This window comes from Stieleria mannarensis (assembly GCF_014154935.1).
Classification (GTDB): Bacteria; Planctomycetota; Planctomycetia; order Pirellulales; family Pirellulaceae; genus Stieleria; species Stieleria mannarensis.
Map to the genome: position 1 here is coordinate 115344 of NZ_JACEHH010000011.1, position 57671 is coordinate 173014.

The following is a 57671-nucleotide window of genomic DNA, read 5'->3' on the forward strand; positions in this document are numbered from 1 at the left end:
TAGACCGCCAGCCAAGCCCCGACCGGCACCCCCAAAATTGTTGGTACCGTCAGGCGGTTGGCAAGCTTGTGATCGAGATGCCCGTGCTTGTGAAACGTCGCAACGGCCGCACCGCTGGAAAAAAGCACGGCGACGCGATTGGTCGCATTGGCAACTTTCGGCTCCAACCCGAACAGCATCAGCGCCGGCAACGTCATGAACGATCCCCCGCCGGCGATCGTGTTCACCACCCCGGCCAGAAACCCTGCAACGATCAGAAGTAGATACCAGCCGACGACAGCCACCCTATCAAACGGAGAACCATGCGGATCGCGGCCGACGCGTGGACTCTCTCACCCAATCGGCTCGCAGCACTCTTTCGTAGAACCTGCGAATGTTCGACCAGCAACGTCACGCCGTCAAGGTCGCTGGCATTGATGGTCCGTAGCGAAATCTTCTTACCTCTCCCCCCCCAGCCACGGTGTCCTGGCGAGCCGGGTGGGGATCAGCGGAGGGATGACAGAATGATGTGGGGGCAGAATAATGTGGGGGCAGAATAATGGGGTGTGTGAAGGTCGGCAGCGAGTTCAGACAAATAACTCGCCTAGCGAAAGCACGGCATCACGCTTGCACGCTGGGCTGAGCGTGCCGGGGGGCCGAGACGATCGGACGCCGCGCGGCGTATCGACCGGGGCGCAACCAAGTGACATCGGGTTCGGGCCGGCTATCCCCCAGGTCAATGCTCGACTGGACACGGACCACACAGTCGTTCGGCCCGGTGGCACTAGTCGACCAGCGCGTCAAATAATCGATGCAGTCTTCATGAACGGGGCCGGCGGGGCTCATTTGCCGTAGCTCTCCTCGGATCAGTTCAATCTTGCGGTCCATGCCGACGAAGGCCCCCCGCTGGATCATGCGATCGTATTCGTCCGCGGTGATTCGAAGTGCGGTGCTCATGAGGGTGAAATGAGTCAGGAAACGAGGTTTCAATACGGTGCTCAGCCGCTAGTGTAGTGTAGCCCACCACCGGATCGTTCGTCGCACAAGCCCACGAAGGATGTACTGGCGGTGGACGCCAACTTCAATCGCCCCTGCCAAGGCGAAGGGGGCACCCGACCATCTGATTGAGATTCTGTCGCCATCGACCGAATCGAACGACAAGACGCCCAAACGTTCACTGTGTGAGCGAACCGGAGTCGGAGAGTATTGGATCGTCGATCCGTTTGAACAGACACTGAAGCAGTTGGTGCTAGAGAACGGGCGGTACGTCGACCAACCCGTGACGGAAAAGCGTGTTTCCGTCACCTACCTTAGCGACGTCGATATCGACTTGAACCAAGTCTGGTGATTCAACTACTGATTGAGTTGCTCGTCGATCGTCTCGTTATTGGCCCGAGTCCCGAGTGCGCCCCACAATCCATAGGGACTTTGTGAGCCCGGCGCCCGTGCATCGGTGCCATTCCAAATCACCATCGGGTTCGACTTGTTCCCCGCTTCGATCGAATCGGTGATAAAGATCACGGCGCCGTCCCCCATCAAGACGTGTGCGCCGCCTTGGTGCCGGCTGCTGGGACCATAGATCCCCGGACGCCAGGTTCCGGCACCGCTACTGCAGATCGGGCTGTTGGGCGGCAGGATGGTCGTCACGCCGGTGTGCACGCAATAACCGCTGGACCACTTGAACCCGCGTTGCCCTTGGGTTCCCCCGGTCAATGAAGCGCCGGGAGCCCAGAACTTGGGTCGATCCGGATCGATTTCGGCTTCACAGACCAACGGATCATTTTGCAGTGTGGCCAGGTTGGTCATCCGAGCGGCGTGCGTGAACACGGCACGGTCGCCGAGATTGGTCGCCATTTCACCGGCCATGATCGTGTTGGAAAGCCCATCCAGGGTGTCACGAAACCGCATGTTCACCCGCGGGAAAAACATGCCCCGACAAGTGGCCTTGGCACGCGGTGCCGCCGTCCGGTTGGGCCGTCCGTTCTGATTGATGCCGCCGGTGTTTTGGAATTGCAACGCGTCGCCGACACAAACACCGTAGTTGGTTCGACCTTGAGCCGGTAATCCATCGCCGGGGTCGCTGGGGCAGCGCAGCATCGGAACCGTGGTCAACCACGGGTCGTATTGATAGCGGCCGTGCTGGGCCAAGCTGATGTCAGCGTTGGGCCCCATCGCACTGAACTCGTACTGCCCCGCCGCGGACGCCGGTTCGCGGACGCGAAACGGATTGCTGATCTGGTCCCACAGGCCTTGCTGTTCAACAAACGGGGCCAGCTGCACAAGAGAACTCAGGTTGTTCAAGTTGTTTCCGCCGTAGGCCCCCCCGATCGCGCGGGGCTCACGCGATTGCGGGTTATTGTTCCCGAAGACACGCGAGGTCCCGCCGCGGATCGTCGGCAATCGCTTGTAGGCCGAATGGTAATTGTGGATCCCCAAACCGATCTGCTTGAAGTTGTTGCTGCAGCTCATTCGCCGCGCTGCTTCACGCGCCGCTTGGACCGCCGGCAGCAGCAACCCCACCAAGATCCCGATAATTGCGATCACCACCAGCAACTCCACCAAAGTGAAGCCCCTGGATTTAAAACGAACGTTCATCACACATACCTCTGATAAGAACAAAAAGAGATCACGTACCGATCACCGCCCTCCGCGTTCGTCGTCGGAAAGTTGGTGCTGAGAAAAATCTATTTCAATGACTCGGGTTTGAATCGGCTTTCATCGCCGATCAGCTCGAAGCGTCGTTTTCATCTTCTTCTGATTGAGCTTCATCGGGATTGTCTTCACGTTCCTCGGGGTGCTCTTGCAAGTAAGCTTCAACCGCGCCCATCTCCGGACCTTCGGGCTCCGACATGTCCTGACCACAACCGGACATCGGAATCGTCAAAGAAATGGACACAAGAACGAATAGAAGTTTGGAAATGGAAGTGTCACGCATCGGATCGGCGTCGTAATGGATGAGTCGAATGGACAAGCTTGGCAGTTCGGCTCGACGACACGCGTTGAATCGTCGGCTTCACGGGACGTCAAGAATATTTTTCAAGTGTAGTGGTCTGACAACGGCCGTTGGCGAAAAAACAGTAACAATCGCGCACCAATGTCGCCGCCCCGCTGGCGAACGCACGCCATGCCGGCGGCGACAGTCGGTTCAATCGATTGCCTGCTACAGGTTGGAAAGCACCTTTCGCGCGACCACCACATCCTGTCCGCCGCTACGGTCGATCTCGAAGCCGCGGTTGGCAAACATATGAATCATTCGCATGTTTTGAGGAGCCATTTCGGCGACGACGAATTGCACGCCCCAGTGTTTGCAAATCCCCAGACAATAATCCATCAGCACCGAGCCGATCCCGAGACCTTGCCAGGAGTCGCCGACCAGAATTGCGAATTCGGCGATGCTGTGGTCCGCGTCGGCAGCCAACCGACAGACGCCCAGCAACTTCCGCCCGCCATCAATTTCGGCTTCCGCCACGATCGCGATTTCGCGGTCGTAGTCGATGAAACAGAACCGTGTCGCCATCTCGTGGGTCGTTGCTTTGAACATGTACCGAAATCGCATGCGTAGCGTTTCCGCAGAGCAACTGGCCAACAGGCTGTGCCACATCGGCTCGTCTTCGGGCTTGATCGGTCGAAGGGTGATCGGCGTTCGGTCCTTCAAGACCAAGTGCTTGATGTATTCATCCGGATAGGGGCGAATCGCCAGATGCGAGTACGGCCGAACGGGATGCACCACGGCGTCGCGATCGATCACGATTCGGGCATCCAACGCGATGACGTCGCGGTTGGTCACCAGCAGCGGATTGACGTCCAACTCGGCGATCTCGGGGTAGTCGGCGACCAGATACGAAAGTCGCATCAGGACTTCAACGAGTCGATTGAGATTCATACCAGGGCGGCCAGGCCCACCTTGCAACAACGGCCAGGACCGCAGCGATTGCACCATTCGTCTGGCAAGCCGTTCGTTTAGCGGGGGAAGTTCCAAGGCCAGATCGCGAAACTGTTCGGTCGTCGTTCCGCCGGCACCGACCAGCAGGACGGTACCGAACACGGGATCGCGTTTGGCACCGACGATCAACTCGCGACTGTTCGGTTCGACCAACATTCGCTGCACCGTGACGCCCTCGATCCGCACGCCAGGCCGCTGTTGTTTGACGTGGGTGAGGATGCGATCATAGGCTCGGACCAGATCGTCACGGTTGGCCAGATTCAACGCGACGCCGCCGACCGCGGATTTGTGTGTGATGTCCGGTGAATGCACCTTCAGTGCGACCGGGTATCCCAGCCGTTCCGCACACTCGGTCGCAAATTCCACCGTGTGGGCGACGTGGGTTTGGATGACCGGAATGTCGTGGGTCTGCAGGAACGCTTTGGATGCAGTTTCCGAGAGCACGTCCTGCCCCTCCCTCAGAAACGATTCGAAGACGCTTTGTCGCTTCGCCCGGCCCAACGGAAACTCGATCGGAACTTCGCTGGGCGTTTCGTACAACGTTTCCCGATTCCGACCATAGGCAACCAAGTTCATGAAGGCGCGAACGCCCTTTTCGGGTGAGGAATACGTCGGAATGCCGGCCAGCTTCAGCAATTCCTTTCCCGCGTGCACCTTTCCGCCACCCATCCAGGCCGCCAGGACGGGTTTCACCGAACGCTCAGCAGTCCGTACGACTGCCTCGGCCGTCTCTGTCGGGTCGGTCATCGCATGGGGCGCCAAGACGACCAGCACCCCATCGACCCCGCTGTCGGCGAGCACCTGCTGCACGGCAAACTCAAACCGCTCCGGCGGGGCATCGCGGAGCAGGTTGACGGGATTGCCATGCGACCTACTGCTCGGAAGCCGCGTGTCGATCGTTTCCATCGTGTCGGCCGAAAGCTGGGCAAGCGTCCCCTGATGCTGCAACAATTCGTCGGTCGCCATCACGCCCGGCCCGCCGGCGTTGGTGACGATGGCCAGCCGCGGCCCCGCGGGTGTTTTCGTCTGGGCCAACAGCTTCGCGCAATCGAACAATTGTTCCACGCTGTAAACGCGAAACACGCCGGCACGCTTCATCGCCGCTTCATAGACACTGTCCACGCCCGCCATCGTGCCGGTGTGCGTGGTCGCCGCTTGCGCCGATTCGGCAAATCGGCCCGCCTTGTACGCGATGATCGGCTTGGTCCGCGTGAACGCGCGGGCCGCGGACATGAACCGTCGTGGTTCGGTGATCGATCCGACATACAGAATGATCGACCGCGTCCAGCGATCGGTGGCGAAGTAATCGATCAAGTCGGCGATGCCGACATCCAGCATGTTGCCGACCGAGACGCAATGGGAAAAACCGACGTTCTCGTCAATCGCCCAGTCCAACACCGCGGTGCACAACGCCGCGGACTGTGAGATCAAGGCGATGTTTCCCTTCGGCGGCGACTGGCTGACAAAACTCGCGTTGAGTGAACGGTGCGGGGCGAGGATGCCCAGACTGTTGGGGCCGACGATCCGCAGTCCGTCGAACCGTGCCGCGGCTTGCCCGACGGCTTGTTCCAGCACCTGCCCCGCCTCCGATGCCTCGTGAAACCCCGACGACAGGATGACCAATCCGCGGATCCCCGCCTGACCACACTCGGTCACCAGCTCCGGAACCGTCTCCGCCGGCGCGCAGATCAACGCCAAATCGACGCCCTCGGGCAAATCGCTGATCCTCGCGTAACAGGGCACCGAATCGATGCTGCTGGATCGCGGATTGACCCGATAAACCGGCCCGACGAATCCCCCCGAGAGCAGATTCTCCAGCACGATGCGGCCGGCACTGCCGCGGCGCTCACTGGCACCCACGACGACAATGCTCTTGGGAGCGAAGATCGTGTCAAGATTGCGAATCGGCATGGCAAGTCGCTCGTGGGGCGTGGTCGTGTGCGGACCCAAACGCCGGGGTCGTTGTTTCAAAACCCCGACCCGCGCGATGGCTCCTCCGTCGATTCTCTCACACAGGCTGTCCAACGCAAACCGATCGACACGCCTGGGGGACCTTTCGATCCGAGCGTGTGACGGTCGGCGGCCACCGACGGCGCGCGTTTTGCGACGCCCTTGTGGGGATCGTCTCGAGCAGAGCCGGGGCGTGCGTGACCGCCATGTGGGCGGTTTTGGCGCACCAGGTTGAACACCGGCGCGCGGTTCTGTCCCAAGGGCAGACCGGGCTTTTCATCCGTCACGAGGGAATCTCAGCGCCATGCGAACCCTGATTGCCGTACTGCTACTTAGTGCAACGATCGTCATCGGGTTGGCGAGCCGGCACGCGTGGCTTGAGAACAAGCGACTTCCCGAGGGGTTGATTCAGGCCAACGGTCGGATCGAGGGCGATCACGTTGCAATCGCCAGCAAGCATGCCGGTCGGGTGTCAACGTTGTTCGCACGCGAAGGTGACGACGTCCGATGCGAATCGACATTGATTCAAATCGACGACAAACAACTCCAAGAACAACTCAATCAGGAACACCACGGTGTGGAGGTTGCACGAGCGATCTTGCTGGGCGCGAAAGCCAACGCCAGTGCCGCCGCCGCCGAGGTCCGCGCCGCAACGACGTCGCTGGAATTGTTGAAGAAACAGGTTCCGTTGGCCATCGAAACTGCGGAAGCCGAGTTGAATCAAGCGCTTGCCGCCGCTGCGACGGCCGATTCCAACGAAGGCCAACTGCGAAGCGAATACGAGCGCGCCGAGCAGTTGCGGAAGGCGGACGCGATTTCCGTCGAAGAGGTCGACAAACGCAAGCTGCTCTGGACGACGGCGCAAAACCAGTTGACCGCCGCGGCGGCGGCGCGACTCACCGCCGAAAAGCGGCTCGCCGAAGCCCGATTGGGCGACGAACGCATCCGAGCCAAACAGGATGAGGTCGCCGCGCTCGAAGCGATGCACGCCAAAGCACTCGCCTACATCGAAGAGTGCAAGGCACGACAAGCCGAAGCGGAAGCCGCGGTCGCCGAAGCACAAAGCACTCTCGATGATTTGACCATCACGGCACCCACCGCAGGGACCATCGTCGCGCGACACGTTGATCAAGGCGAAGTCGTCACCGCCGGAACTCCGTTGCTGGACCTGGTCGACCTGGACCGGCTGTACCTTCAAGTCTACATCCCCGAGCCGTTGGTCGGCCGCATTCGATTGGGACTGCCGGCGAAAATCCATACCGACGCCTATCCCGATCAGCCCTTTGATGCGACCGTGCGGTACATCGCCTCGGAAGCCGAATTCACTCCCAAGGAAGTACAAACGACCGACGAACGCGTCAAACTGGTCTTTGCCGCACGGCTCTACATCAACAAAAATCCTGATCATCGGTTGACCCCCGGCCTTCCCGCGGATGCCGTCATTCGGTGGAAGGAGGACACGCCATGGATGCCGCCGCGCTGGTAGACCGAATCCCGTTTGCTTCCCGCGCCGGCGACGAACCTCAGAACGTCGTCGAAGTCCACGGCGTCGGCAAGAAGTACCAACGCACCGTGGCGCTCCGTGAGATCGAATTGAAAATCCGCCGTGGCGAAGTGTTCGGATTGATCGGCCCCGACGGATCCGGGAAAAGCAGCTTGATCCGAGCGATGGCGGGCGTTCAACAATACGACGCCGGCACCATCGATGTGTTCGGGATTCGAATCGATTCGCAGCGGTCGGCCGAACGGGTCAAACCCCGAATCGGATTGATGCCCCAAGGACTGGGCAACAATCTGTACCCCGAGTTGTCGATCAATGAAAACATCGATTACTTCGCCGGGCTCCGCCTGGTCCCCCAGGACATATTGCGAGAGCGCAAAGAACAATTGCTCGCGATGACGCGTTTGGCGGAGTTTCGCGACCGGCCGATGAAGCAACTCTCCGGCGGGATGAAACAAAAACTCGGCCTCGTGTGCACGCTGATTCATCAGCCCGAATTGGTGCTGTTGGATGAACCGACCACGGGTGTCGACCCCGTATCACGGCGCGAGTTTTGGTCGATTTTGAATGACCAGGTCCACGAATCCGGAATGACCGCAATCATTTCGACCGCCTACATGGACGAAGCCGACTACATGGACCGGTTGGCTTTGTTGATGGATGGGAAGATCATTTCCCAAGGCAGCGAGGACACGCTCCTGAAACGCGCGCCCGGCACCATCGTTTCCTATGCATCGAAGAACGTGCTTCTTGAAACGCAACGGATTGGACGGCATCATCGCCAGGTTCAGTCATTGGGAGACCTGGTGCGGGTGTTCGTCCGAGACACGGATCCGGAAACCGCCCGTGAGTGCCTGGAGAGAATCGCGTCGCCGGATCACGGCGTTTTTTCGACGTCACCGCCCGACTTGGAAGACGTCGTCGCAGGTTTGTTGATCGATGACTCCGCGGGGACCACGCCGGTGACGGGCGATGGCCGAGTCGATCACGCCGCTGTGGCACGCCCGTTGACGTGTCATTCCGACGGTTCCGCGTCGATCCGCGCCGATCAACTTGTCCGCGACTTCGGAACGTTTCGCGCCGTCGATCACGTCTGTCTGGAAGTCGCCGCCGGAACGATCTTTGGCCTGTTGGGCTCCAACGGGGCCGGGAAAACGACGGTCATTAAAATGCTGACGGGCTTGCTGCCTCCCACCTCGGGTTCGGGCAGCGTGGCAGGGGCCGCCATCGGCCGAGCGAGTCAATCGATCCGAGAACGAATCGGGTACATGTCGCAGTCGTTCTCGCTGTATTTGGATCTGACGGCCATGGAAAACTTGGAGTTCTATGCGGGGGTGTATGGATTGTTTCCCACGCAGCGCAGCAAACGCATCGCGGAGTTGGTTGAACAGGTCGGGTTGCAAGGACACCAGCGTCGATTGACCGGCGATCTACCGATGGGCATCCGGCAACGACTGGCGCTCGCCTGCGCGCTCGTCCATCGACCGCGAGTCATCTTTTTGGACGAACCGACCTCCGGCGTCGATGTAATCGGGCGGCGACAGTTCTGGGAAATCCTGGTGCGTTTGGCCAGACAGGACGGCGTGGCGATTTTGGTGACCACGCACTACATGGCCGAAGCCGAACGCTGCGACGACCTGGCATTGATGTACGCCGGACGTGTGGTCGCATCGGGGACGCCCGCGAAACTGCGTGACCAGTTGCACCGCCGCCGCGGAACCCCGCTGGCGATTGCCACCTCGTCACCGATGCGATCGCTCCGCCTTGCCCGTGAGCACGGATTTCCCCGGGCCGCGATCCTGGGACGGACCCTGCGGCTGCTGACCACCGACATCCAGCGTGACCAACGTCGGTTGGCCGAGCTATTCCGCGACGCAAAGATCGCGGTCACCGATTGGCGACACGATGACATCGCGATGGAAGACGTTTTCGTCGACTCGATTCTGACGCAAGAGGAATCGCTCGGGCAGGCGCCTGGACAAACTTTTCCAGCAGCGGAGCGGGGCTGATGAATTTCCGACGCGTTGTCACATTGGCGGTCAAAGAAGCACGTGAGATCACGCGTGACCGGTTGCTTTTCACGCTCGCCTTCCTGATGCCTCCGGTGATGATGGTCGTGATCGGGTTCGGTGTGAATACGGATGTCCGCGAGATCCCGATCGTCATCTTGGACTTCGACCGCACGTCGTCCAGTCGCGAACTGGCGTACAAGTTCAAGGACTCGCAGTACTTTGATTTCATCGGTTACGTCCGTCACCGGAATGAGATTCAGCGTTTGATTACCGACAGCAAAGCCCGTGCGGCGATTGTCATTCCGCCACGATTTCACGAGCGTTTGCGATCCGGAAGACCAGCCGAAGTCCAAACCATCATCGACGGCGCGATCCCGGCCCGAGCCGAGACCGTCGGCAGCTATGTCTCGGCGGTGATCGCTTCATTCAGTCAGCGTCAGGTCACCGACCACCTGGCATTCACGCAGGGCATCCCCCCTGCCGCCGCGACCGCGCTCGCCAGTCCGGTCTCCCTGGAAACGCGTTTTCTGTACAACGAAGCCATGACCAGTCTCTGGGCGATCGGCCCCGGCTGCATCATGACCGTGCTGGCGTTCATTCCACCGATCATCGCCTCGGTCGGCGTCGTTCGTGAAAAAGAATGTGGCTCGATCGACAATGTTTATTCGTCGACGTTGACGCGACCCGAGTTTGTGCTGGGAAAACTGATCCCCTACGTCGTGATCTCATCGATCAGTTTCTGCATGCTGTTTGCCACGACGCTGCTGGTCTTTCAAGTCCCCTTTCGCGGATCCCCGATCGCCTTTGCGGTGACCGGGATCTTGTACGTCACGTGCACCACCCTGCTGGGCATGATCATCTCGTTTTTCGTCCGCTCCCAGATCGCCGCGGTCATCTTGGCGGTCCTGGTGACGCTGATCCCGACGCTGCAATACTCCGGGATGATCGTTCCGCTTTCGTCGCTTTCGGATGCCGGAAGACTCCAAGCGAGAATGTTGCCGGCGAGCTACTTTTTCGAAGCGATTCAGGCATCCTTTTTGAAGGGCACCGGTTTCGTCGGTTTGGCGTCATCGATCACGGCGCTGGGGATTTATGCGCTGGTGCTCTACGCGCTGTGCTGTTTGAAGTTTAGCAAGAGGCCGAAATCATGAACGATCATGGTGCACCGGTTCTGGTCTGGGCTTGGCGGCTGGGGGTCGTTTGTCGCAAAGAACTGGTTCAATTCTTGCGCAATTGGATTCTTGCCTTGTTCATGTTGTACGCGTTCACGATCATGGCATACCAGAATGCAACGGCAATCAGCCGCGAACTGAAACACGCCAGTCTGGTCGTCATCGACAATGATCGCAGCCACGCTTCGCGGAGTCTGATCTATCGATTTCAACAACCGCAATTTCGAATCCACGAGCTATTGGAAAGCAGTCGCCACGGAATCGAGCGTCTGGACGATGGAGATGCGGCACTGGTTTTGGACATCCCACAGCACTTCGATCGTGACCTGCAAAGTGGCCGTCCGACGCGTTTGCAACTGCAATTGGACGGAGCCGACTCGGCACGCGCCTATTTGGCGGCGAACTACGCCGGAAGCATCGTGCGGAAGTTCTCCGCCGACACCGTACAGAAACGATTTGACGATGAAACACTGCCGATCGTCCAAAACGACCAACGTGTTTGGTATAGCCCCAACCACGAAGAGACATTGTTTCTGGCGATCCAAGACCTGGCCCAACACATTTTTCTGTTTTCGATCCTGTTGCCGGCCTCCGCCCTTGCGCGAGAGAAAGAACGTGGGACGGTCGAGCAATTGCTGGTCTCACCACTGAGTCCGCTGCAAATCATGCTGGGAAAAATCGTACCGATGGTCGGCATCATTTTGTTGGCCAGTGTCGTGACGTTGATCTTCATCATCGAGGGTGCGTTGGCGTTGAACGTGCGCGGCAATCTCGCGCTGTTCTTGGGCGTGACCGCTCTGTTTTCCGCTTCGGCTGCCGGCTTGGGGATTTCGATCGCCAGCCTGACCCGAAACATGGGGCAAGTCGGGATCGTCAGCATCACGTTGATGCCGATTCTTTTTATGCTGTCCGGCAGCGACACGCCGCCGGAAATGATGCCCGATGCCCTGTTGCCGATCATGTACCTTTCGCCCTTGCACCACTACTTGAACGCGGCGTTCGGAATCCTGATCAAGGGCGCCGACATCACAACCGTCTGGGACTCGATTCTGTACATGGCGATCCTCGGAGGTGGTGTGTTCGCCTTCAGCCTCGTTCGCTTTCGCCAAAGTTTCCGATGAATCGGGACGCCGTCCTTGTTTTGCTCATCCCCGTCTATGCTGTTTCGGTGCAACACGGGCGAAATCGTCGCATCCGAACAGGCCTGCAAATTCGTTGCCGGCGGATTTGTGTGCGCTGACCGGAGTGGCTAGGATCAAGGGCTTTCGTATCACTCTTGCACCCCCTGCCTGCCCCCTCGAGCCCCGCCAATGACCGCTTCCGTGATGACTCGCCTTGGAAATTCCACCGGACCGACGTCTAGTCGATTGCGTCCGGTTTTATTGCTGCTTGCGTCGCTCTGCTGTGTCCTCACCGGTACATCGCTCGGTGTCGCCGCGACGACCGACCGGCCCAACATCGTGTTCATCTTTACCGATGACCACTGCACCCAAGCCCTCAGCGCCTATGACCCGACGCGGATCACGACGCCCAACATGGACCGGATCGCCCGCGAGGGGATGCGGTTCGACCGCTGCTATGTGACCAACGGAATCTGCGGCCCCAGCCGCGCGGTCATTCAAACCGGAAAGTACAGCCACCTGAACGGCTTCATCCGAAACGGTAATCGGTTCAATGGCGACCAACAGACGTTCCCCAAACTGCTTCGCGCCGCCGGCTACCAAACCGCGGTGATCGGCAAATGGCACTTGGCGACCACGCCACAAGGCTATGACTACTACGACGTCTTGAAAGGCCAAGGCCCCTACTACAACCCGCCGATGATCACCGAGGGCGCCGACGGCCAACCGGTGACGCGGCCGCACACCGGTTACACGACGGAGATCATTACCGACAAGACACTCGCGTGGCTGAAAGAGGATCGCGATCCCGACAAGCCGTTCCTGGTGATGTACCAGCACAAGGCGCCCCACCGAAATTGGCGACCGGCGCCAAAGTACCTGACGTGGCTGGACGACGTCACGATCCCCGAACCGGAAACGCTGTGGGACGACTACACCGGACGCACCCAATCGGCCGGCCGGCAAACGATGACGATCAAAAACCACTTGAACGCCAACGATCTGAAGCTGTCCGGCTACGGCAACATGAACGACCAACAAAAGGTCGCCTGGGACGCCGCCTACGGCCCCAAGAACAAGGCGTTTGAAGCTGCCAGGGATTCGATGACCGAGGAACAGATCATCAAGTGGAAGTACCAGCGTTACGTCAAAGATTACCTGCGCTGTGTCAAAAGCGTCGATGACGGAATCGGACAGGTCTTGGACTACCTGGACGAAAGCGGACTGGCCGACAACACCGTCGTGATCTACTCCTCCGACCAGGGCTGGTACCTGGGAGAACACGGTTGGTTCGACAAACGATGGATGTATGAAGAATCACTGCGCACGCCGTTACTGGTGCGCTGGCCCGGCAAGGTCGCCCCCGGATCGACCAACAACGACATCGTCTCGAATCTGGATTTCGCCGAAACGTTCCTGGACCTTGCCGGCGTCGAAGTCCCCGCGGACATGCAAGGCCGCTCGCTCAAGCCGCTGCTGCGCGGCGAAACGCCCGATGATTGGCGTCAGGTGTTCTACTATCACTACTACGAAAACCCCGGGGCGCACAACGTCGCGCGTCACTACGGCGTGACCGATGGACGACACAAGCTGATTCACTATTACGCGCTCGAAGGCAAACGGATCGATGACTGGGAGTTGTTCGATTTGAAAGCCGACCCCAACGAGCTGCAAAGTGTTTACGGAAGCACCGACTACACGGGTGTCCAACAGCGGCTGATGAAACAACTGGCCGCGGCGAGAGAACAGTTTGGAGTGCCGGAAGATTCCGATCCGGGTTCGTCACGCCGCAACCGCCAACCCAACAACCGCCAGCCCAACAACCGCCAACCCAACAACCGCACGCGGAACAAGAAATAGCACCCGGGCAGTGCTGCAAAGGCGGAATGATTCGAGGCAGAATGATGGGGCGTTGACTATCTCTTGACGCCCGGCTTCGTTTTCTTCCGTGGCTTGGGGGGATCGGGGATCGGTGGCGTTTCGGGACGGCGTTCCAACGGATCAAAGAAACGCATGTTCTTTCCGACGCGATCGTAATCGCCCAGATCCTCGCGCATGCCTTCGGCCAGGGCGAGCAATCGCCGGACCACCTCGGGATTCGCGTGCGAAACGTCCGTCGTTTCGCCGAGGTCGTTTTCCAGGTCGATCAGGAACGGTTTTTCAAATCCGATGCGATCGGCCGGCGCGATGTGAACATTGCGGCTGAACGGAGCCGCCCCGAGCGGTTCTTTCTGCCGTGGCAGATGCAGTTTCCATTTGCCCTGACGGACCGCTTGAAGATGAACTCGTAGATAGTAGAAGTAGGTTTTCTCTGGATCGGCCTGATCAAACTTGCCGTGAAAGAGGTGCCGGACGTCTTCGCCGTCGATGACACGATCCGAGGGGACTTCCGCGCCGGCCAAAGCGGCGATGGTCGGCAGCAGGTCCATGGTCGTGGCGATCGAATCACAGGTCGTTCCAGCGGGGACGCGTCCCGGCCCCCACAGAATCGCAGGCACACGCACGCCGCCTTCAAACGTCGATACCTTGCCGCTTCGCAGCGGACCGGCCGAACCGCCACGGTCGCCGCTCAGGTGCCCGTCCGCAAACCCTTTGTTCTTGTTCAACCAAGGTCCATTGTCGCTGGTGAACAGCACATAGGTGTTCTCGGCCAAGCCCAACTCGTTGATCGAATCCAGGAGTCGGCCGATGTTGAAATCGATTTCTTCGATCACGTCGCCATAGAGTCCCCGCGGGCTTTTCCCCTTGAACGCCGTGGACGCATCGAGCCGTGTGTGCGGCATCGTGTGCGGCAGGTAGACAAAAAACGGACGCTGTCGGTTCTTTTCGATAAACGCGATGGCTTCATCGGTGTAACGCCGCGTCAGCGTCGACATGTCGGACGCCGGTTCGATCAGTGTTTCGTTGCGGTACAGATTCACCACACGGTCGTTGCTGGTCGGTGTTCCGTAGAAATAGTCGAAACCCTGGCGGGTCGGGAACAGATCGATGAAGAAATCGGATTGGGAATGTTTCGCCAGGTCCCATTTTCCGAAACATGCGGTGGCATAGTCTTTCGTCTTCAGCACTTCGGCGATCGTGATTTCATCCTCGTGCAAAATCGGATGCACTTGTTTGACGTGACCTCGCTCGGCGACACGCATCGGATAACAACCGGTCATCAATGCGGCCCGCGACGGCCCGCAAATCGGCTGTGCATAAAAACTGGTGAACTTCATGCCTTGATCGGCCATCGCATCAAGCCGCGGTGTGTGAATCTCCGGCGATCCGAAACAGCCGACATCCTGATACCCCTGGTCGTCGGTAAAGATGACCACGAAGTTGGGTCTGCCGCTACAAACGTCCGCCGGTTCCGCCGCCGACCCGGTCCGGGATGCGATGGAAACGACCATGGCGAGTGCGGTGCAGCAGATTCGGGGGGCCGTTTGCATGATGATCCAATGGTTGCTGTCGGTGTCTCGACCGCGTTGTTTCTTCGGGGGCAACTAGCACGCCCGATGTTGTACGTGGCGGGGTGAAATGAGGCGTCCGTGGGGGGGGCTACGGACCGATTTGGCCGGGGATCAGCAACAGATCGGTGCCCCCGTAATCGCTGCCGAATTCTAGCATCATGCGGCGGCTTTGGTTTGCGATTTGCCAGCGATGGAGCATGCCGACCGCATTCTTGGGTTGGTAGAGCAGCCCGAGTCGTTGACGGGTCGGCAGATGCCAGACGTAGACGCGACCGTCGCGGCGACCTTCCAGTAAAGTGGTGCCGTCGTCACTGAGCTGCAGACGCGAAACTCCGTGAAACTGGTGTTTCTCAATCAGCACTTCTGCACTCCGGCGATCCATCACCAGCAACAGATTCTCGGCGATCATCCCCAGTCGCCGCGCACCTGAGTCCAGACAAAGGAAGGACACGCTGACATCGTTGGCGAGTTCGGTTCGCCTTCCCGAGCCAATATCGATTTCCAGGATCCGGCGCCCGGCGGCGTCGTCGACGATCAGCGTTTGGCCGCCATCGCACAGCCGCGGTGGCGCGTCGTGCTGGATCTCGAACTGGTTGACCAATTCATGCGAGCCCCATCGGTCGTTCGACTTCCAGACGCACACCTGTGTCGCGGATCCCGCCACCAGTGTGTCAGCCTCGGCCGAGAACGCGAGATCGCGGTGCCCGGCCAGCGGCGATTTGATTTCGGCAATCACCTGCTGGTCGCCGGCCCTGACGACCGAGATCGTGTTCCCGCTCGCGACCGCGAACACGCCGTCGACGATCTCCGGTGAAAAGACGACATGACGACTGGTAAAGGGGGATTGCTTCGTGCGGTGGACATGAGAGACGCGTCCCGTTTCCGGGATCAAATAGGTTGCCAACACCGAATCAGGCCGCCTGCGCATCTCGGTCGATCGAACGTCATGTTGGTGCCAGCGGTGAATGTTGCCGTCCTGACCGCCGGAAATGAACGCGGTCTCGCCCGGCAAGGACGCAAGCGGCAAGCGAACGTCAGACGCCGGGCGATGGGCGAGGAACTTTGTAAAGATGCGACCGGTCACCGCGGCTCCTCCGTCGGACGGTGAAAGTTGGATCACTTGGATCTGGCCGTCGGAGAAGCTGATCCGCAACCACATGCCGTTGCCGGAGGCACAGATGGCGCGTGGATACGAGGTGTCCAGCGGCACTTGACCGATCAGTTTTCCGGTTTTGAAATCGAGGATGATCAAGGATTCTTTGAAGCGTTCGCCGGCGATGAGCCAGCGGTCGTCTTTCCCGGCGAAGCAAAGGGTCCGCACGTTTTTCAGCGGTTGGGTGTTGATGCTGCGGATCTTTTTGCCCGACCTCATGTCGTAGACGCAGATGTCCTTGCGGGTTGGGGCGATCAACCGGGTACTGTCGCGTGAAAACAGCAAACTTTCATGTCGATGGTCATTGGCGATGCGAAAGGCTTCGTTGCCGTCGGCGTCACCGACCCAGACCTCGCTGTAGCGGGCGCCGGCGGCCACATGCCGACCGTCGGGCGACCAGCGCAGCGTTTCGATGCCGGTTTCCAGCGGGGGCAAACGTCGAATCAGCGTGCCGTCGTCCAGGTTCCAAAAACAGATCGTTCCCAACTTGCTGCCGGTGACCGCGGTGTGGCCGTCGGGGGAGATTGCGACCGCGTGAGCCGGTTCGTTGTGGGTTCCGATCAATCGCCCGATCGCATCGGGTGCATTCAAATCCCAAAGCTTGACATCGCCGCGTTCGTCGACGCTCAATGCCCGCTGCCCGTCTCGCGTCGCTGCCAGCCCATTGACGGCCGACGCATTGGCAAAGGATCCCCTCGTCGGACGCGTCGCGACGTTCATCAACAAGTGCGTCAGTTCGGGCGGCCGGGAGACTCCGTCGATCGACACCGGGTCGGATTGCAGATCGGTGGCCAATTCGTGCAGCCGCATCAGATTGCCGTCCTGCAGCGTTGTCAGGGCGCGTTGCAGCTTGAGTGCCTGGAGCAATTCGACCGCATGACGTTCGCGTTGCTCGCTCTCGCGTCGCGCCGCATCCACCGCCGCCATCTGCCACAGCGAAACGCCGGAGATGACGACCAGCGAGACCATCAGCAACGCCAACATGCTCAGTTCGATGCGGTACTGCCGCGCCGTCTTGCCGAACCGATACGCCCAAGACGGCGGACATGCCTCCACCGGTTCGCCATCGAGGTAACGCTGCACGTCGGCGGCGAACGCACTGGCCGACGGGTACCGCCGATCACGGTCCCGGTCGATCGCCTTCATCACGATCCAGTCGAGTTCCCGCTTGAGCAGTTTGGTGTGAAAACCCGCGCCGGGAACACGCTGGCTGGGCCGATCTGGCTCTCGTCGCACCAGCAGACTGTAAAACTGGTCGACCCCGATCCGCTTGAGCGTTTCTCGATCGATGGGCGTCGCGTCGGTCAACAGTTCATACAGCACCACCCCGATCGAATAAACGTCGACGCGCGTGTCGACGTCGTAGTTGGTCCGTTTGGCCTGCTCGGGCGCCATGTACAGCGGGGTCCCGATCAGCTGGGATCCATGGGTGACCAGCGTTCGTCCGCCCAGATCGCCACGGAGCGCCTTGGAGACACCGAAATCGATCACCTTGATCACCGGTTTGCCGTCCTGGTTCATGACCAGAACATTGGTGGGTTTCAGGTCGCGGTGGATCACACCCCGCTGATGCGCATGATGGACTGCCATGCAAAGGTCGACGCACAGCTCCAGCCGCTGGCGCAAATTCAAATCGTGCTGTTTGCAATAGTCGGTGATGGGGATGCCGCGAACCAGTTCCATCACAAAGTAGGGACGCCCTCGCTCGGTCGTGCCGCTTTCAAAAACCTTGGCGATGTTCGTGTGGTCCATCATCGCCAGCGCCTGACGCTCGCCGCGAAAACGCGCGATCACTTCTTCGGAATCCATCCCCGGCTTGATCACTTTGACCGCGACTTCACGACGGATCGGCGCGAGCTGTTCGGCCAGGTAAACCGTTCCCATCCCGCCTTCACCGATCACCCGCACCAGGTTGTAGGAGGGAATCGAAGGCGGGGTGAATTGGCCGCAGTCTTGAATCTCGGTGGGGGTGTCGGAGGTTACCGACGGGTTGGTGCTGGCGTGTGTCAATCGATTCAGCAAGTCCGTTTGTTTTCCACCTGAATCATCACCTTCGGAGGCAACAGCACGATGCAAGAGATGATTTGGTTGCTCCCGCCGCGCCTGTAACAATCGCTCGACCCGCTCCCGCAACACCACATCGTCGCCGCATTGCTCGGCGAGAAACGATCGCTGCGACGCTTCGTCCGCCAGCGCGATCGCTTGCTCGTAAAGGCGGCGGGCCGGCGGAGGGGCGGGTCGGCGATTCATGGGTCAATCTCCCTGCAATTCGACGGCGAACCAGGCAAGGGCGTAATCCCAGTGTTGGTAGGCGACGCTCCGAGAGATCCCGATCACGCCGGCAGCCTCGGTGACCGACAGCCCGGCATAGAGCCGCAGACGGACCAATTCGGCAATCAACGCGTCTTCGACTTCCAGCTTGGCCAGGGCTTCATCAAGTTCGAGTAGTTGTTCGGCCGAGAGTTCCCCGACGCGCTGTTCTTCGTAGTCTTCGATCGCGATTCGGCTCCAACCGCCGCCGCGTTTTTGGCTTGCCTTTCGGCGGGCGTGTTCGATCAAAATCCGACGCATCGCCTGAACCGCAGCCGCGAAAAAGTGCGTCCCTGACTGCCAACAACTTTCGTTTCGAGAACCGACCAGCCGCACATACGCATCGTGCACCAACGCGGTCGCCTGCAATGTATGGTCGGATCGCTCGTGACGCATCCGCTGTGCGGCCAAGCGACGAAGTTCATCGTAGACCAGCGGCAGCAACTCCTCTGTCGCACGGTCATCACCGGCATCGATTCGACCGAGAATCTTCGTGATGTCGGACATGCTCAAGGTGTTCACACGTGTGCCGCGGAAGACACGCGGTCCCGATTTAGACAAGCAGCAGTGGTTGTCGCTTTCCTCAAAGTGGTGCGGTCATTGTAGCACATCAACCCTCGAGTTCTTAGAAAAAACAAGTGCTGTCCCGAGCATGTCGGGGCGGCGGACCATCTGGGGGGACACGCGGCCGAGACAAGGTCCCGGGCAATCTGTTTTCCTCGCGCTCCACGGATGTGTGAGAGTTTTTCTGATTTTTCCGGACGATCCGCTCGCTGTCGGCGCTAGTGCTTGTGGATCGTGCTCGCGTCTCGTGGCACGAGCTATGGACCGACGGAAACGTCGACTTTGAGGTACTACCGGACCCCCCCCGAACCCCTCCGTGCGGGTGACCGGAAGTACAATCGGCCTCGGGGCAAAAGGCCAGACGACCAATGCAAGATTGCAGCATGAACCGCCCCTCCAATCCCGCCCCTCCAATCCCGCCCGCCCTGGCAGCGCCCCTCCTGGAGCAAACTGCGGCGTCTTTTCGCCAGCTGCCGGCCTCAACGCCCGGCATTGTCGCTGCGGCTTCTGACGACCCGATGTCCCAACGCGGCTGGATAATCGGGCATGACTTTTTTGGTGATCCATTGGACAAGGTGACACCGTGAAGAACGTGAAGAACACGCTCAGCAGTATCCGAACCCAAAACCGCAAGCGACGAAAACAGCGTTTGCGAGACCATCGTAAACAGCTACGTATGGAGCTGCTCGAAGACCGCCGCTTGTTGGCGCAGGTCGACTGGGACGGCGGGGGCGACGGCTTGTCATGGTCCGATCCGGTCAACTGGAGCACCGACCAGCTGCCGGCTTCCGGCGACGACGTGCGCATCAATTTGGCCGGCGATTACGAAGTCGTCATCGATACCGACGTTTCCGTGGCGTCGATCGACCTGGGCAATGCCTTTGGGATTCAAACACTGGCGATCGATTCGTCGACGTTAGAACTGACCGCCGGTCCGCTGGTGGTTGCTTCGGGATCGACCGTCGATGTCATTGCACCGGCAAGTATCCTGGGCCAAGTCGACAACAGCGGTCAGTTCGACCTTTCGTACGACGTATTCGCCAGTTTTCAGCCGCCCGATTCGGTGACGCTGGCGGGCGCGTTCATCAATCGCCCCGGAGGCCTGATGACGCTCTTTCCCAGCGTCGACGCGACCAACACGACCGCGGCGATTACCAAACGCTTCACGGCGGATTTCCAAAACGGCTTGACCAACGCGGGAACGATCCGGTTGAGCGAGGGCGTGAGCGCTTCAAGCGATGCCGCCGACACCGAACTGCGGATCAGCGGTGGATCCCTGGTCAATGAGTCGACCGGTGTGATCGAATCGATCCTCGGCGACGGCGCCGGAACGATCGGTTCGCGAATAATCTCAGGAACGATCGACAACCGGGGACGGATCGAAGCGGTCGATCACGATCTGATTCTTACCGACGCCACGCTCACCGATAGCGGGGACCTGAAAACCAACGCCGGGACGTCGATCGTCGTCTCGACCGGGTCACGGTTCAATCCCGGCACCGGCCAGGTCACCGGGACCGGCACGTTTGAACTGCGCGGCGGTGCGGAACTGGGCGACGGCACGATCACCGGGGAAGTCGATTTCTACGACGCCGGAATGCCGGCTGGAGCAAGCGTGACCAACGCGGGCGTGCTGACCTTCCACCAGCACTTCGCTTCATCGTCCAACGCCGACGTCACGCGAACCATCGCCGGGACAATCACCAACGCGACGGCGGGGACGTTACGGCTGATGCCCAGCATCAACGCGACCGATACGACCGCAGCAATCACCAAGACCTACACCGTCGACTTTCAAAACGGCCTGACCAACGCGGGAAGAATTCAACTGAGCGAAGGCAGCAGCCACCTTATCGATTCCGTCGTCACCGTGCTCAAATCCAGCGATGGGACTTTGGTCAACCAGTCAACCGGTGTGATCGAATCGATCCTTGGCGGCGGCAATGGAAGTATCCGCCCTCGGGAAATCGATGGGAATCTGACCAATTCGGGAACGCTGTCGCTTTCCCAAGATCTTGTGCATCGTGGCGTCGGGTCGACGCTGGAGAATCAGCAGACGATCCAAAACACTGCGACGGGCAGGTTGATCGTCGCGGGATCGACGTTTAACAACCAAGGCACGCTGCAGACTCCCACAGGAGTCGTCGCGGAAGTCCGCGGGGGCACCTTCAATCCGCTGAACGGCGAGCTAGCCGGGGACGGATTTTTGCGGCTCGACGATGGCGCCCAACTGGGCAACGGCACCCTGAAAGGAAACCTGCGTTATGGCGATGCGGAGTTCCCCGCGAGCTCGGTGTTGACCAACGAAGGACTGATTGAATTTGTTCGTCATTATTCATCGAGTTTTTTGCCGGAAGCGACGCGGGTGATGACGGGCACCTTCACAAACGCATCGACGGGGACGTTGGAATTCAGACCCAGCGTGAATGCGACCGACACGACCGCCGCGATCAGTAAGACGTTAACGGTCGATTTTCAAAACGGGCTGACCAATGCGGGAACCATCCGGTTGGGCGAGGGTGGGAGCCATAGCACGGACTCGGCCAACACGGAACTCCGAGTCAGCGGGGGAACACTGCTCAACCAGTCGACCGGTGTGATCGAATCGATCATCGGCGACGGTTCCGGAACGATCGGTTCACGCACGATCTCTGGGACGATCAACAACCGGGGACGGATCGAAGCGGTCGATCACGATCTGATCCTTACCGACGCCACGCTCACCGATAGCGGTGACCTGAAAACCAACGCCGGGACGTCGATCGTCGTCTCGACCGGGTCACGGTTCAATCCCGGCACCGGCCAGGTCACCGGGACCGGCACGTTTGAACTGCGCGGCGGTGCGGAACTGGGCGACGGCACGATCACCGGGGAAGTCGATTTCTACGACGCCGGAATGCCGGCTGGAGCAAGCGTGACCAACGCGGGCGTGCTGACCTTCCACCAGCACTTCGCTTCATCGTCCAACGCCGACGTCACGCGAACCATCGCCGGGACAATCACCAACGCGACGGCGGGGACGTTACGGCTGATGCCCAGCATCAACGCGACCGATACGACCGCAGCAATCACCAAGACCTACACCGTCGACTTTCAAAACGGCCTGACCAATGCGGGAAGAATTGAGCTGAGCGAAGGCAACAGCGCCAGCGTCGACTCCGCGATCACCGTCCTGCGAATCAGTGGCGGAACGCTCCTCAACGAATCGACCGGCGTAATCCTCTCCGGACGTGGCGAAGCCAGCGGCACTCTGCTTCCCCGTGTCATTGACGGCGACACGACCAACCTGGGGACGATTTTCATTTCCCACGATTTGAAGCACCAAGGCAGCGGTGCCACGCTCGCCAACGAAAACTCGATCGTCAACACGTTCGGTGGCAAACTGATGGTTAGCGGATCCACGTTCAACAACGAAGGGACGATGGAAACCCCGGTGGGCGTGGTTGCGAGAGTCGATGGCGGCACATTCAATCCGCTCAGCGGAGAATTGACCGGTGATGGATTCTTCCTGCTCGACGGCGGGGCGGAGTTGGGGGACGGGACACTGAAAGGCAATCTTCGCTTTGACCACGCAGAATTCCCTGCCAGTTCGGTCTTGGTCAACGAAGGTTTGATTGAGGTGGTTCGCCATCACGCGTCAAGCACGACTCCGGAAGTGACTCGCTCGTTTGCCGGCACGTTTACCAACGCAGTCTCGGGCACCCTGGCGATCAAACCCAGTGTCAACGCGACCGACACCACCGCCGCGATCAACAAGACGCTTTCCGTCGACTTCCAGAATGGGCTGACCAATGCGGGAACGATCGACCTGAGTGAAGGTCCCAGCGGCAACAGCGACTCTGCCAACACGACGCTGCTGATCAGTGGCGGCACACTACTCAATCTCGCCACCGGGACGATTGCGTCCAGCGAAGGAGATGGCAGCGGAACACGTGGCGCGCGCCAGATCACGGGACCAATCACCAACGACGGCACGATCCTGGTCCAGTCGCAAGCTCTCTCGCTTAGCGAAGCACCGTCCAACTACACCGATGGACGACTCGCCGGTGGAACCTACGTGATCCACAATCGGTTTGTCTTTCCGAACCAAGGTATTACAAGTCTCGCGTCCTCGATCGAGCAACACGGTAACGGGAGGATGTTCGACAACCTGGGTAACAACTCCTTGGTGTCCCTGACCACCATTGAGACTGATGGCGAGCTTCAACTTCTGAACGGAACGGGACTGTTTCTCGATAGCGCCTTGGAAAACCGAGGTCTGTTCCGGCTGGACGGATTTAGCGCTTTCGCGACCGGCTTCTTCACCGACTTTGTTCAGACCGATGGGCTGACCGAACTCACAAACGGCGCTGAGATGCTGACCGGGACGCTTTTCCTGGACGGCGGCAGTCTTCGCGGTGACGGGACCCTGCTGGGCGACATCAACAATCGCGGTGGCGTTGTCCAGCCGCTCGACGGTGGCCTGGTCGTGACAGGAAGATTCGAACAGGGGAACGCCGGGACACTGCAGATCGGACTCAATGGCCCGCCGCCGGATCAGTTCGGTTTCGTCCAAGCTAATGAGGTGAGCCTTGATGGAACGCTGAGTGTTTCGGTGGCGGACGGCTATGCCCCCGGTGCCGCAGATTCGTTCGAGATTCTCGATTACCCGTCGTTTTCGCGAACCGGTGATTTCGCCACGTTTACGGGTCTGGACTATGCCCCGAATCGGTTGTTAGTGCCCAGCAATACAGGCGACGGCTACTTCCTGGACGCCGATTTCGTCAGCATCAGTGTCGAACCGTTCGAAAACTTGACGACCACCGAAGCGGGCGGCAGCGTCGTGTTTTCGGTCACTCTGGATCAGCAACCGACCGCCGATGTCACGGTCGGGATCTCCACCAGCGACGAAAGCGAAGGAACCGTCAGCGTCGACTCGGTCACTTTCACACCTACCGATTGGGCGCCCAAGTCAGTCACCGTGTCCGGGGTCGACGACTTCGATGACGATGGGAACATCGGGTACCGAATCGTCACCGGTGCGGCGGTCAGTGACGATCTGAACTTCAAAGACTTTGATCCGGTCGACGTTTCGCTTGTCAACCAGGATGACGACGAAGCTCAATTCATCATCACTCCGTCATCGTCCACCGAAACGACCGAGGCGGGCGGTACGACCGAGTTTTCCGTTTCACTGGGCAGCCGACCGACCGCCGATGTGATTGTCGATGTTCGCTCCGAAGTCACGCGGGAAGGCCAGGTGTCGGCCGAGCAACTCGTGTTCACACCGGAGAACTTCAACGCGCCGCAATCGGTCACGGTGACCGGTCAAGACGATTTGGTCGACGACGGCGATACCGACTACGCGATCACACTTAGCATCGCCGCCACCACCGACGCGAACTATCAATCCGCGTCGGACCAAACGATCACATTGACGAACCTCAACGACGACACCGCGAACTTCGTCTGGGACGGTGGCGGAGACGGAACCAGCTGGCATGACCCGCTCAACTGGCTCGGCGATGCCGTGCCGGATGCGGGCGCCGATGTCCGGATCCCCGATCAACCGGCGACGCCCACCATCGCGATCACGCAATCGGTCACGGTCAACAGTGTGTATGCCGAAGAACGCGTCGGAATTGTCGGCGGGACAACAGCGATCGCCTCCAGTGCCCTCATGATGGATTTGGATCTGGACGGTGGAACGCTGTTCGGCGATGGCGACGTCATCATCACCCAATCGTTGAACTGGACCGACGGCTTCATGCGTGGCGCGGGCAAAACCGTCCTCGCCGCCGGGGCAAGTGGAACGGCGACCTCGATCGGGTATGACAGCGGCTTGCTGAGAGTGCTGGAAAACCACGGTGCCCTGACGCTGGCGGGTGACCATTTTCATGTGCTGCGAACGGCAACCGGCGAGATCGGTGTGCTGGCAAATATGGATGGAGGGGTGTTGCAGGTCGACGGTGAAACCGACATGCGTGCCACCTTCAGCGGCGGATCGCTGGGGGTCAACGGTTCCGGGCGTTTGACCAATGCGGGAATGCTGCGTCACACGGGCGCCGGCCAGACACTGATCGGCGGATCATTTGAAAGTTATGGCGGCACGATCGAATTGACGGACGGATCGATCCTGCTTGCCGGTGGAGCGGATCTGGTAGACGCCACCGTTGTCGGCAGCGGACTGATCGCCGCGGGGAACGTGACGATCGCTAAGCTGTCGTTTGACAACGACGTGCGGATCGACAACGGGACCCTGACCATCGTTCCTGGTGCAAGTCTGATCGGCAATGCCTTCCTAGACTTAGTCGGCAACGTAAATGTCGCGGCCGATACGACGATCAATCGACTGCGAGTTTCCGGCGGAACGCTCTCCGGCGACGGCGATCTCACGATCACCGAATCGTTGGATTGGACCGGCGGTTTCATGCGTGGGGCGGGCAAAACCATTCTTGCCTCCGGAGCGACCGGGATGGCGACCTCCACTGGATTTGACAGTGGACTTTTGCGGGTGCTGGAAAACCACGGTGAACTGACACTGGCAGGCGACCATTTCCACGTTCTGCAGACGTCCTCTGGAGAAATCGGCGTTTTGGTCAACACGGACGGTGCCCTGCTGCAGGTTGACGGTGAAACCGACGTGCGTGCCAGCTTCAGCGGCGGATCACTGGGGGTCAACGGTTCCGGGCGTTTGACCAATGCGGGAACGCTGCGGCATACGGGAAACGGTCAGACACTAATCGGCGGATCATATGAAAGTGATGGCGGCACGATCGAATTGACGGACGGTTCGATCCGGCTTGCCGGTGGAGCCGACCTGATCGATGCCACAGTGGTTGGCAGCGGTATGACCGTTGCGGGGACGGTGACGATCGACAAGCTCGCCTTCGACAACGACGTGCGGATCGACAACGGGACCCTGACCGTCGTTCCTGGTGCAAGTCTGATCGGCAATGCCTTCCTAGACTTAGTCGGCAACGTAAATGTCGCGGCCGATACGACGATCAATCGACTGCGAGTTTCCGGCGGAACGCTCTCCGGCGACGGCGATCTCACGATCACCGAATCGTTGGATTGGACCGGCGGTTTCATGCGTGGGGCGGGCAAAACCATTCTTGCCTCCGGAGCGACCGGGATGGCGACCTCCACTGGATTTGACAGTGGACTTTTGCGGGTGCTGGAAAACCACGGTGAACTGACACTGGCGGGCGACCATTTCCACATTCTGCGGACGTCCTCTGGAGAAGTCGGCGTCTTGGTCAACACGGACGGTGCCCTGCTGCAGGTTGACGGTGAAACCGACGTGCATGCCACCTTCAGCGGCGGATCACTGGGAGTCAACGGATCCGGGCGTTTGACCAATGCGGGAACGCTGCGACATACCGGCAACGGTCAAACAGTCATCGGGACCGATGTGGAGAATTTTGGAGTCGTGTCCGTTGATTCGGGCCGTCTTGATTTTGTGGGCAGTTTTGACAATTTCTCCGATCAGCGACTAGCCGGAGGACGTTACCTCATCGCCGGTGAACTGCGGTTTCCTGGTGCCGACATCCAGTCCAATGCCGCGACGATCGAATTGATCGCCCCGGGTGCCGCGATCCGCGACACCAATGGTAATGACGCCCTGCGAGCGTTTTCTCTCAACGAAGCCGACGGGACGTTCGCCATCGCCGACGGCGCCAATGTCAGCGTTCCATCGGACTTCAACAACGCGGGAATCGTCAACGTTGAATTCGACAGCACCTTTTCGGTCAACGGCAACTATCAGCAGACATCCGGTGCGACCGAACTGTTTGACGGCGGCGTAATTGATCCGACCGGCGGGTTTGCGTTGCAGGGAGGCGTGTTGCGAGGCGAAGACGGGACGGTTGCCTCCGACGTGCTCAACACCGGCGGCGAGGTCGCCCCCGGATTCTTCGGACCGGGAAAATTGACGATCGATGGCAATTTCCGCCAGGAAGCCGGCGGGACGTTTTCGGTCGACGTGTCAGGGACCGAGGCTGTCACGCAGTACGACCGATTGGTGATCACCGGATTGGTGGACTTGGACGGGACACTGGACGTTACCGTCGCCGACACGTTTCTGCCCAGTCGCGGCGATCAATTCGACGTTTTGCCCCATGTCGGCCAGAGCGGTGATTTCTCCACTTTCAATGGGCTGACGATCGACGCGAACCGAGCCCTCGTGCCGGTCGTTGGTGACATGACCTATTCGCTCGCCAGCGTCGTGGCCGGTATCAAAATCGAACCGTTGAACGGACTGGTTACCACCGAGGCGGGCGGCACGGCGACCTTCACGATTCAGTTGGAAGACATTCCGACCGCACCGGTCACCATCAACCTGGAACCCAGCGATGCCGATGAAGGCCGCTTGGATGTCACATCGGTCACCTTCGATGGTACCAACTGGGACGTGCCCCAAACGGTGACGATCACCGGTTTGGACGACTTCGTCGATGACGGCGACCAACCCTATTCGATCCTCACCGCTCCGATCATCAGTGACGATCCGCTGTACAGCGGGCTCAACCCCTCAGATGTCAACGTCGTCAATGTGGACGACGATGAAGTCGGACTGGTCGTCACCTCTCCCACAACGAACCAAACGAGTGAAGCGGGCGGAACGAGCGAATTTTCCGTCGCACTGCAAAGCAAGCCGACGGCTGATGTCATTGTGTCGGTGATTTCCAACGATCCCGGTGAGGGCACCGCATCGCCAAGTTCAATCACCTTCACGCCCGAGAATTGGAACGTCGCACGCGTGGTCACCATCATGGGACAGCCCGACGATGTCGACGACGGTGACATTCTCTATCAGGTGACCGTCGCGATTGAGTCATCCGCCGATACGGCCTATGCCGCAGTGGCAAGTCAAACATTCGACTTGACCAATACCGACGACGACACCGCGGGCGTCACCGTCACCGCCCCGGCAACCTTGCAGACCAGCGAATCCGGCACTACAGCCAGCTTTACCATCGTTCTCGGCAGCGAGCCCACCGGGAACGTCACGCTGACCGCCGAATCCAATGATTTGTCCGAGGCATCGGTCTCGCCGGCAAGCTTCACCTTCACGCCGACCCATTGGGATCAACCGCAGACGTTCACCGTCACCGGACTTGATGACTTGCTAGTCGATGGTGACGTTCCCTACCAAATTACCTTCACCACCACGACCAGTTCGGATCCGCTGTACGACGGAATCCAGCTCGATCCGCTGTCCGCGATCAATCTGGACACCCAAACGTATGACTTGACGTTGACCGACGTCGACACCAACGCATTAGTTTACGACTCACAAACGTTGACCGTCGACGGAACCGTATTTGCCACCGTCACCAACGCAGGCCCGAGCGATGTCCCGGGACCGATCGAAGTCGCGTTCTTTGAAGACACGAATCTGGATGGCCTATTCGACGCTTTGGTCGACAACGTCTTGGGAACCACCGCGGTCACCGAGTCACTGGCCAGCGGTGCGAGCCGTTCCGTTTCCGCCACGCTCTCGGGAAGCGTGCTGTTTGTCGACAACGTGATCTGGGGCATCGTCGATGCCACCGATGCGGTGACGGAAATCGACGAACTGAATAACTACGGGCGTCAGGAGTGTTTTGTCGGTGGACCGCTGATCGACGTGTCCAGCAATCTGGACGACAGCGCACTGACCGCCAGCGGTGTCTACCAAGCAAGCGTCCCGGCCAACGCGTTCGATCGCGATACCGGCACACTGTGGAACGCTGGATCGCATCCGCCCGAATGGATCGAGGCCGATTTGGGAGGTTCGTTCTCGCTGGCAAGTGTCGAACTTTTACCCTCACAAACCCCCAGCACGGCAACGACGACGCACGAGATTTGGGTCTCCGACACACCAATCGGTAGCAGCCGCGCCGGTGCCGTCTTGGCCAAACGGTTGACCTCCGTGACGACGGACGGCCAATCCGTTCACATTGATTTTGATGAAACGATTCCCGGCCGGTATGTCCAGGTCTACACAACGTCGTCGCCCTCGTGGGTGGGCTGGTACGAAATCAGTGTCCTTGCCCAAGAACAACAGCCCGCACCGGACCTGACGGCGTCTTACATTCGAACGAACTCGGCGGGTGCGTCGGTCGATGTCGTCGCGAGAGTCGGCAATGGCGGGCAAGTGCCCACCGAAGCCGGTGTTCCGGTCGCATTCTACGACGGAGCCCCGGATGCCGGCGGAGTCCTGCTCGGCACCGTCGACACGACTCGGCGTCTCGATCCCGGGGAATACGAAGACGTCACCATTTCGGTCCCCAGCAGCTTCACGCAACTATATGTCGTCGCCGACGACGACGGGACGGGCACTGGCTCGACCACCGAATGCGACGAGGACAACAATCAGACCTTGGTCGATGCAAAGCCCCGACCTGATCTCGATGTCGATTCGGTCACCGCGGTCGGTTCGGCCCAAACCGGCGATATGATCTCCGTCGCCTGGCGCGTCAACAACATCGGACAAGCGTTCGCCGAAGCGTCGTGGAGCGATCAAGTTTTCCTGTCATCCGACCAGGTGCTCGATGCCGCCGACACGCTACTCGGGCAACGAAGTCGTACCGAAGACCTCGCCTTCAACGCAGGCTACGACGCACAGATCGACGTTGTGATTCCGCAGGACGTGACCGGCGACCTGTTTTTGATCGTCGCAACCGATGCCGCCGGCGCCGTAACCGAACTTGATGAAGCAAACAACACCGCGGTGGCAGCGATCACGATCACGCCCGCTCCGACGCCGGATCTGCGGTTTGCCTCGGCGTCGACCAGCCGCGATTCGATCCAGCCCGGTCAGCAGGTCGTACTTCGCTGGACCGCAGAAAACCTCGGCACCGCAATCGCCACTGGCGTTTGGACCGACACGGTCTACCTTTCCGTCGACGGAACCGTGGCCGGTGGGATTCCGATCGCCAGCGTGATGCAAGACATGGAGTTGGACGTCAATCAGACGCGTACGGTGGAGAGCACGATCGTGATCCCCGATGTCGCCGATGGCCAGTACCGACTTGTCTTTACACTCGATCGCGACGATGACTTGTTCGAGCGGGACGGCGAGGCCAACAACGAATTTGTCTTGCCGCAAACGATCACGGTCGGACATCCCGATCTGACCGGCGCCCTCGAAAACGTCCCCTCCGAGATCATTGCCGGAGATTCGCTGACACTCCGCTGGAACGAGTCCAACATCGGAACGGCTCCGACGCTGGGTGGGTATTACAGTCGCGTCTATCTGTCGCAAGACCAACAACTCGACCCAAACGACTTGCTGTTGACCGGGTTTCGGCGCGATGAGATTCTCGGTGCCGGCCAGTCCGCCAGTTACAGTGACGATGTCACTATTCCGATCGACTTGAGCGGAGACTATCACCTGTTGCTGAGCACGGATCAGGGAGACGAGGTCTACGAAGTCGGAGCCGAAGACAACAACCTTTTCGCCAGCCCGATCACCGTGATCGTGCCGCCACACGCCGACCTTGTCACCAGTGCCGTCTCGGCGCCGACGTTCATCGTCGGCGATCCGGCCAGCATGACGGTCCAGTGGACGGTGGCCAATTCGGGGACGGCGACGACCAATCGCGATCAATGGACCGACGCCGTCGTTTTGTCCAGCGACCAGACGTTTGGCAATTTTGATGATCGGGTGGTCGCGGAATTTTCACGCGAGGCAGCGTTGGCGGTCGACGGGACCTATGACGTGTCGCTGGACATCACGCTGCCCCTGGGGCTATCCGGACAATATTTTGTCTTTGTGCAAAGCGACGCGGCGGGTGACGTTTTCGAAGACAACAAGATTGCGAACAACGTTGCGGTGGCGGCATCACCGATCGACATCACGCCGACCGAATACTCCGATCTCGTCGTCTCCGACATCGACGCCCCCGGCACCACGTTCAGCGGCCAGACGCTGGAGTTCTCCTGGGAGGTGCTCAATCAAGGCATCGCGGCGACCGACAGCGGAAGCTGGACGGACGTGATTCGTGTCGCCCGGAATGCGGACGGTACCGGTCTGATCGATGAGGTCGGCGCGACATTGCGACACTTTGGAGTGTTGGACGTTGCCGAGACTTACCGACGGACGGAACAACTCCGATTACCCGACGGGCTGGACGGGACGATCTATCTGGTGGTCCAAACGGCGCCAAGCGGGCCTTTCGAATATCGGTTTACCGGAAACAACACGTTGATCTCCGGGCCGATCGAAGTCTCCATTCCTCCCTCGCCGGATCTGGTCGTCGAAACGGTCACCGCTCCCGTCACGGCGACGTCGGGCAGCAGGGTTGATGTCCAGTGGACCGTGCGCAACGATGGAACCGGGCCGGCCGAGGGACGCTGGAGCGACCGGATTTCGCTTCGCCCGGTTGGTGATCCACAGGCCGCACCGATCTTCCTGGGGATCTTTGAAACACAGCTTTCCCTCGATCCGGGACTCTCCTACACCCGCGCCGAACAATTGCAGCTTGCGCCGGAATGGGAGGGGGCGTTCCAGGTGGTTGTGGAAACCAATTTCTCGCAGTCACTTTACGAGCACGCCGCCGCCTCAGACAACAACGAAGTCGCCGACGATGAAATCTTGGTCGTCAGCCATCCCCCGCGACCTGATCTGCGCGTCAGCGAGATCATCGCACCGGCGACGGTCCCCGCCGGTGGCACGCTGAGCGCGACGTTTGTCGTGGCCAATCAAGGCACCGCGCCGACCCAGGGACGTTGGGTCGATCGAGCCTACCTTTCGCTCGACAATCGACTGACACCGGACGACATTCTGCTGGGAGAGTTTGCCAACGCTGCGGCGCTTGCCGCCGGGGAGCAGTATCAGGTGTCGACCGACCCGTTTGTTCTGCCGGGACGCTATCGCGGCGACGTTTTTGTCCTCGTCCAAACCGATGCGACCGATTCGATCGAGGAATATCCGGACGAAGACAACAACGTTACGGAGAAAACGTTCTTTGCCGATCCGCTGCCGCCGGCCGATCTGGTCACGTCCGATGTCATCGCGCCGGCCGAAGTGTTCGACGGTGCGGCGATCGATGTCACCTACACCGTAACCAACTTGGGAGTCGGTGAAACGAATGTCGAAAACTGGAACGATACGATTTGGTTGACCGTCGATCGCAACCGCCCGGACACACGCACCGACGATATCCTGTTGGGGACATTTTCGCATTCCGGTTCACTGGAGATCGGCGAAAGCTACACCGTGACGCGCCGCGTGACGATTCCCGAGATCGATGGGGACAAGTTCACCGAAGGCCAATGGCACGTCACGCCATGGTCAGATGCCTTCAATGTCGTGATCGAAGACACACGCGACATCAACTCGAATCCGGACGACCCGAACGAACTGGACAGCAACAACTACAAGGCGCGGGCGATCACGGTGCTGCCGACGCCTCCGGCCGATCTGATCATCACCGATGTCACTGCGCCGCTCGCCGCCCAAGCCGGAGAATCGCTAACGGTGCGGTGGACGGTGAAGAACCAAGGCAATCAATCGACCGGAACCGCAAATTGGCAAGATTCCGTCTACTTGTCCTCCCACGCCGACGCGAGCCATCCCGATGCCGTGCTTTGGTATCTCGGTGATGTCGCACGCCAGGGTGTGTTGTCGGTCGGTGAGAGCTATTCCGCCGAGGCCACTTTCGAACTGGCGCCGGAGATCGAAGGGAACTATGTCATCGTCCAAACGGACAGCCGACCGCCCGGGGTCTACGAGGGACCGTTCGAAAACAACAACTCGCTTTCAACGCCGACGGTCGTCACAGGAACAGCCTCGGACCTGCAAATCACCGACATCACACTACCGGCAACCCGTGATTCAGGAGAATACGTCGATGTCTCCTGGACCGTCACCAATTTCGGTGCACCGGTTTGGTCCGGCACAACCTATTGGACAGATTACGTGTTCCTGTCGCGGCTTCCCGAATTCCAACTCGGCGAAGCAACGCTTCTGAAGAAACTGATCCACAGCAGTGAGACGCCGTTGGGAACCGGCGAAAGTTACGAAAGTAGCACGACGATCCGGCTGCCGCGGGGCGCCGATGGCGAGTACTACGTCTATGTCTGGACCGACGCGCTGCCGATCCCTGACCCTCGGCCTTTCGAGCCCACCGGGCCATCACAATCGTCCAACGATGGTAATCGGGCGTATTACGCCGGCACCAACGGTTGGGGACGTGGCGCGGTGTTCGAAGGCGGACTGGTCGGTGGGGCCTACGCGGATGCAGAACTGAACAACCGCGACGGGCGATCGATTCAGATCACTTACGCCGAACCAGACTTGCAGGTGTCTCAGTTAAATCTTTCGGCGGGCACGATCCGGTCCGGTGAAACGATCACGGTCGATTGGACGACGACGAACGTCGGTAACGCGGCAACCTACGCGCTTGCCGGATCGAATCAAGCCGAACAAGCCTGGCGCGATCGAGTCTTCCTCTCGCGCGATGCATCCTTGGATCCGGACGATTGGTACCTCGGCCAGACCAGCGGCGGCGGGGATGGCGGAACCGTGCTCGCGGCCGGTGCATCTTACGCCCGTTCGCTTGATTTGGAATTGCCGCAGGGGATCGATGGGGAATTTCACATCATTGTGGCGGTCGATTCAAATCTGGCGAGGGCGCGCGACGTGGCACCCGACGGCAGTGGGATCGATTTCGAGAGAGCTCCCAGCTCGGCGAGCGAGTGTTACGCGATGGACGGCAACGACATCGTCTCCTGCGCCAATCTGTTCTCCGCGATGGGGCGAGTTCTGGAGTTTGCCGGCGAGACGGACAACTCGGCCGATGCGACGTTGACGGTCCAGCTGGCCGATCCGCCGGATTTGCAGGTGACATCGGTGTCGGTGCCGCCACGTTTGATCGCGGGGCAACCGTTCGATGTCAGCTACACGATCAGCAACCTCGGCCCGGGCGGAACGCCGTCCGACCAGGCCAATTGGGATGATCTGTTTTATCTTTCACGTGACCCCTTTCTTGATCTGAAAACGGATCGCTATTTGGGTTCAAGATCAACTTTCCGTGGCGGACTCGCCTCCGGCGAATCCTATAGTGTGACGGAAACAGTTGATCTGCCCGTGGGGATCGAGGGGCCGTATTACGTGATCGTGATCACCGATCCGGTGCTCGACAGCCGACGCCCCGACGGTGTCGTGTTCGAACTGGACAAAGAAGACAACAACAACCTGGCCGCGACGCCGCCGACCGTGATCGAGTTGCCTCCGCCAGCGGATCTGCAGGTCCAGTCGATCGAGATTCCCGCCAGCGGCAAGTCCGGCGAAACCATCGAATTCACTTGGACGGTCACCAATGCCGGACCGGAGATCGCCGCGGGGAATTGGTCCGATGCCTTCTATCTGTCCGATGACGCGATTTGGGATATCGGCGACATCCCCTTTGGACATGCTGCATTCCCCGGAATCGCCGACAGCGACGGCAACACGAGTTTCGTTTTGGGTGTCGGCGAAAGCTACACCGCGACGCTCTCTGCCGAGTTGCCGCCGGCCAAGCCCGGGACGTACCGCGTCATCGCCCGCAGCGACATCTTCAACGAGATCTACGAGGCCGAAAACGAACTCAACAACCAAACGGCTTCGCCGGGAACGATCGAGCTGTCGGTCGATTCGCTGCCCATCGGTGTCCCGTTGGAAACGACACTCAGCACGGGACAGGTGCGGTTGTATGAGGTCCAGGTCGCCGCGGGCGAAACGTTGCGGGTCTCGATCGAGTCCGATGCCGAGACGGCTGCCAACGAGATCTACATTCGGCTGAGAGATGTTCCCAACGGCATCCAATATGACGCCGCCTATTCCGGACAACTGGCGCCCGACCAAAACGCCGTGATCGCGACCACCGAACCGGGGTCTTACTACGTGCTCGTGCGCGGATACTCTCAACCCGCTGGTAACACTCCGGTCACGATCACCGCGGAATTGTTACCATTCCAGGTCACCGATGTGACAACGGATGCCGGCGGCGATTCACGCTGGGTCACCACCACCATTCACGGTGCCAAGTTCGATGAAAATGCGATTCCGAAATTGGTTCGTCCGCGTTTCGGCGAGTTCGAGCCCGTCGATTACAAAGTCATCAACAGCACACGGATCATCGCGACCTTCGATCTGCGCGACGCGCCACACGGGCTGTACGATGTCAAGGTCATCAACCCGGGCGGCGAAGAGGCGTCGCTTCCGTATCGCTATTTGATCGAGCGCGCGATCGAACCCGATGTGTCGGTCGGCCTGGGCGGTCCACGCGTGCTCAACCCCGGCGAAGTCGGAACCTACAGCTTCTCGGTCGATAACCTCAGCAACGTCGACGCGCCGTACGTTTACTTTACGCTCGGTATCCCAGAACTGGGAGTCAATCCCGACCTGTTCGATTTCCGCTATGCCGCGTTCACGTCCAACCTGCGTGGCCAAGCCGACGCGGGTGATTTAGACGACGTCCCCTGGGCGAATTTGGACTCCACGATCACAACACCGCTGGGGGATGGATTTCAAACCGATGCACTCGGCCAGATCACCGCACCGGGTGTCATCCCGGATCTGTACACCGGCGACTTCGCCGGAGTGACGTTCAATGTCCACACCTATCCCGGGCTGCAGGAGTTGATCGACCAGGAGGAAGACGAGTTCCGTGCCGTCTTGGACCGCTTCTACGAAGCGCTCAGCGCGGCGTTGCCGCCGTCGGACCAGGAAAAATTGAACGAGCTTTTCCCGCAGTTGAGCGAGGCCTACGGCGACTACAAGGGCTCGTTCCTGGACCAAATCGATCCCGAGTTGATCGCATTTCAGTTCCACATCCTTGCCGCCGCAACGGCCGTGGACCGAAACGAATTCATTGCCCTGCAAACGCAGGATGCACTCAACTTGCGTGACGCGATCCTCGCCGATGACGACGCTTCGCCGGCATTGCTGGTGCTCGCGGCGGATCGAGACGCCTGGACCGACGCCTACTTGGCGGCACTGGAAGAAGGCGGACTGTTACGACCGGAAGACGACGCCCCGCCGATTCGAGAGAACCCCAAGGTCATCAGCTTGGCGGCTGTCTTGTCCACCGGCGTACTGGCCGGACCGGCCGGTGATGAGATCATCACCAGCGGCAGCCTGCTGGAATTCTTCGACCATGTCCGACGCTGGTACGGCGACCGGGCGGCACTTCAGGAAACATCGAACCCCGGTGCAACGATTGCCAATGCGGTCGATCCGGAACGCTTTGATTTGAATCAATCGCGGCCGACCCATTTCCAATCATTTAACATCTACGTTCCCTTTGCCAACAAACTCGGATCGGTGCCGTTGGATATTCCGCCGCGTGCAGATTTGGCGCCGCCCAACTTCGCCCGGTTCTTCGAACAGTCCGGGGCCGAAACGCCCAATGCCAGCCTGGTCGGACCGTTCGGTTACGCCGACGAACAATTCGTCCCTGCCGACGCGCCCCTGCCGTACACCGTTCATTTTCAAAACGATGCCTCGGCCGCGTCGACCACCAGCGAGCTTCGCGTGGCGACCGAATTGGACGATGACGTCAACGTGCGGTCGTTCCGTTTGGGGGATCTGAAAGTCGGTGACATCCAAGTTCACCTCCCGGAGAACTTGGGCACATTCCAGGGTGATTTCGATTTCGTCGAAAGCAAAGGGTTCATTCTGCGAGTGACCGCCGGCGTGGATGTCACGACGCGGATCGCCAGTTGGCGGATGCAGGCGATTGATCCGGCGACGGGCGAATTAGTTCGCAACGGTGACATCGGATTGCTGCCGCCCAACGATGCACGTGGCAGCGGTGCCGGGTTTGTCACTTACGAAGTCAGCCCGCTCCCCGGTTTGCCGGTCGACAATGAGGTCGTCGCCTTGGCCCGCGTCTTGCTCAACAATGCACCACCGCTGGACACCAATGCCACGTCGCACCGCGTTGACATTGCCGCACCGGTGACGACGCTGGCCGCATCACCCATCGGCAACGATGCAAGCCGTTTCGAAGTGACGTGGGATGCCGAGGACGAAGCGGACGGATCCGGTGTCAAGCATGTCACCGTTTACGTGGCGGTGGACGGAGGCGATTATATCATTTGGCAAAACCAGACGGACGAAACCGGTGCGGTCTACGTCGGCACGCCCGGCAGCACCTACGAGTTCCTGGCCCTGGCCACCGACAACGCCGGCAACCGCGAACTGCCTCCGCGAGGAACGGGCGTTCCAGATGATGGCAGCGGCGTCAACCTGGGCACGACCGATCGATTCGACCAGACCAGCGGTCCGGTGCTTGATCCCGCACCCGAGCCGAGCGAGCAGCCGTCAACGAACGAGTTGTTCTTGGCCGCGCAGTCGAGTGTTCCTTCGGCCGGCAACACGTCGGAGTTTGAAACCGTCCTGAATCCCTTCGCCGCACGCCGTTTCGCTAGCGGCATTCCGCAAAGCGAGTCCGGCATCGGGCCGATGGCGATCGCGGTTCGCGATGACGGGACCACGTTGGTCAGCGGCGGACCGGGTAGGAATGTTTTGTATCAGTTGCCGATCGAGGGCGGTGATGCGGGCAACGCGTTTGCCGAGTTGGTGCACCCAATCTTTGATTTACAGTTCGGTCCCCAAGGCGGGCTGTGGGCGACGACCGGTGGCGGCCCGCTGTTGCTGCTCAACGCGGAAACCGGCGCGATCGAGCGTGAGTTCGGCGAGGGCATCACGCAGTCGTTAGCGATCGATCCGGTCGCCGGCGACATCTACGTTTCGACCGACCGCGGCGTCGATCGCTTTGACCCGGTCACCGAGACGTTCCATTCATTTAGCGACCTTCGTGTCGGCAATCTGACCTTCGCCCCCGATGGGACGCTATGGGCAGCGACCTGGCCCTCGCGCGACACCGTCGTTCGCTTCGCCGAAGACGGCACCCCCGAAGCGATGCTCGACTTCGAAATCCCGATCGACAGTTTGACCTTTGGCGTGCCGGGAACGGACCTGGAAGGCTTGCTGTTTGTCAGCAGCAACGGCGGCCAACTCGGTAGCGGCGGCGAGCTGACGATGGTCGACCTGGTCACGCGACATCGCGTTGCCGTCGCCACGGGCGGAACGCGTGGCGACATCGTCAAAGCCACCGCCGACGGCCGACTGTTGATCAGCCAATCCAATCAAGTCGACGTCCTTTTACCAATCGTCGCCCCGCGAGTCGCGTTCACCGATCCGCCCGCGGACGCCTTTGTTGCCCTGCCGCGAAACCGTGTGTCGGTCGCCTTTGACCAACCGATGTTTGTCGGCGTGCCGACCGATGTCGCGTCGGTTTTGAATCCGGCGAACTATCAGCTGGTGGGTGATGCGGCCGGCGTCATCTCGGTCGATGACATCACCTTTGATGTCACAAACAATGCTGCGATTGTCTCGTTTGACTCCTTCATTTCCGACACCTACACCTTCACTGTCGATGCGTCGATTGAGAGCTCCTTGGGTGTGGGACTGGCAGATTCCTATCAAACGCAATTCGTGGCCGTTTCGGACTTCTCGGATCTGGTTGATATTGAATTCAGCAATGCAAGGTCCCACCGCGTCGACGCAACCGTCTCCTATGACGTTTCGATCACGAATACGTCACAAAATGATTTGGTGTTGCCGTTGTTGCTGGTGCTTGATCCCTCATCGGGCTTTACCGGCACACCGGCCACGGCGGTCCGGCAGTCTGTCGATGACGCATGGTTGATCGATCTGGCCGAGAGCGTCGGCGACGGCGTGTTGGCCCCGGGTGAAGCGACCAGTGGACGGACGCTGACGGTCAGCAACCCCGACTGGGAACGCGTGCTGTTCGAATACGGCATTCTTACGCTGCCATCGAATAACCTTGCACCGGAATTCAGTTCCGCTCCGATCACACAGGCTGTCGTCGCAGAGCCCTACGTGTACGAAGCGGTTGCCGAAGATCCCGACGGGATCACGGTCAGCTACCTGTTGGTCGACGGCCCCGATGGCATGCACGTCGACACCGGGACCGGCCGTGTCACTTGGACTCCCGATCCGACAAGTCCCGCGACGACGGATGTCGTGCTGCACGCCTATGACCCAAGAGGCGGAATCGCGGCGCAACGATTCACCATCAATGTCGCCGGTGGAAATCGTTTGCCCCAAATCGTTGGCCTGCCAGAGAGCATCATGGCAAGCGAAGGCGAAACGTTCGAGATTCCGCTGTCGGTGTTTGACGAAGACGCCGATACGTTGGCCGTTTGGGTTGAAAACCTGCCTCCCGGAGCCGTTTTTGACGCCGGCCGGAACGTGTTGCGATGGACACCGGCATTTGACGCCGCCGGAACGTATGAAGCAGTTCGTTTCGTCGCCAGCGATGGTGTTGGCAGGTCGACTGCCGAAACAACCATCCTGGTGCAGCCGACCAACCAAGCGCCTCGGTTGAGTGTGCCTGCGGAGGTCACCCTTCGCGAAGGCGAATCGATCCGTTTGGATCTTTCTGGCAGCGATCCCGACGGTGACGAGTTCGAATTCAGCAGCCCCTTGCTGCCTGGTGGATCATTGCTCGATCCTTCCAGCGGGGTCTTCAGCTGGACGCCCGAGTTCTTCCAAGCGGGCGTATTCGAAGTTCCCTTTACCATCGACGACGGCACCGAGCAAACGACGGCAACCACAACCATCACGGTCCTGAACGTCAACGCCGCCCCAAATTTCGGTGACGTCGATCAGTGGGTGGTTCAGGAAGGACGAACGCTGCGCTTTAGAACCTTTGCCTTCGATGCCGATGCGCCGGCCTATGAATCCCAAGTTCGCGGGGATGACGATGAGTTGAGCCCCATCGATGGCGATTTCCCATCGGTCAGCTACGTGGCAACCAGCTTGCCGCCAGGCGCCACCTTTGACGCCGAACTCGGACTCTTTGAGTGGCTGCCCGGTAGCAACGATGCGGGGGACTACATCGCCGAATTCATCGCCACCGATGATGGCAACGGGACCGGGACAAATCTGACGGACGCGATTTCGGTTCCGATCACGGTCGTGAATCTCAATCGTCCGCCGGAATTTGCCACCATCGAGAACGTGACGTTGCAGCGTGGCGACGTCCTGACGCTGGACGTGACCGTCACCGATCCCGATGGAGATCCGATCTCGATTTCCGCGTCCGGGCTGCCTGGATACCCGATTCCCGAATTCGCGAACTATGTCGATCGCGGAGACGCGACGGCACAATTCACTTTCGCCCCCGGCGACGGCGACCGCGGCGACCATGTGATCACCTTGCGGGCGACCGATGATGGTGGCGATGCCGGCGAGCAAGCGGCGCAGATGACTGAGTTTACGTTCGTCGTCACGGTCGAATCGTTCAACGAGCGCCCGTTGCTGCAACCGATCGGGAACAAAGTAGCCGTCGTCGGTGAGCCGCTCGAGTTCCAAGTCAATGTTCGCGACTTGGACGAAGACCCGCTGACCTTTGCCGCCGATAATCTGCCAGGCGATGCGACGTTCGTTCCGGGGGCGACCTACGGCACGGCAACGTTCCATTGGACGCCGACGACCGGTGACCTTGGGACGTGGCCGGTCACGTTGACGGTCCAAGACAGTGGCAACGGGGACAGCGACAGAATCCTTGGCGACCAGGAGCAGATCACGATCACGGTTCGCCAGACCAACGCGGCTCCGGTGTTAACACCGATCGGTGATCACACCGTCGCGGAAACCGAATCGTTGACTTTCTCGCTGGCGGCCACGGATTCCGATGGCGACGATCTGATCTATTCCGCCGAGAATCTCCCCGCAGGCGCCGTGCTGGATGCCACAACGGGTCTATTCCAATGGACGCCCAACATTTTTCAGTCGGGCGACTACCAGGATGTCGTCTTGGTGGTTTCCGACGGGCATCGGTCCGACAGCGAAACGGTCGCCTTCCGGGTCGAAAACACAAATCAGCCGCCGTTGGCAACGCCGCTTCCGCTGCAATCGGGCAACGAAGGTACGTCGCTGGAGTTCGTCATTGATGCCGGCGACGTCGACGGTGGGGCGCTGACGTTTACCTCAAGCGGATTGCCCGACGGAGCGATTCTTGATGGCCTGTCGGGACAGTTTCGCTGGACACCTGGATTCGATCAGGCCGGTAACTACTCGATCCCCGTCACGGTGACCGATTCCCGCGGCGCGTCGGATTCGATCGAGCTGACGGTGACGATCAATAACGTCAATCGCCCGCCCGAAATCGACGTCACCAGTCACCAAACACCGGTCGGGGTGGAAACACGTTTCTTCGCCACGGGCAGCGATCCTGATCCAGACGCGATGCTTCGGTATTCAGCCGCCGGTCTGCCGGAGGGGGCGTCGATCAATTCGCTGACCGGCGAGGTCACGTGGACTCCCGGACCCGGCCAAGTCGGTGACTACGTGGTCACCTACACCGTTTCGGATGGTTCGTTATCGGCCAGCCGCGGCGAGATTCTGCGCGCCAGCTTGGCCCCGCAAGGTCCTTCGGTGTTGATCGAATTGACGCCCAGTTTTCCCGCGGCTCCGGGACAGGCGGTGCAGGTACATCCCCTCGCATCGAGTTTGGCCGAGATCGTCGATCTGTCGATCGAGGTTGACGGGGAAGTGCTGCCACTGGACACACTGGGACGTGCCCGATTCGTCCCTGCCGATTCGGGTAAGTTCCACGTCACCGCCACCGCCACTGACGCTGACGGTTTGACCGGCGTGGCAGAGCGAATCATCAAGGTGCGAGATCCGGCCGATAACGATCCGCCGGTGGTTCAATTCGACAGCGAATTGGGACGCCAGCCACTTGATGTTGCGACCGACGTAATCGGTTCGGTCAATGATCTCAATCTGGATCAATGGCAATTGGAACTGGCGCCGGCTGGTTCGGATGCCTTCGTCACGTTGGCGGTCGGTGATTCAAACGTCTCCGACGCGGCACTTGTCCGTCTGGACCCGGGCACGCTGTCCAACGGCTTTTACCAACTGAGGTTGACCGCAAGCGACCTGTCGGAGCGATCCGCTGAAGCGGTCGTCAGCGTCGAAATTAACAGCGTTTTGAAGTCGAACCACTATCGACGTGTCGAAACAGATTTGACCGTGGATTTGGGTGGTGAGGCATTCACCATTGAACGTGTTTACGACTCGCTCGAAGCAATCCACTCGGGAAGCTTCGGGCCGGGATGGCGCTGGAGCGCGGCCGATTTACGGATAGAATCCAATGTGCCAAAAACCGGGCGCGAGTCGCTGGGCGTGTACTCGGCCTACACGACTCAGACTCGCTTGTACGTGACATTGCCAACGGGCGAGCGGTCTGGGTTCACCTTCGCTCCACAACCGATGGAATTAACGGGGCTGAAATACTTCACGCCCGCTTGGGTAGCCGATGACGGAGTCACGTACACGCTTGGATCGAGCGATACCCTGCTCACCCGCGTGGGAAGTCGCTTTTTCGAACTCCAGTCGGGCCGCCCCTACAACCCCGCCGATCCGCAGTTTGACGACACTGCATTCACCCTCGTCTCCCCCGACGGAACGACCTACGAGCTTGATGCCGACGGCAAGACGGTCGCCATTAACACGGCGACCGATGCCAGGCTGATTGTCAGCGATTCGGCGATCATCGCAGCCGACGGAGAACGATTAAATTTGGTCCGCGGCATGGCAGGACAGATCGAGTCGATCAATGCGCCGACGGCAAAGATTGATTACCAATACGACACCGATGGAACGCTTATTGCCGTGCGTTCGGACGCGGCGCAGGATGTGGTTCACTATGGCTACGATTCCCGCCAACCTCGGCGGCTGAATCTGATCGCCTCGGCCGACGGATCGACCGAAGCGGTCACGAGTTACGACCCACTGACGATCGTACCGATCGCGGCCGACTTGGGAACGGCGCATCAGTTTGTGGGCACCACGACCGAAGGTGCATTGACTGCAGGCGACACCGACCGCTACACGTTGATGATCCGGCAGAGCGAACTCGACTCGGCGCCCAACGACTTGGTTTGGGTCACCGTGGAAGTGGACGGAACGATCGGCGGCGTTGCCCCGGCGATCCCGCAAATCGCTGGTGTGACGCCTGTGGAATCTCGGTCAGACGGTCAAACCGCCTTCGCTCTGTTTGCGTTGGATACCGCAGGAATCAACATGCTGTCAATCAGCGGTGCCGACGCCGGACAAACGGGCGGCTATTCCCTGCGTGTTTCGATCGCCGGCGATGTCAATGCCGACGGCGTCGTCAACGGTTTGGACGGCGAGCTGCAGGCCGCTGCTCTGGGAACGGCCGCGGGGCAGCCGGGGTACGAGGGGGCTGCCGATATCAATCGTGATGGCATTGTCGATGCGTCCGACGTGCAGATTCTGGCTGGCAACTTCCTGTTTGCCACGAATCGGCCTCCACATGTCTCACCTTCGTCCGCGCTGACCTACGTCGGCATGGAGGTGACCATCGATGTCGACGAATTGGCAGTCGACCCGGACGGGGACCCGGTTTCGATGCGCGTGCAGTCCGCCAGCGGTGGTGTTGCAACGATCGTCGATGATGGTACACGTGTTCGTTTTTTGCCCGACGCCGGATTCCAGGGAACGGCCACGATCGACTTGGTCGCAAGCGACGGATTCAGCGATTCTCTGCCACAGACGCTTTCCATCGAGGTCAGCGATGCGCCCTTGGTGGGGCTGGAAATCGAAACGCGTTCGCTGTTTTTGCCGCTGGGCCAATCACAGTCGTTGGTCGTGACGGGAGACTTTGCGGATCAGCAAAAAGTTCCCCTGCCGGCCAGCTACTTGAGCTTCACCGGAACGGACGCGAGTGTCGCGTCGATCGCGCCCGATGGCACGATCACCGGAAAATCGCCCGGAAGTGTGATTGTTGAAATCACCGCGGGTGGGATTCAAGCGGTCACGGTGGTCAATGTCTATGAAAACGTGGGACCGTCACCGGAACTCTTTGTCAGCGATCTGCAAGTCTATCCGAACAGCGTTTCGTTACCGCTGCCCGGTGGAACGCGGCGGATCCAAGTCACCGGCAACGGCGACTTCTTCAACATCAATCCGCCTAGCGACACGCAGTTCTTTGTCAGTGACCCTGATGTGATCACCGTCTCGGCCGACGGAGTGATCACGGCGGCGGGGACAGGAACAGCGACGGTCACGGTGATCGGCGGCGGTGCCGAGCAAGTGATCGATGTCGCGGTGTTCCCGCCAACGAACGGCCCTGTCGAGATCGGAGAGGATGGCGGTGTGGTCGTCGGCGACGATGGGTCGCTGGTTCAAGTCGCCCCCGGCGCCCTCGCCGAATCGGTCACCGCCGACATTCGCATGATCGATGAAACCGCATTGCCATTCGAGCTGCCCGACATCCTTGGATTCGCTGGCGCCGTTGAGCTCGATCTGGACGAATCCGCACTGGCCCACCCGGTCGAACTGGCGATCCCAGTCTCGTCCGAGTTTGCCGTCGGCACTCAAATGATCGTCTACCGTGTCGATTCCGTCCCCGATGCGGACGGGAATCTCCGCGACGCATTGATTCAAGAAGAGGTCGCGTATGTCGGCGAAGACGGATACGCGCGAACCAACTCGAAACCGTATCCGGGTGTGCTGCAAAACGGCACACACATCTTCAGCCCGCTGCTGTGCCAGAATGCGGTGATGGGAGCGATTATCGGTGGATCGAGCGCTCTGGTGGGCGGCACGTCGCTGGTCGGCGTTTTGTCTCAAGGCGTACTGATCGGAGGTATAGCCGCGGGAGTCACCGGTGGAGCCCTGTTGACCATGTGCATTGGTCCGCAGACCGTCGAACTGGTTGCGATTCCACCGGTCGGACCTCCGACGGTCGAGACGATCCAACTGCAGGTGCCTCCGGGCGGCGGCCAATTCGATGCGACCTTTAGCGAAAACGTCGACAAGAAAGACTCACGGCCTGTCATTAGCGGACTGTCGATCGAATCCCCCGGCGCCGGGGCACGCTTGAAGTTCACTGGAACCAATCTCAGACCACAGACGGGCGAAAGCGCCGTGATCGAGTACAGCTTGACCGGCCAGCAAGGGTCGTACGTCTCGCTGGGCGAACCGTCGTTCGAGGCGGAAGACGCAGTGTTCACCCCACCCGAAGGCGTGGCCGTCGGGACGGCGTTTTTCCGACTGGTACACAACGTCAACGCTGCCAAGACGGCGAAGGAAATCAAAGACAGCCGTCAAGTCAGCAACGAAGTCAAACCGACACTTGCCACGGAACAGTTGCTTTCAGTGCTTTCCGATCAAGACAAACTGGCGGTCTTCCAAGTCCAGGGCGGGATTCCGAATCTCGCGCAAACGATTGACCTGGATCCGGATGACGAAGGAAACAGCAATCGTCTGTTCTCACAGCGCGTCGCAACGACCAAGGATGGATCTCGTGCTTATGTGACCCATCAAGCTGCCGGAACGGTTTCGGTCATCGATACGTTGACCATGCAGGTGATTGGGGCAGTGGGACTTGAGTCCGGCGCCGCACCCTACGACGTCGTCGTCGATCCACGCAGCACGCATCCCTTCGCGTATATCGGTGATCGCAAGCGTGGATCCATTTACGTGATCGACATCGATCCGACGTCGGACACCTATCACGAGCGGATCCGGACCAAGACGCTCAGCGGTCCTTTGTGCCGAGCCGGTGCAGGGCAAACGGCGTCCTGTATTCGGGGGATGTCGATGACCGGTGACCAGCAATCACTTTTGGTCACCATGCCGGCACAGTGGAGCCCGAACTTTAAACCAGGGCAACCAAAAAACACAAACGATCCTGGTCAGTTGCTGCTGTTGGATCTGGCCAGCGACAAACCGAAGAGCCAAGGATTTCTGAAAGAGCTGCAACGTGTGGGTGTCCAGCCGAGTGCCGGGGATGTCGCGATCGCACTTGGCAGCGGCGGAGACCGGGTTGCGGTCACCGGCTATACGTCGGCCGACAAACAGGGCGTGAAGACATACGATTACCAATACGGCACTCGCAAGCTGGTCGTGGGGCAAACGATTTCGACGATCGTTGACGATCTGCTGTCGGACAGCGTGCCGGAAAGCGTCATCAAGGAGTTCCGACGGATCGACACCTTCGGGGTTCACGATGCAAAAGACATTGTCTTCACCCCGGACGGAAACTACGCCTTTGTCACCGCGTTCAACTACCCGGACCTTGCCGTTCCGAGCAAGACCCACGGCAGCCGCTTGAACGGATTTGGGGCGATCCTGGACTTGCCGGCCGGCAGCAACGTGGGCGTGATCGACATGACAACCGGGGAGATCGTCGGCGGAACACGTCCGATCCCCAACGGGTACCCCGATGACCTGGTGTTGTCGGCCGATGGAAAGCACCTCTATGTCAGCTACCAGAACGCGTTCAAGGTCGCCGGCGCAACTCCCGACGCCGATCCGACGTTCCTGCATGGCGGCGTGTTTGTCTACAGCGTCGACGCATTGACGTCCGTCGGTGACGGTGTGATCGAGCGTTCGGGAACACCGCTAAACGATCTCAATCCCGCCATCGACGTCCTGGCCAACTACAAGTACGTCGTCACCGACGACACGAACACGGACGATTTCGGCCCGGATCCCAAGGGGGCAACCGACGTGCCCATCGCCCTGGGCCGCACCAAGGGACTGACGGTGCAAAAGCCCCCGATCACGATTGGCGTTCATGTTGAACAGATCGATGTTGGAACGACGAGCGAACCGAAGCAGGTCACGCCCGACGACCCGACCAACGGAGGATCGGTGTTCGGGACCTATCTGGTGGGCGTCGACCTTGCGGTTCCATTTACCGTTTCACTCAACGCGACCGGAGTCGGTCAGGCGGAGACGCTGGAAATCGCGATTGATGGAAAGAAGATCAAGGCGGACGGCAGCCCACTCCCCAGCGGTCAACCGGGGATTCCGGCCAGCGGAGTGGAAACGTCGTTTCTGTACAACGTCGGTCTACTCTCTGCTGGATCCCATACCCTTTCCGTCAGAGCACTCGACGCAAACGATAGCGAACTTACGAGTTACGAAGGGACGATCATCACGACCGATCAGTTGAGCTTTAACCTTGAGGCGAAAGACGCCACGGGTGAGATCGACTACAGAGCCATCGAGAAACTGAGATTCATTCGCGGAATCGATCACAAGATTTTGGTGCGGGGTACTGTCGATGACTACAAGCTCCTGGCAATCTACCACGATGACTTGAAAGTTATCTTTACCGACTCGAGTCAAGTCACAAAGCTCGAAGCAGAGGTGGTCTTTGATGAGAACGGCGAGGCGATCATTTCTGAAATCACTGCTGTCGACGCTGGTTCGGAGGCAGAGTCCACGCCCGGTGGCGATACCGATGCCGTCTCGTCGGAATTGTTTGAAGACCTCGTGATGGGCAGAGGCTTTGACTATCAGGTCTTTGTGGCTCCACGGGACTCGAAAAAAGATTTCCAAAACGACAAGACTCCCGACATTCCGAAGTTCAATGACGATGCCCCCTCCTTTGTTCGCACCATTGAGCCTCCCGAGTGGATCGGCGGGATAGGCGATCTGCTGGACCAAGGGAGAACAGCACAATACTTCGAGGAATACGAAGAAGGAGAAGAAGGAGGCGTCACCTACACGGACTCCTACATTCTTGAGCTTTCGATTCCCAAAGAACTCAACCAAGGAGTCCTAACTGCAGAAACGGAACTATTCAAAGGTCTAACCGGGATCGATCTGACAACTCATGCCCGCATCGGCATGGAAACGTTGCTTGTTGCTCCGTGGTCGGTGGTCGAGCCCAACAAGGTCCAAGCACAGGGCAAGAAGCTCTATGCCGACGTCAAACTACTTGGGAAGACATTGGTCGATGAAGAACTGCCCTTGGGGGACACGCTCACCGCAACGATCGATGCTGACCTGCTAACCCTTGAAGCAAATCTCTTAACGATTGCGGTACCGCAGCTCAGCATACTTCCCGAAGGTTCCCCCCTGCCGGAATTCTTCCCCGACGACCTCCGACTCGGTGAGGATGAGAACGGGATGGAAGTGATTAATCAGGGCGTGCCGCTATTCAACTTTAGTTATCCGGCGGATGGCAAACCCCGCACCATTCCTGTCCCAGTCTTTTCAACTGCCGGCGCATCTTTAACCGTCAACTTAGGAATCCTTGCTCAACTTTCCGGTTACGTTCTGGACGCAACCATCGAAGGCGCGGTTGCATTCGACCTGAACACCTACGATTTTGCGGATTCAGGAACCTTCGTTGAATTCAATGCGACGCCCGTTTTTGTCGCCAGCGTCGCGGGATCGGCAGAACTTGAAGGCCGCCTCCTTTGGTTCACCCAATCGCTGGCCGAAGGCACCGTCACCGGAACAGCAATTGCAAAGACCCCAACCAAGGTGCGCGTCAACTATGGTGGGTCCGGTTTCGAACTGGTGGCGAGGTCAGATCTGCAGTTGTCGGCTCGAGTGACATTAGAGGGTGCCGTTTTAGGGGGCGAAGATATCGCACTTGGGACGTATTCGTGGCCGGGCAAAAAAGATGGCGAAGAACAATTTGAAAACTTTGTCATCTTCTGCAGAAACTCCAATTGTCCGGCCAATCTCGCGGTGGAATCGACGACAGGTTTTCCATCGACTCACGCGACAAACGATCCCATCACGGAGGCGGGTTTTGCTGGTTTGATCAATGCCTCGACGTCTAGCTGGGTGGCTGATCGCGAGAACTCGGAGACGCGCCAAATCCTGCAGGGGATGGAGACTGAGTTTGTTCAGCTGGAAACAGGCTTGCTGGCTCAACTGTCAACGGATCACGACGGAGCGTTGAAAGTGACACTCTCCAAAGATGCTGCCAACTATGGATGGTTTATCGACCCGACTCCGGAGACGAACGAGGAATTCGTTTGGAACCCGGACGCCAACCAGTATGTCGCGCTACCGGGAAGTCCCGCTCATGGAAAAATTGATCTTTATACGACTATCCTGCACGAACAAGGTCACGCGTTAGGGTTGGAGCACAGTTACGATCCAGGTTCCCTGATGTCCCACTCGCTTTCTCCGGGAGTCCGCAGATTGCCGAGTGAGTCGGAGGTGGAGTCGATTGTTTCGGGAATCATGCATCTCCCGCATTCTGCCGATCGTCATGGCCTTCATGTTGCGGCGCCCGAACAGATCACCAACGGATCCTTCACGGCTGCGTCGCAAAGCGGTGTTCCGGACGCGTGGGGCACACTTGGGGACGTTCGCGTTGTCGGTGCCGCAGCGGTGTTGAGTGAGCATGAACGGAATCTAAGCCGTCTGTCTCAGACATTCACGGTGCCTGAAGGTGTTTCTGCGTTGCAGTTCAGCCTCGTCAACGTCGACCTGCGAGGTGCCGGTAGCGGTCCACCGGACGCGTTCGAAGTAGCGTTGCTCGATGCACACACGGGCGAGTCACTCGTGTCGGTAGCTGATGGTCTTTCGCAATCCGATGCAGCTCTCAATCTCCAATCAACTGGCGAGTTCTATTTCGGCGACTCGATACAGGTCCCCAACGCGACGGTTTCGGGGCAGCAGGCTCCGTTTGCCGGTTCGACGACCGTCATCATCGATCTGTCAAGCATCCCGGCGGGCACCGAGGCAACACTGTTCTTTGATTTGCTCGGCTTCGACCATGCAGCCAGTTCGGTCACCGTTGACGAGATTGCTCTTCTTTCCGGATCCGTTCCGACGCTGAGCTTTGACTTAAGCCCATCGAGTGACACAGGTGCACAAGGCGATAGCGTGACAAGTCGCACCCCGATCACCCTGGTGGGCGAAACGCTGCCTTTTGCTACCATCGAATTAGATCAAAACTCAAATGGCACGGTGGATGCAACCACGACCGCCGACGCGTCGGGCTATTTCGAATTCACCGGTCTCAATCTCGAGGAAGGGGAGAATTCATTCATCGCGACCGCCGGAGACGGGGCGTCGTCGATTCGCGCTGCCCGTTCATTCGTCCTCGATACACAAGCTCCTGTCGGTGTGCTGGATGCACCGGTTGCTGACTTGGATCACAACGATGAACTCGGCTTTGTGGAAATAGAGTGGTCTGACCCATCCGGCTCAGGGCTCAACGAATCCACCTTCTCCATCGAAGACATTTCGATTCCAGGCGTAACGGTTGATTCGTTCGAAAATCGAGGTGGGGGCCTTGTCCGCTATCACTACTCCGATGATGGTGAAGTTCTTGCAGAAGGAAACATCGTTGTCACAGCGCATGCCGGAGCAGTATCCGATCGCGCCGGTAATCCCAGTGCGGCGTTTGAATCATCATTTGGACTCGACTTCCAATCCCCGCGTGGGGCATTGGTCACCCCGAACGCCGGCGAGCTGGTATCAGCAGATGTCGGCTATGTTGACATTCAGTGGATCGACGATGGACCGTCGGGTGTAGACGAGTTGTCCTGGGACACCGGTGACGTATCAATCGCTGGGGTCCAAATCAACCGGGTCGAACCCCTCGGCAATGGCATCGCACGCTACTGGTACGGCGAAGATGGAGAGTTGCTTCCCGAAGGTATTGTTGCTGTCGTACTGAACGAAGCTGCCATCAGTGATCGAGCAGGCAATCGCAATGTCGCCTCGAGCGAATCCTTCCAGATCGATCGACTACGCCCAGTCGGCGAACTCGTGAATCCATCGGCTGATACGGCAACGAACGTGGATCGGGGTTATGTCGACGTACGCTGGAGCGACGCAGATGGAAGCGGACTCGATCTCGAATCAGTCGATGAAGACGACGTCTCGATTTCTGGTGTCTCCATCGATCGTTTCGAAGTCCTTGATAGTGAAGTCGTACGCTACTGGTACGGCGAGGATGGCGACCGGTTGACGGAGGGAGTCCAAATCATCGCCGTTGGAAACGAGGCGATCCGTGATCTCGCGGGCAATCCGAATAACGCGGTGACACAGTCGTTCGTATTCGATCTGAAATCGCCAGTTCCCGTATTCGATCGCTCTCTTGCATCCACCCTTTACATCCAGGAGGATCAGGGGTTTATCGACCTCCGTTGGAATGACGACGGCGATGCCGGAGTGGACGAAGCAGAATTTGATGACAATGATTTGTCGGTTCCAGAAGTTACAATCGATTTAACGACTCCGCTCGGCGACGGATCTGTGCGGTACTGGTATGGCTTTGACGACGATTCACTCGCGCCAGGACGACACCTCATCCACGTGCCAGAAGAAGTGGTGTCGGATCGAGCAGGCAATGCGTCCGCAACCACGACATTGGAGTTTGTGATCGATGGGCAAGCTCCTGAAGCAAACCTCGTTTCCCCTGCGCCGGGTGATCTTGTGCGTGATGACCTCGGCTTCGTCGATGTCGAGTGGACAGATGCTGGTGCGGCCGGACTTGGGTTAACGCCATTCCAAATTGATGACATCTCGATCCCCGATGTCTCCATCGACCGTGCGGAAAATCTTGGTGGCGGTCGGGTTCGGTACTGGTACAACGACGATGGGGAGACGCTTGCCGAGGGGGTGGTCGAGGTCACGCTTGTGGCCGGACAAGTGGCGGACTTGGCCGGGAATGTGAATGCGGGTGGGATCCAGTCCTTCATCTTCGATGCGTCCGGACCGGTGGCGGCGCTGGTCTCACCCGCGGCGGATTCGACCGTCGGCACGGACCCCGGTTACATCGATTTGGCTTGGTCGGATATCGGGCCGGCCGGGATCGATGAAGCAACCCTGGGGACGGATGACCTGAGGATCACGGGGGTCTCCGTCGATGCGATCGAGACGCTCGCCGATGGCGTGACGCGGTACTGGTACAACCAGGACGGCGAGACACTGCCCGGCGGCAGGATCGAAGTCGTCGTCCGCGAGAACATCGCCCAAGATCTGGCCGGGAATTTTAACGCGACCGACAACTGGGGCTTCACGGTCGAGTCAAACGAGTCAGAAACCGTCGATGTCACCGACAGAGTGCACGTGCAATTCACCGGGATTCGTTACATCGGTGCGTTCGAGTCTTACCTGTTCTTCGGAACCGTTGAAAATCGTTCGAGCGAGCCGCTGGCCGGTCCGATTCGATTGCACTTCCAAAATCTGACACCCGCCGATGCGGTTCCCGTCGGAGCGTCGGTTGATGATGACGGCGTCTACTTCATCGACATCACCGACTACACCGGCGACGCAGCGCTCCAACCCGGTGAAGTGACCGCTACGATTCCGTTGCAATTACGAATGGCTCCGGAGCAGTTTCACTTTGATCCGACCGTCACCGCATCGGTCGCCGCGCCGCCGTCGGCCGGACTATCGCTGTCGGCCTCGCTATTGCGTCCGGATCAATCGATCGACGTGACCCTGACCGGCGGCCCTGGAAATAGCTCCGATCGCATCGGGCTGTTCGCCACAGGGGCTGCCGATGACGCGCCACTTCAGTCGCTCTACCTGGACGGCACGCAGAATGAGCCGACCGCCGCGCTGACCGAGGCGATGTTGACCTTTGACGTCCCCGATGCCGATGGCAGCTACGAGTTCCGCTTGCTGACCGCCGCTGGCGTGGCGCAGACCAGCCAGACCTTTGTCGTCGCGGACTCGCGTCAACCGGTGCTGTTGGATGTTTCTCGTTACGAACCGCTGGACGCCGTGACGAACTCGGATGAGTTGGTGTTCCGCGTGCTGCTTGATCAGCACGTGATGAACCTGTCCAAGCTTGAGTTTGATGTGGTGGGGGGAACCACCGCGGAGGTGTCCGCGATCCAGCCGGTTCAGGGCACCGGGGAGGCGTTGTATCAAGTGACCGTCGCGGGCGGAGACTTGGCGTCGTTTAACGGGGTGGTCGGATTAACGCTTCAGTCGCCGGCCCCGCCACCTGTCGCATCGTTCAGCGTCGATAGCGGCCTGGCGATGGTCGGCCAGTTCTTCCAAGTCGACAACATCGCACCGAGCGTGGACGACGTGTCTCTGGACAACGGCCAGCACAGCGTGGTCCGCTCCCTGGATCTGGTCTTCGACTCCGAAGTCGCCATCGGTGAAACGGCGTTCCGGCTGCACGACGGCGCGGGACGCGAAGTGACGATCAGCCAGACCCTGCGAATCGTGGACGGAAAGACGATCGTGTCGTTGACGTTTTCCGGTGACCTGGTCGACGATTCGGGGTCACTGATCGATGGGGCATACGTGTTGACCGCCTTGCACACCGAGATCGCCGACCTTGCCGGCAATCTCTTGAGCGGCAAGCAGGATGCGGAACCGGAACGTGTGGTCGTCGACGAGTTCTTCCGGTTCTTCGGCGATTCCGATGGCGACCGCGACGTCGACGGCCAGGACTACGGCCGTTTCGGTCTGTCACTGTTCAGCCGGCAAGGCGATGAACGCTACGACGGCCGGTTTGACTTTGATGGCGATGGGGATGTCGACGGGCAGGATTACGCCCAGTTCGGTCGCCGATTGCTGCAAACCTTGCCACCCAATTCATGAGCCGAAGGATGCCACACCGTCGCCAATCCGAACACCCCAATTACACTGTCAGACCGGCTCTTGCGCCGCGTTTCATCATGAGGTACCACCCGTGTTAAAGATCCCAACCTGTCTGTGCATCGTGCTTGCCTTCGCCGGCGTGGAGGCGACGGCGGGGGTGATCGTCAACGGCGATTTCTCCAGCCCCGTCGCTTTGCAGGGGTATTCGCCCGGTGGCTCAGTCACCCAGCGGTCTCCGGGGAATTTCGCCCAGTTCGACGATGTCGGCGTGCTGAAGCAGACGTTCACGATTCCTGGCGGAGGTTCGTCATTGACCTTCGATTTCGCGTTTTCAACGACGGCGACGACGCCGATCGGACCGACGTTTGACGACGCATTGGCCGCTGAACTGACGACGTCGCCCGGCACAGATGTTTTGGATCTGTTTGTCGTCGACGTCTCGGGCGTGACGAAGGATCCATTGGACGGCATGGAGAGTTTCTTCCCGAAGGTGGTTCCGATCGATGTCGATTTCGATCCCTCGATCTCCATCGCCGGATTCCAGGGCAAGACGGGCGGAACGGACTTTTCCGGGCGCATCTCGTTATCGCTACCCAGTGAAGTGCTCGGCGAGGCGGCGACGATCACGTTTCGGTTGCTCGACAATGACGGGTTCGATACGGTCGCCGCGATCGACAATTTTTCGGTCGTGTCCTCCAATACGCCGATCCCCGAACCATCGAGTCATGCGGTCTGGATGGTCATGGCAGCCGGTGGCCTGTCGCGACGTCGAAAACGCGCCCGGGTACACTCAAGGTGAGCGGTAAGCGCTGGTGTCCAGGCTTTAGCCGCACACCCTCGCTGCGTAGCATCGACCGGAATCGCCTCAAGGCTAGACACCAACACGCATGCCCGCGTCGTTTGGGTCGGGAGCCTTTTGGCGTGGTGGCTAAGCCGGGCGTCTTGCGCACAGGGTACTGAGATCGCTCTTGTCGGGGGGTGGATGAAGTCTTTAGGATCGCCGCACGCGGCAAGGAGCCGTCGGTTTAGTCGAAATGAAAAGGCTGACGATCAGCCGACGGGCGCTAACCCCGGTTTTGTGGCGGCGAGAACCGCGGCTAGCGCCGTGCGGCTGATTAAATCAGCAGCCGGCAAGGTGGCTGCGGCTGCGTCATGGGTGACGCGGTTGGGTACTGGATTCCTTGGACTTTGACGGCTTCCCCATGAAACGCCCCATTGTGTTTGTCCATCGTGGCCGCGGCGAGCATCTCCATCTGGCAACCCGTCAAGCCAAACTTCACAACCCGGATTCGCCGATCGTGCTGCTGGGCGATCACGCCAATCGATCGCTCCGATTCGTCGACCAGCACTATTGCACGTCGGATTACTTCGACGCCGCGGCTCGGTTCGCCGCGCATTACGTTCACCACAGCCGAAACCGAGTCGATTGGGAACGGTTCTGTTTCGAGCGTTGGTTCATTCTGAACGAATGGATGGACAAACAGGATTGCCAGTCCGCCTGGACCTTTGATTCTGACGTGCTGGTCTACAGCGATTTGAACGACGTCGCCGACCACTTCGCCGGCGACGCCCTGGCTTACTGCTCCTGCAGCGGCCACGCGATGCTGGTCGCAAAGCGTTCCGGTTTGGATGCGTTTTGCCGCTTTTGTGAGTCGATGTACGAACCCAACGCGGAGAAACAACAGCGGTTGGCTGAGTACGCCGAATCGCAGTTTGAGTTGAACGACCAGGGTGTTTCGGACATGACCGCACTGGTATGGTTTCGCGAAGCGTCGGCGTTGCCGATTGGGAATCTGTCCTCCCCGGTCGGCGGTCGGTTTTTCGACGACAACCTCTGCCTGTCCCAGGGATACAAAGTCTCCGGTCGCAAGCGAATTCGATGGCGTGACGGCGTGCCCTACGCCACCGATGCCGCGACCGGAGACTTGGTCGGCATGCACGCGATTCACTTCCAGGGGAACGCAAAGAAGTTGATGCCGGCCTACTCCAGCCAGCCTGACCTGGCCGTGTTGGGTAGCTATCTGCGCCGCAAATTGCACTCACCGATCCACCGAATCCGTCGCAAGTTCGAGAAGGTTCGGGCATCTCAAGCGGCCTAGAATTCCGTCTCGCTTTGAGATTCGTGGAATCGGTAGTGGACGACGCGAGGAGTCCTCGCAGCCGGCATTTCGCGAGTTTTGCGGTGCATTGTCACGGCGGCCACTCACTGCCGCTACAATGACGAGGTTTCGATTTCCCGATGCGACTGACCGTATCAACGTTTAACGAAGAGGCCTCTTGTGCAAATGCGGAATCTGTTGACACTGGCATTGTTGGCGTTTGCCGCACCGGCCCTCCAATCCGCCGAACGAGTCGAGCGTGGGTTGCTGGTCCGATATGAGATGGGCGACGGAGAGGGGCGTACGATCCAGGATCGCAGCGGCGTCGGCAAACCGTTGAATCTGGTGATCGATCGGTCCAGCCGCGTGCGACGGTCGGGCGGAGGGCTCGTGATCGAATCGTCCTCGCGAATCGCGTCCTCGCAACCGGCCACCAAAATCATCGATGCGGTCAAGCGGTCCAACGCGATCAGTGTCGAAGCCTGGCTGCGGCCGTCCGACACGTCGCAATCCGGACCGGCCAGGATCGTGTCAATTTCCGCAAACACCAGCAACCGCAACTTCACGCTGGGCCAAGAAAAGAATGCCTACGATGTCCGGCTGCGGGCGACCGAAAGCGATAACAACGGCCTGCCCTCGACGGCCAGTCCGAAGCGAACGGTGCAAACCAAGCTGACCCACGTCGTGTTCACCCGTGATGCCAAAGGCAAGGCGACGCTGTATGTCGACGGCAAACTGGTTGCCCGCAAAACGGTCAAAGGCAAGCTGCGTAACTGGAACGACCAGTATCGACTCGTGTTGGTCAACGAAGCGACCGGAGACCGGCCTTGGTTGGGCGAACTGCATTTGGTCGCCATTTATGGACGTGCCTTGTCGCAGCAAGATGTCCGGCAAAATTTCGCGGCAGGCAGTCAATCCAAGGCGGCCGAACCGATCAGCGAACAAGAACGCATCGCAAGGGCCAATCGGCGGCTGTTCGACCGGCACGTCGCTCCGCTATTGGCAACCCACTGCCTGGAATGTCACGACGCGGCGATCAAACAGGGGGACTTCGATCTTTCGCACAAATCGGCTGCATTGGCCAGCGGAGAAAGCGGAAACGCGATCGTTCCCGGCAACGTCGCGGACAGCTTGTTGTGGGATTTGGTGACCTCGGATGACATGCCCAAAGATCGTCCACCGCTATCGACCGAAGAGAAAGCCGTATTGCGAAAGTGGATCGACGCGGGCGCCACGTGGTCCGTCGACACAATCGATCCGGCGGTCTACCTGAACGAAGGCCAAGCCGGCGAGGTCTGGCTGCAGCGGTTGACGGTCAGCGAGTACATCGAGACGGTGCGTAGCGCGGTCGGTGTCGACATCGGTGACGAAGCACGTCGCATCCTGCCGCCCGACTTGCGTGCCGACGGGTTCAACAACACCGCGTACAACTTGAACATCGACCTGAAACATGTCGAGGCGTACAGCAAGTTGGCCGAGATCATCGTCGACCGGATGGACATCCTGAAATTCGCCGGTCGGTTTTCCAAAAGTCGAAAGTTGTCGACCGACGACACCATGCGCGACGACGTCGCCGCGATCGGAAAGTGGCTGTTGCGCGGTCCGCTGGATTCTCGGGAGATCAATAAGTACAGCGGGATCGCGACGACGGTCGCCAGCGCCGGAGGCGATTTTGAAGAAGCGATCCGCTACATTGTCGAAGCGATGCTGCAGTCGCCACGGTTTGTCTATCGGGTCGAATACCAGCACGGTGATGGCCAGCCGCGACCGGTGGACGATTACGAATTGGCGTCGCGGATGAGCTACATCCTTTGGGGAGCGCCGCCGGATGAAACACTGATGAAAGCGGCGGACGAGGGCGAACTGGGCGACAGCAAGGCGGTCCGAGCCCAGGTCAAGCGGATGTTGCATGATCCGCGGACAATTCGCCGGTCGCAGGAGTTTGTCTCCCAGTGGTTGAATTTGGGACGACTGTCCAATTTGCGTCCCAACGGCAAACGGTTTCCGAACTGGAACGCACAGTTGGCCCTGGACATGCAACGGGAAACACTCGCCTAT

Annotated in this window: 18 protein-coding genes (2 of these 18 cut by a window edge); 10 read left to right on the forward strand and 8 right to left on the reverse strand. The window is 59.6% G+C overall.

The features are described from left to right. Positions 1 to 284, reverse strand: the start of a protein-coding gene (locus H1B37_RS09760) for a sulfite exporter TauE/SafE family protein (protein ID WP_182866458.1). It extends 484 nt beyond the left edge of the window; 284 of the gene's 768 nt are visible here — the first part of the coding sequence; it begins with the start codon at positions 282 to 284; the stop codon falls past the left edge of the window. Between the two features lie 316 nt (positions 285 to 600). Beyond that, positions 601 to 936: a Uma2 family endonuclease gene (locus H1B37_RS09765; protein ID WP_182866459.1), complete on the reverse strand. Its 336-nt coding sequence runs from the start codon at positions 934 to 936 to the stop codon at positions 601 to 603. 100 nt (positions 937 to 1036) lie between these two features. Between H1B37_RS09765 and H1B37_RS09770 the strand changes: the two genes are divergently transcribed. After that, the gene (locus tag H1B37_RS09770) at positions 1037 to 1327 is read left to right on the forward strand and encodes a Uma2 family endonuclease (RefSeq protein WP_182866460.1); all 291 of its coding nucleotides are present in this window, start codon (positions 1037 to 1039) and stop codon (positions 1325 to 1327) included. Positions 1328 to 1332: 5 nt separating this feature from the next. Here the strand turns inward: H1B37_RS09770 and H1B37_RS09775 are convergent, their stop codons facing one another. From H1B37_RS09775 to H1B37_RS09785, 3 genes are all read right to left on the reverse strand, one after another. Next, a complete protein-coding gene (locus H1B37_RS09775) occupies positions 1333 to 2574 on the reverse strand; it encodes a DUF1559 domain-containing protein (protein ID WP_182866461.1) in 1242 nt (413 codons plus the stop codon). Positions 2575 to 2704: 130 nt separating this feature from the next. Then, a complete protein-coding gene (locus tag H1B37_RS09780; protein ID WP_182866462.1) occupies positions 2705 to 2914 on the reverse strand; it encodes a hypothetical protein in 210 nt (69 codons plus the stop codon). A gap of 225 nt (positions 2915 to 3139) precedes the next feature. Beyond that, the gene (locus tag H1B37_RS09785) at positions 3140 to 5833 is read right to left on the reverse strand and encodes a bifunctional acetate--CoA ligase family protein/GNAT family N-acetyltransferase (RefSeq protein WP_182866463.1); all 2694 of its coding nucleotides are present in this window, start codon (positions 5831 to 5833) and stop codon (positions 3140 to 3142) included. A 343-nt stretch (positions 5834 to 6176) separates the two neighbouring features. Between H1B37_RS09785 and H1B37_RS09790 the strand changes: the two genes are divergently transcribed. From H1B37_RS09790 to H1B37_RS09810, 5 genes are all read left to right on the forward strand, one after another. Continuing rightward, on the forward strand, positions 6177 to 7358 hold the full coding sequence (locus tag H1B37_RS09790) for an HlyD family secretion protein (protein WP_182866464.1): 1182 nt from the start codon (positions 6177 to 6179) through the stop codon (positions 7356 to 7358). Next, positions 7337 to 9382: an ATP-binding cassette domain-containing protein gene (locus tag H1B37_RS09795; RefSeq protein WP_182866465.1), complete on the forward strand. Its 2046-nt coding sequence runs from the start codon at positions 7337 to 7339 to the stop codon at positions 9380 to 9382. The genes H1B37_RS09790 and H1B37_RS09795 overlap by 22 nt, the downstream gene beginning before the upstream one ends. Continuing rightward, positions 9382 to 10536: an ABC transporter permease gene (locus tag H1B37_RS09800; protein ID WP_182866466.1), complete on the forward strand. Its 1155-nt coding sequence runs from the start codon at positions 9382 to 9384 to the stop codon at positions 10534 to 10536. Before H1B37_RS09795 ends, H1B37_RS09800 begins: the two co-directional genes overlap by 1 nt. Next, the gene (locus tag H1B37_RS09805) at positions 10533 to 11678 is read left to right on the forward strand and encodes an ABC transporter permease (protein ID WP_182866467.1); all 1146 of its coding nucleotides are present in this window, start codon (positions 10533 to 10535) and stop codon (positions 11676 to 11678) included. Before H1B37_RS09800 ends, H1B37_RS09805 begins: the two co-directional genes overlap by 4 nt. 204 nt (positions 11679 to 11882) lie before the next feature. Beyond that, positions 11883 to 13538 (forward strand): sulfatase family protein, encoded by a 1656-nt coding sequence (locus H1B37_RS09810; RefSeq protein WP_182866468.1) that lies wholly within the window; start codon positions 11883 to 11885, stop codon positions 13536 to 13538. A 56-nt stretch (positions 13539 to 13594) separates the two neighbouring features. Here H1B37_RS09810 and H1B37_RS09815 read toward each other — a convergent pair whose 3' ends face one another. The 3 genes from H1B37_RS09815 to H1B37_RS09825 all read right to left on the reverse strand — a co-directional run bounded on the left by H1B37_RS09815 (position 13595) and on the right by H1B37_RS09825 (position 19100). Continuing rightward, positions 13595 to 15070, reverse strand: coding sequence for a sulfatase family protein (locus tag H1B37_RS09815; protein WP_182866504.1), 1476 nt, complete (start codon positions 15068 to 15070; stop codon positions 13595 to 13597). Between the two features lie 148 nt (positions 15071 to 15218). After that, positions 15219 to 18533: a serine/threonine-protein kinase gene (locus H1B37_RS09820; RefSeq protein ID WP_182866469.1), complete on the reverse strand. Its 3315-nt coding sequence runs from the start codon at positions 18531 to 18533 to the stop codon at positions 15219 to 15221. A gap of 3 nt (positions 18534 to 18536) precedes the next feature. Further along, positions 18537 to 19100 (reverse strand): ECF-type sigma factor, encoded by a 564-nt coding sequence (locus H1B37_RS09825; protein ID WP_182866470.1) that lies wholly within the window; start codon positions 19098 to 19100, stop codon positions 18537 to 18539. A 640-nt stretch (positions 19101 to 19740) separates the two neighbouring features. On the opposite strand from H1B37_RS09825, the gene H1B37_RS09830 reads away from it, so the two are divergent. The 4 genes from H1B37_RS09830 to H1B37_RS09845 form a co-directional block, all read left to right on the forward strand. After that, positions 19741 to 53514, forward strand: coding sequence for a CARDB domain-containing protein (locus H1B37_RS09830; protein ID WP_182866471.1), 33774 nt, complete (start codon positions 19741 to 19743; stop codon positions 53512 to 53514). Between the two features lie 91 nt (positions 53515 to 53605). After that, on the forward strand, positions 53606 to 54313 hold the full coding sequence (locus tag H1B37_RS09835) for a hypothetical protein (protein WP_182866472.1): 708 nt from the start codon (positions 53606 to 53608) through the stop codon (positions 54311 to 54313). 403 nt (positions 54314 to 54716) lie between these two features. Then, on the forward strand, positions 54717 to 55613 hold the full coding sequence (locus H1B37_RS09840; protein ID WP_182866473.1) for a hypothetical protein: 897 nt from the start codon (positions 54717 to 54719) through the stop codon (positions 55611 to 55613). 186 nt (positions 55614 to 55799) lie between these two features. Continuing rightward, a protein-coding gene (locus H1B37_RS09845) for a DUF1592 domain-containing protein (RefSeq protein ID WP_286177588.1) crosses the window boundary here: on the forward strand, positions 55800 to 57671 show its 5' portion. It continues 741 nt past the right edge of the window; the window shows 1872 of its 2613 coding nt (coding positions 1–1872); the start codon lies at positions 55800 to 55802; its stop codon lies off the right edge, out of view.

Coding starts and splice junctions, on each gene's coding strand:
- H1B37_RS09790 (WP_182866464.1), top strand. CDS start 6,177: ATGCGAACCCTGATTGCCGTACTGCTACTTAGTGCAACGATCGTCATC.
- H1B37_RS09770 (WP_182866460.1), top strand. CDS start 1,037: ATGTACTGGCGGTGGACGCCAACTTCAATCGCCCCTGCCAAGGCGAAG.
- H1B37_RS09810 (WP_182866468.1), top strand. CDS start 11,883: ATGACTCGCCTTGGAAATTCCACCGGACCGACGTCTAGTCGATTGCGT.
- H1B37_RS09795 (WP_182866465.1), top strand. CDS start 7,337: ATGGATGCCGCCGCGCTGGTAGACCGAATCCCGTTTGCTTCCCGCGCC.
- H1B37_RS09840 (WP_182866473.1), top strand. CDS start 54,717: ATGAAACGCCCCATTGTGTTTGTCCATCGTGGCCGCGGCGAGCATCTC.
- H1B37_RS09785 (WP_182866463.1), bottom strand. CDS start 5,833: ATGCCGATTCGCAATCTTGACACGATCTTCGCTCCCAAGAGCATTGTC.
- H1B37_RS09780 (WP_182866462.1), bottom strand. CDS start 2,914: ATGCGTGACACTTCCATTTCCAAACTTCTATTCGTTCTTGTGTCCATT.
- H1B37_RS09775 (WP_182866461.1), bottom strand. CDS start 2,574: ATGAACGTTCGTTTTAAATCCAGGGGCTTCACTTTGGTGGAGTTGCTG.
- H1B37_RS09765 (WP_182866459.1), bottom strand. CDS start 936: ATGAGCACCGCACTTCGAATCACCGCGGACGAATACGATCGCATGATC.
- H1B37_RS09815 (WP_182866504.1), bottom strand. CDS start 15,070: ATGGTCGTTTCCATCGCATCCCGGACCGGGTCGGCGGCGGAACCGGCG.
- H1B37_RS09800 (WP_182866466.1), top strand. CDS start 9,382: ATGAATTTCCGACGCGTTGTCACATTGGCGGTCAAAGAAGCACGTGAG.
- H1B37_RS09820 (WP_182866469.1), bottom strand. CDS start 18,533: ATGAATCGCCGACCCGCCCCTCCGCCGGCCCGCCGCCTTTACGAGCAA.
- H1B37_RS09825 (WP_182866470.1), bottom strand. CDS start 19,100: ATGTCCGACATCACGAAGATTCTCGGTCGAATCGATGCCGGTGATGAC.
- H1B37_RS09805 (WP_182866467.1), top strand. CDS start 10,533: ATGAACGATCATGGTGCACCGGTTCTGGTCTGGGCTTGGCGGCTGGGG.